Source organism: Mergibacter septicus (genome assembly GCF_003265225.1).
Taxonomy (GTDB): Bacteria; Pseudomonadota; Gammaproteobacteria; order Enterobacterales; family Pasteurellaceae; genus Mergibacter; species Mergibacter septicus.
In genome coordinates, this window is the sequence record NZ_CP022013.1 from 1,731,447 (window position 1) to 1,788,500 (window position 57,054).

Here is a 57,054-nt window from a genome sequence, read left to right on the forward strand (position 1 = left end):
TGCAAATACGCATTTCAATCAAGTACAACAGAAACTCACTGCATTAGAACAGAGTAATACTGATCTTGTAGCAAAGGCAAGTCGTCCAACAGCATTAGTAGAACTACAACAAAAAATTGTTAATTTAGAAGCACAAAACCAAGAACTAACGCAAAAATTAGAATTTCTGGCTAAACAAGACCACCAACAAATAGAAAATATGGCTAAACAGTTGGTAGCGATACAAAGTCAATTAGAGAAGGTATCTCATTTAGATAATACGAGTGTTGCAAATCAATGGCTATTTTCTGAGGCAGATTTTTTACTCAGTAATGCGTTACGTAAATTGATATTAGATGATGATGTAGAGATTGCAATTTCACTTTTAAAACAAGCGGATAATATTCTAGCCAATGTCTCGGATAATAAGGCAGTTCAAATTCGTTTGGCTATTCAAAGAGATTTAAATTACCTTGCTAACCTTAATGTTGTCGATCAAAACACAATTATGCAACAACTCTCTCAGTTGGCAAATGATATAGATGGTTTACCATTATCTGAAGAATATTTGAATCAAAATACCGATAGAACTAATGATAAAGAATTGAGTAATTCTATTGATGATTGGAAACAGAATGTGCAAAAAATAGCAGAATCTTTCTTAGATCGTTTTATTCGCATTCAACCTCGTACCCAAAATGAAAAGGTATTATTACCACCTGATCAAGAAATTTACTTGCGTGAAAATATTCGTTTACGTTTACAAATAGCTATTCTTGCAGTACCTAGACAACAGAACGAATTATATAAAGATTCATTAGAAACAGTAGCATCGTGGGTAAGAAGTTATTTTGATACTAATGCAACAGATACCCAAGATTTCTTGAAAAAAATCGATCAATTAGAAACACAGTCAATTTATATTGATGCACCAGATAGTTTAGAGAGTTTAAATTTACTCGATCAAATGCTGCATTTACCACCCCATCAACTTAATAAAGTACAATTAAAAGTGGACAAAACTTTTTCCTCTGACGTGGTGCCAACCACAACTAATAGCAGTGATAATGGGCAATAGGAGGGAATATGTTTAGATTACTATTTTTAATGCTAATTTTATTAGCGGGTTTTATTGTAGGACCTTATATTTCTGATCAGCAAGGTTATGTATTGATTTTGACTCAAAACACTCGGATTGAAATGAGTTTTGTGACATTAATCATCATCTTTGTGATCGTTTTAGCATTGATTTATGGTATTGAATTAATTTTAACTCGTATCCGTTATTGGAGTAGTAATACCTATAATTGGTTTTCAAATCGTAAACGGCGTAAAGCACAACAGCAGACAGTCGAAGGGTTATTGCATATGCACGAAGGTAATTATGCTAAAGCTGAGAAATTGATTAGTAAAAGTGCTAAACACGCTGAAGCACCAGTGCTTAACTTCATTAAAGCGGCAGAAGCAGCTCAACAACGTAATGATGAATTTAGTGCCAATCAATATTTGATGGAAGCGACAGAAATAGCTGGAACAGATAATCTAACTTTAGAATTAGCTCGTACTCGTATTTTCTTAATGCAGAAAAAACTCCCTTCCGCCCGTACTAGTATCGATAGTTTATTAGTATTAGCACCAAAAAATGCGGAAGTTTTAAAACTTGCTATCACTATTTATCAGCAATCAAGTGCATTTGCTGCTTTAGATAAAATTCTGCCAAATATTGAACGTGGTGGGATTTTCACTGCCGTAGAAATGACAAGATTGGAACACCAAGTAATTGACGGATTACTTAATGAAATTATGAATGAAGAAAGTAGCGATGGTTTACTCAAATGGTGGGAAGCACAATCAAAAGCTCGCCGTAATGATCTTTATACTCGGATTAGAGTAATCCACTACCTTCTTGATACGCAAGATGATGAATCTGCTTATACGTTAATTCTAGAAACGATTAAAAAAGTACAGCTTGAAATAAATATAGATGACTTATTAGTTGAAATTGCACGTTTACAGGTTGAAGATAGTAGTAAATTAATCAAGCAGCTTGAGAAATATACGGCAAAATTTAAAGGTTCAGTGGTAACAGAGAGTTTATTTAATCGTGCTTTGGGATACCTATATGCTCGTAATAATCAGTTTGAACACGCCAGAACAGCATTTAAAACGGTATTGAGTTTAGGTCAGACAGAACCTTATGATTACACTATGGCTGCTTATATTGCAGAACAGCTAAAAAATGACGATGAAGCACATCAAATTCGTCAAATTAGTTTACAACAAGCAATGAAGATTAATAATCAAGATCTAAAGTCAGCACAAAAGCTTGATCAACAAGAGGCAAAGTAATGAAAACCACGATTTATCATAATCCACGTTGTTCCAAAAGCCGAGAAACATTAGCTTTATTACAAGAAAAAGGGATTGAACCTGAAGTAATTTTATATCAGCAACACCCCCCAACTTTAGCTGAGTTACAACAGCTAGTTGCTTTATTACAGCTTGATGATGTTCGTTTAATGATGAGAACTAAAGATGATTTGTTTGCTGAGTTAGGCTTAGATAAATTAGCTGGGGAACAAGATACAATCAATCATCAGTTGTTACAAGCAATAGTAGAAAATCCAAGTTTGCTTGAACGGCCTATTGTTGTCAGAGGACAGAAAGCTAAAATTGGCAGACCACCAGAGTTAGTGTTGGATATTCTTTAGGATTAGGAAGATAAAAAAACCGCATAATTTATAAAATTATGCGGTTTTTTAGGGATTAAAGCTTATTCTTCAGTACCATAATAGGCTTTAGTGAGGATTTCAACCATATCTTCAACCATTGGTAAACGAGGGTTAGCTGGTGAACATTGATCTTCATAGGCTAATAGTGCTAGTTCATTCCGAGCAGCCATAAATTCTTTTTCATTTAAACCTTGTTGTTGGAATGACATTTCAATGCCAATTTTCTCTCCTAACTCTTTGCACGCTTTTGCATAGCTAGCAACACCTTCAGCAGGGGTTGAACAAGGTAGCCCTAGCATTCTGGCGATTTCTTGATATTTTACATCTGCTTTGTAGTAGTTGTATTTCGGCCAAGTTGCGGTTTTAGTTGGGCGAGTGCCATTATAACGAATGACATAAGGCATCAAAATTGTATTTGTTCTGCCGTGTGGTAAATGAAAACGTCCACCTACTTTATGTGCGAGAGAATGATTCATACCAAGAAAAGCATTAGCAAAAGCCATACCAGCAATGGTTGAAGCGTTGTGCATACGTTCACGTGCTTCAGGATCATTTGCACCGTTATTTACTGAACGTACCAAAAACTCAAACACAAGTTTAATCGCTTGTAAGGCTAATCCATCGGTGAAGTCATTTGCTAAAGTTGAAACATAAGCTTCTGTTGCATGGACTAATACATCATAGCCACTATCTGCAGCAACGTGTTTAGGTACTGTCATTGTCAAAGCGGGATCAACAATAGCAATAGTTGGTGTGAGTGAATAATCAGCAATCGGATATTTTTTATCACCTTCAGTAATAACGGCGAATGGTGTTACTTCAGATCCTGTACCAGATGTAGTTGGAATACCAATAAATTTTGCTTTATGCCCTAATTGTGGGAACTTGAATGCACGTTTACGAATATCCATAAACTTCTGTACAAGATCACGGAAATCAACTTCAGGTTGTTCGTAAAATAGCCACATAACTTTTGCCGCATCCATAGCTGAACCACCACCCAAAGCAATAATAGTGTCTGGTTGGAAGCTACGCAGTAATTCCACACCACGTCGAACCGTTTCAATACTTGGATCTGGTTCAACATCTGCAAATAATTGATAGGTTACCTTATCTCCACGGGCGGTAAGTTGATGGGCAATTTTTTCTACAAAGCCAAGATCAACCATTGCTCGGTCGGTAATAATAACGACACGTTCAACGCCCTTCATAGATTGTAAATATTGAATTGAATCTCGTTCAAAATAGATTTTTGACGGTACTTTAAACCACTGCATATTGTTTCTCCGTCTGCCTACTCGTTTAATGTTTAATAGATTTACGGCACTGACATTATTTCCAACAGCATTTTTGCCATAAGAACCACAGCCTAAAGTGAGTGAAGGTAAGAAAGAGTTATAAACATCTCCAATCCCACCAAAAGTAGAAGGTGAATTCCAAATAATGCGAATTGCTTTAACTTTTTCGCCAAAGGTTTTTGCTAATTCTGCATTGGAGGTATGAATTGCAGCAGAATGTCCTAAACCATGAAACTCTACCATTTGTCGGGCTTTATCAACCCCATCTTCAGTATCATTTGCTTTTAATAATGCCAAAACAGGCGATAGTTTTTCTCGAGTCAGGGGTTCTTTAGGACCCACTTCTTTACATTCAACTAATAGAATATTGGTATTTTTAGGTACATTAAAACCAGCTTGTTCAGCAATCCAACTTGCCGATTTACCAACCACTGCTGCATTTAGTTTTGCTAATGCACAATTTTGGCTATTTGCTTTGGCTCCAAAAATAAATTCTTCTAACAGTGCTTTTTCTTTTTTATTGACTAAATAAACGCCATATGATTGCATTTCTTGAATAAATTCATCATAAATTTCGTGATCCACAATAGCCGCTTGTTCACTTGCACAAACCATGCCATTATCAAAAGACTTAGACATTACAATATCGTGTACCGCTTGTTTTAAATTAGCTGATTTTTCGACATAAGCAGGGACATTTCCAGCTCCCACACCTAAAGCTGGTTTACCGCAAGAATAAGCAGCCTCAACCATTGCATTACCTCCAGTTGCTAAAATCGTGGCAATGCCCGGATGTTTCATTAGAGCTTGAGTACCTTCCATTGAAGGGGTTTCTATCCACTGAATACAGTTTTTCGGTGCTCCAGCTTTAACCGCAGCTTCATAGACAATCCGAGCTGCGTGAGCTGAACTTTGCTGTGCTGAAGGATGGAAAGCGAAGATGATAGGATTACGTGTTTTGAGGGCAATAAGTGATTTAAAGATAGTTGTTGAGGTTGGATTTGTAGTTGGTGTGATACCACAGATTACCCCAACTGGATCAGCTATTTCGGTGATACCAGTAACATCGTCTTCACTAATAACACCGACCGTTTTTAAATGCCGCATATTATGTACAACATATTCACAAGCAAAAAGATTCTTGGTCGCTTTATCTTCAAAAACCCCTCGTCCTGTTTCTTGATAAGCATGCATTGCCAATGCACCATGCTGATCAAGTGCCGCAACAGAAGCTTTAGCAACAATATAATCAACCTGTTTTTGATTAAGTTGGCGAAACGCTTCTAATGCGACCAACCCTTGTTCAACCAGTTTGTTTACTTCTACTTGAGCTGAACTGACGGCTTGATTTTTTGTACTACTCATAACAAGTTTCTCCTAAAAGTTAATTATTTTTCTAATTAAAATTATATCTATATAGAGTTACCTCTTCTAAGGTATTTTGTGTCGATTAACCTATTTTATGATCTTGCTCAAGTTGGTGTTATCTTATTGTAAAATAAGTTAATTTTAAGTGAAAAGTGGTGGGGTTATGTGAATAAAGTAAAGGTGTTTGAGGGCTTATTTGGTTTAATATAAACTTTAAAAAGTTAATATAAATTTATTTTGTTTCAATTAATAAGGAAAGCTTATGTTCTTAAAAATCATTCATATTCTATTGATGGGCATTTTGTTTGTTTTTTCACCTGTTTTATTTGCGAAAGGACCAAAGGTACCTTATTCCCATCCGGGGATAACAGCTAATGATCGTAGTCAAGAAAATAAAGTTCGTATGGTATCAGTTGAAGATATTGAGAAAAGTTTGGAAGGTTATCCACCAATGACTGTTGGTTTTGATATTGATGATACAGTGTTAGTGTCTAGCCAATGTTTTTATTATGGAAAAAATAAATGGTCACCAGATAGTTATGCTTATTTACGTAATCAAGCATTTTGGGACTATGTCGCTGATGGGTGTGATTTGAGTTCTATTCCTAAAGAATCCGCTGAAAAATTAATTGCAATGCACCTTAAAAGAGGAGATCAGATTATTTTTCTAACAGGGCGGACTCCGCATAGTGGGTATGATGGTAAGGATTTAGATAAGTTAGCTTTAATATTACAAAGTACTTTTCATATTCCTAATATGAAACCTATTCTTTATTCTCGTGCTACTGTCATTGAACCTTATAAATACGATAAAACACCTTATATTAAAGATGTGGATATTAAGCTTTATTACGGTGATAGCGATAGCGATATTCTTGCTGCTAAAGAGGCTGGTATTCGAGGAATTCGAGTTATCCGCTCGTCAGTTAGCACTAACCGTCCGTTACCTTTAAATGGTGGATATGGTGAAGAAGTAGTAAAAGATTCTTGGTATTAATACTATTTTCTTGTAGATAGATAATGACGAAACACCTAATTCTATTAGGTGTTTTATTTTTTTATTAATCCTTTTATAGAAACATAAAATGGCTTTATTTGATATTTGATGAATAATATAAATGATTAATTGATCAAAATGCTGAGAAATATGAAGATGAGGATCTTTTATATTTTTTAAAGGATTATTAATAAATTTTTCTTATAATAAAAACGTTCTCCAAGAATAAAAATATATTTGGTGGAGAACGTTTTATTTTTTAAATTTATAGTTAAATCGCCCAGTTTCCAGCGTAGAAAATAACAAGAACGATGGCGATAATTACGGTTCCTGCATTAAGTTTTTTCGATTCACCACCGATAATTCTACCAACAACAAGAGAAGCAAAGCCAAGCATAATACCTGTAACAATATTGGCAGTTAGTACAATGAATACAGCACAAATTAAACCACTCATTGCACCGATTGGATCGGCAAAGTCTAATTTTTTAACATTACTTAACATTAATAATCCAACATACATTAAGGCAGGTGCAGTTGCATAGTTTGGTACTAAGGTTGCAAGAGGTTCAAAAAATAGGGTTAAAAGAAATAATAAACCAACGATGACAGCAGTAAGCCCTGTTTTACCACCAACAGCAGTACCCGCAGCTGATTCAATATAAACAGCAGCAGGGGCTGTTCCGAATAAGCCTGAGAAAATACTACTGACAGAATCTGAAGCAAGGGCTTGACGAGCGTTAACAATGCGTCCTTCTTTGTCGAGTAAGTTGCCTTGGCTTGCAACTGCTTGGATAGTACCAGTGGCATCAAAGACAGAAGTCATTACTAAGGCAAAGATAACGGGAAGTAATGCCGCATTTAATGCACCCGTTAAGTCCATTTCCAAGAAGAGCGATTGTTCTCCAAAACTTGGCATTTTAAATATTTCACCGCTGAATTTTACGTTAGGATCGAAAAATAAACCGATGATGGTGATCGCAATAATTACAAGTAGCATACCACCTTTTATTTGTCGGCGTTCAAGACCAATAGTTGCAGCTAGGCCTAGTAGCGACATAATGACTGGGAAAGAGGTAAATTCACCGAGTTGGACAGGTAATCCAGCTTGGCTACCAATGATTAGTTTTACGCTGTGTGCAGCAATGAGAAGGAGAAAAAGACCTATCCCAATTCCTGTACCGTGAGCAATACTTTCTGGTAGGTTATTCAAAATCCAAGAACGAATGCCTGTGACAGAAATAAGGGTAAATATTACTCCCATTATAAAGATAGTTCCGAGAGCGACAGGAATACTAACTTGTTGAGATAATACTAAACTGAAAGCGGTAAAAGCGGTTAATGAAATAGAAACACCAATTGCCATTGGTGTGTTAGCCCATAATCCAATGATTAATGAACCTAAACCACTGACAAGGCAGGTGGCAATAAAAACAGAGGCAGGTGGAAAACCTGCCTGACTGAGAATATTAGGTACAACTATCACCGAATAAACCATAGCTAAAAACGTTGTAAGCCCAGCAATGATTTCTTGACGTAAGTTACTACCAAGTGCTGTGAATTGAAAATGTTTTTCGAGCGTATTTGACATTGAATGTTACCTTTATGTTAAGGGAAGGAATTGGCGAGGGGCTATTTTAGCCATCTAAATTAATTTATGCAAACGTTTGCGTAGTATTTTTTTTATATAAAAAAATAAATAAAAGTTATGTAAAAAAAGCCCTAATAATCAAATTATTAGGGCATAATATCCAGTTAATATCTAATCAAAAATAGGTGTTATTGTTGAGCTATGATTTTATCTTCTTCCAATACCATTGTGATCGGTTTTGCTGGTAATAAACGCCCCGATAAAATATCCTGAGCTAATGGATTTTCAATTTCTTGCTGAATTGCACGTTTTAATGGTCTTGCACCGAAGATTGGGTCATATCCTACTTTGGCAATGAACTCTAAAGCACTTTGTGCAAATTGGATATGGTAGCCGTGAGCTTCCATACGTTTACTTAAACGATCTAACTGAATGGATGCAATTTCAGTAATATTCGCTTGATCAAGTGGGTGGAATACCACGGTTTCATCAATACGGTTGATAAATTCTGGACGGAAATGTTGTCCAACCACATTCATTACCAATCCTTTTATGCTAGCATAATCAAGTTGTTGCGTATTTTCTTGAATAAGATCTGAGCCTAAGTTTGAGGTCATAATCACCACTGTATTACGGAAGTCAACAGTTCTGCCTTGACCATCGGTCAAACGTCCATCGTCTAATACCTGTAATAAGATATTGAAGACATCGTGATGTGCTTTTTCTACTTCATCGAGCAAAATGACAGAATATGGACGGCGACGTACAGCCTCAGTTAAATAACCCCCTTCTTCATAGCCAACATAGCCCGGAGGAGCACCGACTAAACGAGAAACAGAATGTTTTTCCATAAATTCGGACATATCAATCCGAATCATTGCTTCTTCACTATCAAACATAAATTTAGCAAGTGTTTTACAAAGTTCTGTTTTTCCAACCCCTGTTGGCCCTAAGAATAAGAATGAACCAATCGGACGATTTGGATCGGATAACCCCGCTCGGCTGCGGCGAATTGCATTTGCAACAGCATCAACCGCTTCGCATTGACCAATAACACGTTTATGTAGTTCTTGTTCCATACGTAATAATTTTTCTTTTTCACCTTCCATCATTCGAGAAACAGGAATACCTGTTGCTTTTGATAGCACTTCGGCAATTTCTTCGTCTGTAACACGATAGCGTAATAAAGTCATCTCTTTATTTTCCGCATTTTCAGCTTGTTGTAGTTGTTTTTCTAATGCTGGAATTACACCATATTGTAGTTCTGACATTTTGGCATAATCACTAACTCGTCTCGCTTGCTCCATTTGTGTTTTTGCATTTTCCAGTTCAGTTTTGATATGTTGTGTACCAGAAAGTGTTGCTTTTTCACTTTTCCAAATTTCTTCTAATTCTGAATACTCACGTTCTTTTGTACTGAGTTCTTGTTCTAACATTTCTAAGCGTTTACGGCTTGCATCATCATCTTCTTTTTGTAACGCTTGTTGTTCTAGTTTTAACTGGATAATTCTGCGTTCTAATTTTTCTAATGGTTGAGGTTTCGAATCTATCTCCATACGGATACTTGATGCTGCCTCATCAATCAGATCGATCGCTTTATCAGGTAATTGGCGATCTGAAATATAACGATGTGATAACGTCGCTGCAGCTACGATAGCTGGATCAGTGATTTGAACGTGATGATGAATTTCATACCGTTCTTTTAGACCACGCAAGATTGCAATCGTATCCTCAACAGTTGGTTCATCAACTAATACTTTTTGGAAACGGCGTTCAAGTGCAGGATCTTTTTCAATATATTGACGATATTCATCTAATGTTGTCGCACCAACACAGTGTAATTCTCCACGTGCCAGTGCAGGTTTTAGCATATTGCCAGCATCCATTGCACCATCAGTTTTACCAGCACCAACCATAGTGTGGATTTCATCAATAAAGAGAATTACACGCCCTTGTTCTTTGGCTAATTCGTTGAGTACAGCTTTAAGGCGTTCTTCAAATTCACCACGATATTTTGCCCCAGCGATTAATGCTCCCATATCAAGTGATAAAACACGCTTATGGCGTAAACCTTCGGGTACTTCAGCATTGACAATACGTTGTGCTAACCCTTCAACAATAGCGGTTTTACCAACCCCGGGTTCTCCAATAAGTACAGGATTATTTTTGGTGCGGCGTTGTAATACTTGAATCGCACGGCGAATTTCATCATCACGCCCAATGACAGGATCAAGTTTTCCTTGTTCTGCACGTTCGGTTAAATCAACGGTGTATTTTTTCAAAGCTTGGCGAGTATCTTCGGCATTTTGGTCGTTAACATTTTCACCACCACGCATTTTATCAATATTGGTCAATAATGCTTGTTTACTTAAACCTACTTTTTGCAAAATATCGGTGATTTTGTCGTGGCTTTCTAAACAGGCTAAGACAAATAATTCTGATGAAATAAATTTATCACCTCGTTGTTGGGCTAATTTATCGCAGAGGTTAAGAATTTGAATTAAACCTCGAGAAAGTTGAACATCACCTGCTATGCCAGAGACTTTGGCTAAGCGATCGATTTCTTGGTTCAACTGTTGTTTTAGTTCAGCAACATTGATACCACAACTGACTAATAATGGTTGGATAGAACCGCCTTCTTGATGTAGTAATGCAGACATTAAATGAAGTGGTTCAATAAATTGATTATCTTTTCCTACTGCTAATGATTGTGCTTCAGCTAATGCTTGTTGAAACTTTGTTGTAAATTTTTCGATATTCATAAAATCCTCCATAACCTATTCGTTATACCTTCAATTAGGTGGGTGTGTTTTAGCCGCTTTCAAGAGGAAAAAATAAAAATATATACAAAAAGTTTTATATGGTAGATTCCTAGCGGAAGATTATTCCGCTAGAAAAAGGTATGAATTCACAGCATAATTAGGCTAATGCCATTGCTAATAATGTGATAGGGTGTAAACAAGTGCAGTTGGTTGACATATCAATTTGCCATTTACAGGTTTCACAATCAGAGATGATGTAATCAAAACCACCTTGGTTGATTTGTTCAAATAACCCGCTACCTATTGCTTGTGAAACGTCATAGTTTTCCGCTTTAAAGCCATAGGTTCCAGCAATACCACAGCATTGAGAATTTAACATTGTAAGTTCTAGATTTGGAATTTTACGAAGTAACTCAATGGTATATGCTACCCAACCTGCTTTTTCCATATGGCAAGCAGTATGGTATGCCACTTTTAAAGGAAGAGATTTTAGGGGTAATTTTTTTCCTTGTTCTTCAAGTAAACGGTAGATATAACGTGTTACGAGATGAATATCTCCTTTTACTTTACTGTTATTGATACCAAGAATATGCTCATATTCTTCTTTTAATGTAAGGGTACAGGTTGATGATGTACCAACCACTGGGAGTGATTTTTCAACAATGACTTTTTCTAATTGTTGAATATTAAAATTTGCCTGCCGAGTGGCTTGTTGTGGAAAGCCGTTCACCATTAATGGCACACCACAACATTTTTCTTTTTCAAGTAGAACAACGCCAATATTCATTGCATTAAATACTTTAATGAGGTCTTTGCCTAGCTCTGGATTATTATAGTTGACATAACAACCGTGATAGTAGGCAACTTTTTCAACAAAACGTGTTTGTTCTTCAGCTTGTTTTTTATACCAGTGGCGGAATGTACCAAAGGAATATTTAGGAAGAGAGCGGCGGCGATCTACTTTGAGAGTTTTATCAAGTATAAAGCGTGTTGCTTTTAATCCTGTAATGGTATTGATGATCGGAGCAAAAGGAGTGGATAATGTTCCCATAAGGTCGGTATTGCTTAATACCGCATCTCGCAATTTTTGCGTTTTTGTTTTGCCTTTTCCTTTGCCGTAGTGATCTCTTGCTCGTACGATAATATCTCCGATTTTTACACCTGATGGGCAGGCGACTTCACAACGTTTACAGTTAGTACAATATTTAAGTGCTTCATCATACATTGATGGATTTTTTAAACGTAAACGTTCACCATCAGGACCAGATTGTTTTGGCCCGGGATAAAGTGGGTTATTCCGAGAAACAGGGCAAACGGCTGTACAAGCGGTGCATTTAATACAGCTTTCAAAACTTTGATCAGAATAAGTCTGTGGTTGCGTTTTGTTTGCTTGAGCGAGTAGTTCTTCTAAGTTCATTTAATTAGCTCCATTTAAAATCTGATTGGCAGTATGGAGAGCGGTAACGATCGCAACACCAGATCCACATCCCTCAGCCAGTGGATCACAACCACCAAGCACGGCACCAATTGCAAATAGATTGGCTAAGACTTCATCATTTTTCATTGTTTGGCAATGTGAGTTAATTTTTAGACCATAGCGGTGATAAGGCTGTGGGCGTGAAAAACGAGGATTAGTCCAAGCTAAGCGATTTGTATCAGCGATTACATCAAGGTTAAAAATTGGTTCAATAATCTGATTAAAATCAGCTTTTAATCCATTACTAAAAAAGCTACCTGATGCCAGAACATAATTTTTCGCACTTAAAGCCATATCTTCGTGTCGGGCGGTATAGATTTTTTGAATTTGATATTGTTCAATCTCAGCAGAAATAACCTTATCGCCTTGCATTAACATACCACCTAAACGTTCAAATTCACGCTTTAAAGTATAATGTTGACGTAAGCCAAGCAAGGAAGGTGGTAAGGTTGGAATTTCAAATAAGGCTAAACCAGTTGCTTGTTGGAGTTGGGAGAAAAACTGTTGATTATTTAAACCAAAACAAGCAGGTAAAAAGACGGCTTCAGCATTATTTGCATTTTCTATAATTTCTGTTACAAGTTGAGCAAAATTAAGTTTATGTTCTAGTGCCTGAGAAATATTGACACTGCGAAATTCTCTTGAGTTGGCTCTTAGATGATCTAATTCAGGAATATTCAAATAAGCGTAACGAATATCACAATCGGCAAATTGAGGATATGTTTTGAGGTTATCCGCCATTAATTGAGGTTGAAAGTCGTGATAGCCTTCAATTCCTAATAGCATAATTGAAGAATACGGATATTTTTCTTGGTCTAGTGCTAAAGTTGGGACGCTAGTAGGCGAAAGCCAAGTAGCTTGCAAGCTACCAATCGGGGTAATACGGTAGTGGTTCGTTCCTAATTCACCTTTTAGACCTAAATTAAGTTGGTTGGCAAGTTGGAAAAATTGTTGGCTATATTTCTCTACATTTTCAGCACCAATTAAATGGTAGGGGTGAAGAGAGTCTAATGTTGATATGCCTTGGTTGTGGTGTTTAATTACTTGGCGATCTAAAGTGGAGTAACTTAACAAGTCAATCGAACCAGAAGAAAAATCAATAGCACTTTGTCCAGCAGTAATAATCGCACAACGTTGCCCTTGTTGTTGCAGAGTAATACCACAGAGTAAACCTGATAAGCCGCCACCAATAATAATAGTATCAAAATTCATTATGATCTGTTCCTTGCATTTCTTGTGTATTTTGAAGGTGATGTAAACCGAGTAAACTGTAATAGATCCAACTGCTAAATTCGGCTTCTCTCAGTGCATCTCCCCACGCAATAGGTTCAATACCACGCCAACGTTCCTCAAGGAAAGAAGAGAGTTGTGTAGTTGCTTGTAGTGGTGTAACGACATTAAAACGACTGATTAAACCAGCAGCACGGCAGGCACAAAGTTCACCTTGGCAGGTTCCCATACCTACTCGAGTACGGCGGCGTAAGTCCACTAGGTTATTGACATTTAATTCATCAACTGCATAGCGAACTTCCCCAGCAGTAACGGCTTCACATTCGCAAATTAAACTGCGATCCAAGCGTTCTTTGTTGAGTAGGCGATCTGCACGAGAACCGTGGCGATAAATCGCTGAAATACGGATAGGGTTTGGAATAGAAATCGTCCGTTGGTGAGTTTCCATTGCGGTTTCACTGGAGCCGGGTAAGACTTGGCTAGCGGTTTTACAACTTGCTTGATGATTCAGTTTTTTACATACCAAATCTGTTGTCCATTCAGCCATTAAACGATACGTCATTAATTTACCACCTGTTATAGTGATAAAACCTTCTAATCCGTCTCGTTCGGCATGATCAAGCAATACAATTCCTCGGCTAACATTCCGTCCAGAAGGATCATCATCTGTTGCCACTAAAGGACGAACCCCCGCATAAGCACGTAAAACCCGAGTATGGCGTAACGCTGGTGCCAGTTTTTCACCTTCACAAAAGAGCGTATCGACTTCTTCTGGGGTAACAATCATATTATCAATTTGATCATAAGGAATACGATCTGAGGTCGTACCGATAACACAAATCGTATCACCCGGTACCAAAATATCAGCGTTTGCAGGTTTACGGCAGCGGTTGATAACCAAATTATTGATCCGATGTCCCATAATTAATAATGATCCTTTTGCTGGGAACATTTTAATTTTTAAATCAGCATATTCAGCGATACCTTGTCCCCAAATCCCACCAGCATTTACCACCACTGGTGCGAAAAACTGCTGTTTTATCTGATGTTTATGATCATAGGCTTCCACACCAATAACACGACCACCTTCTCGAATTAAACCGATTACCTCGTGATAGGTAAAAACCTTGGTGCCATTTTCTTTCGCATCAAGCATATTTGCTGCGGTTAAACGAAACGGATCGACTGTGCCATCAGGAACAACTACCGCACCGATTAAAGTAGGATTCACAGAAGGTTCCAAACGTTTTGCAAGTTCAGGCTCAATTTGCAATGTTTCAATGCCAGATTGCGTACAAGCTTCAATAAAGGTTTTTTGATAAGCCAGATCGTCTTCAGGCAAAGTAATAAATAAGCCCTTACTGTCTTCAATACAGTGGCGAGCAATACGCTTTAAAATTTTGTTTTCTTCAATACATTCAACCGCTGATTCTCTATCATTAACGGCATATCTTGCCCCACTATGTAATAAACCGTGGTTACGCCCTGTTGCACCAGTTGCAATATCTCGCCGTTCAAGCAAGATACAACGTAAGCCACGCAATGCACAATCTCGAGCAACACCTGCCCCCGTAGCACCACCACCGATAACGATGACATCGGTTTCCATAAAAGGTGCTGTTTGCTCTTTTTGTTTAAGTAACATACTTTCCCCACCCAAAATTACCTAAATCGTTAATACTTGTGTTATTTTACCTCAAAAAGAAAATAAAAAACCAAAAATTGAGCGAAAAAGAACAAAAATGCTAGAGAGATCACGTTTTGACAGCAATAAAATTTGCTAATCTCGTCTGATAAGGTTAGTTGAATGATTTTTATGAAGTAAAAAATAAAAGAAATTCCTTGAGTTATGTAATAGGTTTCTGTATAATCCGCCCACTTTCTAGACGAAAGTCGTTTGATGTAATCATTTATCAAATGGTATCAAGTTGTTAGTTGATACAAAAAAATGTTTCCGATTGGGAAACTATATATAGGTCAAATCGCACTTCATCTTCAAAAATGATAAAAGAAGATTGAGGTGTTGGTTTTTTATTAGTTAATTTTTTAAAATGGAGCTCTGGTCTCATGCAGAACCAAAGAATCCGTATCCGCTTAAAAGCTTTCGATCATCGTTTGATCGATCAATCTACTGCGGAAATCGTAGAAACAGCAAAACGCACTGGTGCACAGGTTCGTGGTCCAATTCCACTTCCAACTCGTAAAGAGCGTTTTACTGTATTGATCTCACCACATGTTAATAAAGATGCTCGTGATCAATACGAAATCCGTACTCACAAACGTTTAGTGGATATCGTTGAACCAACAGAAAAAACTGTTGATGCGTTAATGCGTTTAGATCTGGCTGCCGGCGTTGACGTGCAGATCAGCCTAGGTTAATCCAGGGAATTATTTAAGAGGTTATTACAATGATTGGTTTAATCGGTCGTAAAGTTGGTATGACCCGTGTCTTCAATGAAGATGGTGTGTCTATCCCAGTTACCGTAATCGAAATCGAAGCCAACCGTGTTACTCAAGTTAAAACCCTTGAAACAGATGGCTATTCTGCTGTTCAAGTTACAACTGGCTCAAAAAAAGCAAGTCGTGTAACTAAACCTGAAGCAGGTCATTTCGTTAAAGCAGGTGTTGAAGCTGGACGCGGTTTATGGGAATTCCGTACTGAAGGTGAAGAATTCACTTTAGGTCAAGAAATTACGGTTGACATCTTTGCAGATGTTAAAAAAGTTGATGTTACTGGTACTTCAAAAGGTAAAGGTTTTGCTGGTACAGTAAAACGTTGGAACTTCCGTACCCAAGACGCTACACACGGTAACTCTTTGTCTCACCGTGTACCGGGATCTATTGGTCAAAACCAAACTCCGGGTCGTGTATTCAAAGGTAAAAAAATGGCAGGTCACTTAGGGAATGAACGTGTAACTGTTCAATCTTTAGAAGTGGTTCGTGTTGATGCTGAACGTAAATTACTATTAGTTAAAGGTGCTGTTCCGGGTGCAACTGGTAGTGATTTAATCGTTAAACCAGCAGTTAAAGCATAAGTCTAGGAGATAGGAATGGAATTAGTAACTAAAGATGCACAAAGTGCATTGACTGTTTCTGAAACTACCTTCGGACGTGAGTTTAACGAAGCGTTGGTTCACCAAGTTGTTGTTGCTTATGCAGCTGGTGCTCGCCAAGGTTCTCGTGCACAAAAAACTCGTGCTGAAGTGTCTGGTTCAGGTAAAAAACCGTGGCGTCAAAAAGGTACTGGTCGTGCCCGTTCAGGTGATATTAAAAGCCCAATTTGGCGTTCTGGTGGTGTAACTTTTGCAGCTAAACCACAAGATCACAGCCAAAAAGTAAACAAAAAAATGTACCGTGGTGCAATTAAAAGCATTCTTTCTGAATTAGTTCGCCAAGATCGTTTAGTTGTGGTTGAAAAATTCGAAGTTTCTGCACCAAAAACAAAAGTTTTAGTTCAAAAATTAAAAGAGATGGCACTTGAAGATGTGCTTATCATTACAGCAAACTTAGACGAAAATCTTTTCTTAGCAGCACGCAACTTATATAAAGTTGATGTTCGTGATGTTCAAGGTATTGATCCAGTTAGCTTAATTGCTTTTGATAAAGTAGTTATGACAGTTGATGCTGTGAAGCAAGTTGAGGAGATGTTAGCATGAGTCAAGAACGTTTGCTAAAAGTGCTTAAAGCACCTCATATCTCTGAGAAAGCAACAAATAACGCTGAAAAGTCAAACACTATCGTTTTCAAAGTTGCATTAGATGCAAATAAAGCTGAAATTGCAGCAGCAGTTGCTCAGTTATTTGAAGTGAAAGTGGACTCTGTTCGTACTGTGGTTGTAAAAGGTAAAACTAAACGTCGTGGTACTAAAGTGGGTCGTCAAAATGACTGGAAAAAAGCTTATGTAACTTTAGCCGAAGGCCAACAATTGGACTTCGTGGATAGTGCAGAGTAATCGGAGGAGAATAGAGAATGGCTATCGTAAAATGTAAGCCGACCTCCGCTGGTCGTCGTCACGTTGTTAAAATTGTTAACCCTGATTTATATAAGGGTAAACCATACGCACCTTTATTAGAGAAAAATACTAAAACTGGTGGTCGTAACAATTTGGGTCGTATCACTACTCGTCACATCGGTGGTGGTCATAAACAACATTACCGTTTAGTTGATTTCAAACGTAATAAAGTTGAAATTCCAGCGGTAGTTGAACGTTTAGAATATGATCCAAACCGTTCTGCTAACATCGCTTTAGTGCTTTATAAAGATGGTGAACGCCGTTATATCTTAGCACCTAAAGGTTTAGCAGTTGGTGATCAAATCCAAGCTGGTGTTAATGCACCAATTAAAGTTGGTAATACGTTACCAATGCGTAGCATTCCAGTTGGTACAACAGTACATAACGTAGAATTAAAACCAGGCAAAGGTGGTCAATTAGCACGTTCTGCTGGTGCTTATGTACAAATCATCGCTCGTGAAGGTAATTATGTTACTTTACGTCTTCGTTCAGGCGAAATGCGTAAAGTCTTAGCTGAATGTAGTGCAACTATCGGTGAAGTTGGTAACTCAGAACACATGTTACGTGTGTTAGGTAAAGCTGGTGCTAACCGCTGGAGAGGCGTTCGCCCAACAGTTCGTGGTACAGCAATGAACCCGGTAGATCACCCACACGGTGGTGGTGAAGGTCGTAACTTTGGTAAACACCCTGTTACTCCATGGGGCGTTCAAACTAAAGGTAAGAAAACTCGCCATAACAAACGTACTGATAAATATATCGTACGTCGTCGTGGTAAATAATTTAAATTAAATAAAGAGGATAAGCCATGCCACGTTCTCTCAAGAAGGGTCCTTTCCTTGACCTACACTTGTTGAAGAAGGTAGAGAAAGCGGTGGAAAGCGGGGATAAAAAACCAATTAAAACTTGGTCCCGTCGTTCAATGATCATTCCATCAATGATTGGATTGACCATCGCAGTCCATAATGGTCGTCAGCACGTTCCTGTTTATGTTTCTGATGAAATGATCGGTCATAAATTAGGTGAATTTGCACCGACTCGTACTTACCGCGGTCATGCCGCAGATAAGAAAGCTAAGAAGTAAGGGGTAAAAGATGGAAACTATTGCAAAACATCGTTTCGCTCGCACCTCAGCACAGAAAGCTCGCTTAGTTGCGGATTTAATTCGTGGTAAAAAAGTTGCACAAGCTCTAGAAATTTTAACTTACACTAACAAAAAAGCAGCAGCTTTAGTGAAAAAAGTTTTAGAGTCTGCAATTGCTAATGCAGAGCACAATGATGGTGCAGATATTGATGATCTGAAAGTTGCGAAAATTTTCGTAGATGAAGGCCCAAGTATGAAGCGTGTAATGCCTCGTGCTAAAGGTCGTGCAGATCGTATTTTAAAACGTACTAGCCACATCACTGTGGTTGTGTCAGATCGTTAATCAGTAGGAGAATAGCAATGGGTCAAAAAGTACATCCACATGGTATTCGCCTAGGTATTGTTAAACCTTGGTCATCTACTTGGTATGCGAATACACAGGATTTCGCCGATAACTTAGAAGGCGACTTCAAAGTACGTAAATTCTTAATGAAAGAACTAGCGAATGCTTCTGTTTCACGTATCACTATTGAACGTCCAGCAAAAAGTATTCGTGTTACTATTCACACAGCTCGCCCGGGTATCGTTATCGGTAAAAAAGGTGAAGATGTTGAAAAATTGCGTAATGCGGTAGCTGCAATTGCAGGTGTTCCAGCGCAAATCAACATTGCTGAAGTGAAAAAACCGGAATTAGATGCAAAATTAGTTGCAGACAGCATCGCAGCTCAATTAGAACGTCGTGTTATGTTCCGCCGTGCAATGAAACGTGCAGTACAAAATGCAATGCGTTTAGGTGCTAAAGGTATCAAAGTTGAAGTTAGCGGTCGTTTAGGTGGTGCAGAGATTGCACGTTCTGAATGGTATCGTGAAGGTCGTGTACCATTACATACATTACGTGCGGACATCGATTATAACACTGCTGAAGCTCATACTACTTACGGCGTTATCGGCGTTAAAGTATGGATCTTCAAAGGTGAAATTCTTGGTGGAATGGCTGCAGTTATGCAATCAGAACAACAACAACCTGCGGAAAAGCCAAAAAAGGCTCCACGCAAAGGTCGTAAGTAAGGAGATTGACTAAATGTTGCAACCAAAACGTACAAAATTCCGTAAAGTCCATAAAGGTCGTAACCGTGGTCTTGCGGCAGGTACTGAAGTAAGTTTCGGTACTTTTGGTTTAAAAGCGGTTGGTCGTGGTCGTTTAACTGCACGTCAAATTGAAGCAGCACGTCGTGCGATGACTCGTGCGATTAAACGTCAAGGTAAAATCTGGATCCGTGTGTTCCCAGACAAACCAATTACTGAAAAACCATTAGAAGTCCGTATGGGTAAAGGTAAAGGTAACGTTGAGTACTGGGTAGCCTTAATCCAACCGGGTAAAGTTCTGTATGAAATGGACGGTGTGTCTGAAGAAATCGCAAGAGAAGCATTTGCATTAGCAGCTGCTAAATTGCCTATTAAGACAACGTTCGTAACTAAGACGGTGATGTAATGAAAGCTCAAGAACTACGTACAAAAAGTGTTGAAGAGCTGAATGCTGAATTGGTTAACTTGTTAGGTGAGCAATTCAAGTTGCGTATGCAAGCAGCCACCGGTCAGCTTCAACAAACTCATCAGTTAAAACAAGTGCGTCGTCAAATCGCAGTTGTTAAAACTGTATTAACCGAGAAGGCGGGTGTGTAATGAGTGAAAAAATTCGTTCAGTACAAGGTCGAGTAGTTAGTGATAAGATGGAAAAATCTTTCACAGTTGCTATCGAGCGTATGGTTAAACACCCAATTTATGGTAAGTTTATCCGTCGTACAACCAAATTACATGTACACGATGAAAACAATGAAGCAAAAGTAGGTGATTTAGTAGAAATTCGTGAATGTCGTCCAATTTCTAAAACTAAATCATGGACTTTAGTTCGTGTTGTAGAAAAAGCAGTTATTTAATTAATTGTTAATCTACTAAGCAAAATTAAAACCGCACTTTTTTAAAGTGCGGTTTTTTTTATTATTTATATTTACTTTCAATTTATTATTCCTTTCTTTTTTCTCTCTATTTCCCACATTATTTTAAGCAAGTCCAATAAGTATACTTATTGTTGTTTACTCTTTACAGAGTAAACAAAACAATCTGCCAATAAACTAGATATATTTAAAGTTGTTATTTAGTTTTTTTTAATGGTAAAGAATTTCCTCTAGAGCCTAAAACACTTTTTTATGATTAGTTATATTTACAAGTATTATTTTCAGAGAAGAATCTAGAGCTAAGAGAGCGGTTTTTTGAAGAAAATATTGAGGCATTTAGTGATATTGAATATAACCCTAAGAAATCGTTTAGTTGTCAGGCAAGAACTTTAGCGATTTGTTATACTGATAAGTATACTTATTGTTGTTTACTCTTTATAGAATAAATAGAAATGTTACATTAATTTATAATTAAATTAATACACTGTAAAGAAAAATGATATGTCGTTATTAATTGATTTTTATTTAGGAAAATTACCTAATCGCCATAATAAAAGTCTTTATGATATTTGGGCATTGGATAAATTTTGGTTGGAAAACGACCATCATTATATCCAATGGCTATTTCCATTAGATATTAAAAGTAGTTGTAATCTTTATGCACCTATTATAACCAAAGCCGAACGAGAAATTTTTTCAAACTCTGATCAATTAAAGAAAAATCAAATTCGATCCCTTGATCTTATGCTAGATTTTTTTGGATTAAGCAGAGAGGGGATTAATATTTCGGCACAAGAGAATTTAAATATAAAAGATCATATTTGGCTTAAAAGGGGAGGACATAATCACTTACGCATCACTCGAATAATTCGAAGCCTAGGGCTTTGTTCGCAAATTAGTTTTGCGAAGGCTTTTCAAGCAACAGTCATTAAACTTGGACAAGAAAAAGGAAAGGTAGAACCGAAGACAATTTCTTATTGGGAAAATGCACTGTTAAATCTCGATTAAATATGGAGGAAATAATGAATAAACAACTTGAGGAATTCTTAATTAATAGTGGACATAATGGTGGCGATATTGGGTCAGCCGAAAAACCTTCTATTTGGTGTTGTGGAATAGAATGGGGTGGGGAAAATATTAACAGTGAAAGTTTACAGCAATTTTTAGCAACAGACGAATGGAAAAACATTGATGGCTTAGACGAAATGGAAAATTGCGGTAATCCTACAGATCAGGGAATATGTAAAGTGCTAGCTGCAGTTGCTGGACGAAAGGTGGAAGATTATAAAGCCTTTGCTGAAGAACAACAAATTTGGATAAAAGGTGCGAAAACAGGCTATTTTAAAATGAATTTATTTCCCTTATGGTTTGAAAATACCAATGTACCTTGGAGTAAGGAACTAAAAGATATATTTGGTTTTGCCGATAAGAAGGAATACCAAAATTGGTGTCGTCAATATCGCTTTCCTAAAATGAAAGAATTAATGCAAGAACACCAACCAAAATTAATTATTGGTTTTGGTAAAAGCCATTTAAACGATTTTAATTTGGCTTTTTCTGATGGAAATAAGCAATTTTATACTAATACTATTGATGATCAAGAAATCTATTGGAAACGTGAGAATAATACATTATTGGTGGTAGTACCTGCCGTAACAGGTGGAGCTTATTCTTTAATTAGTGATCAAAGTAAACAAGAGGTTGGTGAATTTATTCGAGATCTACTTTAATAAAAATAACTTATTATGTTTAAAAAACCGCATTTTAAAAAGTGCGGTTTTTTATTTTCTCATTATTTCAATAATAGTTAAGTTGAATATCTCGTTTAAGATTATATTTGAATAAAAAATAACCCGTATAAACAGAGTATACTCTGTTTACTTCCTATTGACATAGGAAGTAAACCATCATATTGAAATTTATTATTAAATTTAAGGATTAAAATATGTCTCAAGAATGCCCAAAATGTGGTTATGAAGGTTCTGCATCTGCAGTTGATGATTTGAAAAATGCGACTGCAGGTGCAGCGACAGGTGCAGCTGCTGGTTCGCTTATTCCAATAGTTGGTACTGCTATTGGAGCTAGTATTGGTGGTTTTTTAGGGTTATTTGCAGGATCAAGACTTTATGAATGCAAAAGATGTCATCATCAATGGAAGGGTTGATTTTATCTAACTTAAAAAATTACTATATAAAATAACCGCATATTTTAATGCGGTTATTATTTTGTTTAACTTATGAAAGCTATAACAACATAGGATTACTATTTGAATAAGTATAAATAAAAATTTTGGTTATTAAATTTTATATTAGTTTACTGAATTTAGTGCTTATATATAGTTTTTAGGCTATGGTTAAATAGTATAAAATTCCTCTAAAAAATGAATACAAATCTTAATGTGTCAATTATTAATTGATTGATTTTGCTTAATAAAAGTAATAATTAAATATTATAAATTTGTTCTTTCTCTTGTCTTTTTTCAAATGCAAATTGTCGTTATTTTATCTTGTCTTATCTTTTTGAACGTGATAAACTCCGCCACCTGTTCTGTCTATATTCATAGCAGTTCAGATAGGTTCGTCCCGAAAGGGTTTTTTTATAAATTTTAGCGGAGCACTAACATGATCCAAGAACAGACTATGCTGGATGTTGCTGATAACTCAGGGGCTCGTAGCGTAATGTGTATCAAGGTTCTAGGTGGATCGCACCGTCGTTACGCTGCTATTGGTGATATCATCAAAATTACTGTGAAAGAAGCAATTCCACGCGGTAAAGTAAAAAAAGGTGATGTATTAAAAGCAGTTGTGGTGCGCACCAAGAAGGGTGTTCGTCGCCCAGACGGATCAGTCATTCGCTTCGATGGTAATGCGTGTGTTATTTTAAACAACAACACTGAGCAACCAATCGGTACACGTATTTTTGGACCAGTGACTCGTGAACTTCGTTCTGAGAAGTTTATGAAGATCATTTCTTTAGCTCCAGAAGTACTGTAAGGAGAAGTGTCATGGCTGCAAAAATCCGTCAAAATGATGAAGTAGTAATGCTTACTGGAAGTACTGCAAAAGGTAAAGGTAAGCGTGGTAAAGTAACAAAAGTGTTGCCTAACGGTAAAGTTATCGTTGAAGGTTTAAATTTAGTTGTTAAACACGAGAAACCAGTTCCTGCATTAGGAAAACAAGGTGGTATCGTGCGTAAAGAAGCACCAATTGATGTTTCTAACGTTGCAATTTTTAATCCGTCAACTAATAAAGCTGACCGAGTAGGCTTCCGGTTTGAAGATGGCAAAAAAGTGCGTTTCTTCAAATCAACTGGTGAAACAATTAAATAATACTGGAGTAATGCGATGGCGAAACTGCATGATTACTACAGAGAGCAAGTAGTTAATGAATTGAAAGCAAAATTCAACTACTCGTCTGTCATGCAAGTCCCACGAATCGAAAAGATTACCCTGAATATGGGTGTGGGTGAAGCATTGACCGATAAAAAATTGTTAGATAATGCAGTAGCAGATCTAGCAGCAATTAGCGGTCAAAAACCTTTAGTTACCAAAGCCCGTAAAGCAGTTGCTGGCTTTAAGATTCGTCAGGGATATCCAATCGGTTGTAAGGTTACCTTACGCGGTGAGCGTATGTGGGAATTCTTAGAACGTTTGATTTCAATTGCTGTTCCTCGTGTCCGTGATTTTCGTGGTTTAAACCCAAAATCATTTGATGGTCGTGGAAATTACAGCATGGGTGTACGTGAACAAATCATCTTCCCTGAGATCGACTATGATAAAGTAGATCGGATACGTGGTTTAGATATTACAATCACGACTACTGCGAAGAGTGATGAAGAAGGTCGTGCTCTTTTAGCAGCCTTTAATTTCCCATTCCGTAAGTAAGGCAGGTTACAATGGCTAAACAATCAATGAAAGCACGTGATGCAAAGCGTGTTGCGTTATGCGAAAAATTTTATGCAAAACGTATGGAGTTGAAAAAAATCATCTCTGATGTAAAGGCCTCTGATGAAGATCGTTGGAATGCTGTGTTAAAGTTACAAACTTTACCACGTGATTCTAGCCCTAGTCGTCAGCGTAACCGTTGTCGTCAGACAGGTCGTCCTCACGGCGTGTTACGTAAATTTGGTTTAAGCCGTATTAAGGTCCGTGAAGCCGCTATGCGTGGTGAAATTCCGGGTCTTAAGAAAGCAAGTTGGTAATTTACCGCTTTATTTTGGAATCATGGGAGTAAAGACACATGAGCATGCAAGATCCAATCGCAGATATGTTGACTCGTATTCGTAACGGTCAAGCTGCAAACAAAATTGTGATCAACATGCCTTCATCCAAGCTAAAAGTGGCAATTGCCAAAGTGCTGGAAGAAGAAGGCTATATTGAGAACGTAAAAGTTTCAGACGGGGTTAAACCTGAATTGGAACTAACTTTAAAATATTTCCAAGGGAAGCCTGTTGTAGAAAGTATTCAACGTGTTAGCCGTCCTGGTCTTCGTATTTATAAACGTAAAGACGAATTACCAAAAGTTATGGGCGGATTAGGTATCGCTGTTGTTTCTACATCTAAAGGTGTTATGACAGACCGCGCTGCTCGTAAAGCAGGTTTAGGCGGTGAAATTATCTGTTATGTAGCTTAAGAGAGGTAGGAAGATGTCTCGTGTTGCAAAAGCACCCGTTAATATTCCTGCCGGCGTAGAGGTAAAACTCGACGGTCAGCTATTAACGGTTAAAGGTAAGAACGGTGAATTAGTTCGCACCATTCATAATTCAGTTGAAGTTAAACAAGAAAACAATGCTTTAACTTTTGTACCTCGTGAAGGTATTGTTGGTGCAAATGCACAAGCTGGTACAGCTCGTTCACTTGTTAATGCAATGGTTATCGGTGTTACTGAAGGTTTCACTAAGAAACTTCAATTAGTGGGTGTTGGTTATAGAGCACAACTTAAAGGTAATGTACTTTCTTTAAGTTTGGGATATTCTCACCCGATTGAACACGCATTACCTGCTGGGGTAACTGCTGAATGTCCTTCTCAAACAGAGATTGTTCTGAAAAGTTCTGACAAACAGTTAATCGGTCAAACAGCAGCTAATATTCGTGCTTATCGCCGTCCTGAACCTTATAAAGGTAAAGGTGTACGTTATGCTGATGAAGCAGTACGTATAAAAGAGGCTAAGAAAAAATAAGTAAGGTAACACTATGGATAAGAAATTAGCTCGTATCCGTCGTGCAACCCGTGCACGTCATATGATGAGAGAGCAAGGTGCAACTCGTTTAGTTGTTCATCGTACTCCACGTCATATTTATGCACAGGTCATTGCACCTAACGGTTCAGAAGTACTTGCCGCTGCTTCTACAGTAGAAAAAGCAATTAAAGAGCAAGTAAAATATACCGGAAATAAAGAAGCCGCAGTTGTAGTAGGAAAAGTAATTGCTGAGCGTGCTTTAGCCAAAGGTATTAAAGAAGTTGCCTTTGATCGTTCCGGATTTAAATATCATGGTCGTGTTCAATCATTAGCAGATGCTGCTCGTGAAGCTGGTCTGCAGTTCTAATTGAGGTAATTTTAGATGGCAAACATCGAAAAACAAGCTGGTGAACTGCAAGAGAAGCTAATCGCAGTAAACCGTGTTTCAAAAACTGTAAAAGGCGGTCGTATTTTTAGTTTTGCTGCACTTACCGTAGTAGGTGATGGCAATGGTCGTGTAGGTTTTGGTTACGGTAAAGCGCGTGAAGTTCCAGCAGCGATCCAAAAAGCAATGGAAAAAGCTCGTCGCAATATGGTGAATGTGGCTTTAAATGAAGGTACATTACAACATCCAGTTAAAGGATCTCACACAGGTTCTCGTGTATTTATGCAACCTGCTAGTGAAGGTACTGGTATCATCGCAGGTGGTGCAATGCGTGCGGTGTTAGAAGTTGCTGGTGTTCATAACGTATTATCAAAAGCATACGGTTCAACTAACCCTATCAACGTTGTTCGTGCAACAATTGATGCGTTGGCTAACATGAAGTCTCCTGAAATGGTTGCCGCTAAACGTGGTAAAACAGTTGATGAAATTTTGGGGTAATTGATCATGGCTAAAACTATTAAAGTAACACAAACTCGTAGTTCAATTGGTCGTTTACCAAAACATAAAGCTACGTTGCGTGGTTTAGGTCTTCGCCGTATCCGTCATACTGTGGAGTTAATTGATACTCCAGCAGTACGTGGTATGATCAACCAAGTTTCATACATGGTTAAAGTGGAGGAGTAATAGATGCGTTTAAATACTCTATCTCCAGCTGAGGGAGCTAAACACAGTGCAAAACGTCTAGGTCGTGGTATTGGATCTGGATTAGGTAAAACTGGTGGTCGTGGTCATAAAGGTCAAAAATCTCGTACTGGTGGCGGTGTTCGTCGTGGTTTCGAGGGTGGTCAAATGCCTTTATACCGTCGTTTACCAAAATTTGGCTTTACTTCAATGAAAGCAGCAGTTACTGCTGAAGTTCGTTTAAGTGATTTAAGTAAAGTTGAAGGTAATGAAATTACTTTAGCGACACTTAAAGCAGCTAACGTTATTACGAAAGATATTCAGTTTGCTAAAATTATCTTAGCTGGTGAAGTTAAATCTGCCGTAGTTGTACGTGGTTTGCGTGTAACTAAAGGTGCTAAAGCAGCAATCGAAGCTGCTGGCGGCTCAATTGAGGAATAATTAACAGATGGCTAAGCAACCGGGATATCAAAATAGAAGTACTCAAAGCGGTACAGGTGAATTAAAACGCCGTTTATGGTTTGTTTTAGGTGCACTAATTGTTTTCCGTATAGGATCTTTTATCCCGGTTCCTGGTATTGATGCGGCTGTTTTAGCTCAATTGATAGAACAACAAAGAGGCACCATCATTGATATGTTTAATATGTTCTCTGGTGGTGCTTTAAGTCGTGCTTCAATATTTGCATTGGGTATTATGCCTTATATTTCGGCGTCAATTATTATCCAATTGCTAACATCAGTTTACCCACCTTTAGCAGAATTAAAAAAAGAAGGTGAGGCTGGACGTCGTAAGATTAGTAAATATACTCGTTATTCGACACTAGCACTTGCCACTATTCAGGCAATCGGTATTTCTACTGGTTTGCCTAATATGTTACCCGGATTAGTGCCAAATTTAGGCTTTAGTTTTTACTTCACTGCAGTTATTAGTTTAGTAACAGGAAGTATGTTCTTAATGTGGTTAGGTGAACAAATCACAGAAAGAGGTGTTGGTAACGGAATTTCTTTAATAATTTTTGCGGGGATTGTTGCTGGTCTTCCAGCTGCTATTGGGCATACTATTGAGCAAACCCGCCAAGGACAAATGCATTTGTTGGTATTATTGTTGATTGCCGCAGTTGTATTTGCTGTAACTTACTTTGTTGTATTTGTTGAACGAGGACAAAGACGTTTAGTAATTAATTATGCCAAACGTCAGCAAGGTCGCTATATGTTAGCGGCACAAAGCCAATATTTACCGCTAAAAGTAAATATGGCAGGTGTAATACCTGCAATTTTTGCATCGAGTATTATTCTATTTCCTGCAACAATTACTCAATGGTTTGGTGAAGGACAGAATTTAGATTGGTTATCGGATTTATCAATGTTGTTACGTCCGGGAGCACCTCTTTATTTAGTTCTTTATGCAATAGCTATTATTTTCTTTAGCTTTTTCTATGCAGCAATGCAGTACAATCCACGAGAAACTGCTGATAATCTGAAAAAATCAGGTGCATTTTTACCGGGAATTAGACCGGGTGAACAAACATCACGTTATATAGACAAAATTATGGCACGTTTAGCTTTAATTGGTGGTCTATATGTTACTTTTGTGTGTTTGGTTCCTTACATTATGACGTCAGCTTGGAATGTACAGTTTTATTTTGGTGGTACATCTCTCTTGATTGTTGTAGTGGTAATTATGGATTTCATCGCTCAGGTTCAAAGTCACTTAATGTCGACTCAATATGAATCTGCGTTGAAAAAAGCAAACCTGAAAGGGTTTGGGCAATAATAAATTGTCTTTATATAAAAGGATAAGCAATGAAAGTTCGTGCTTCTGTAAAGAAATTATGCCGCAACTGTAAAATTGTTAAACGTAACGGTGTTGTTCGTGTTTTATGTACTGAACCTAAACACAAACAACGTCAAGGCTAATTGACATTTTTCTTGCAAATAAACCGCTGGGTAGGTATACTGCTCAGCTCATTTATGTCCTGATATGCTGTTTGAGTATCCTGAAACGGGCTTTTCAAGATCAGCATATCATCTAGTTAAATAATAGGAGTGCATAGTGGCCCGTATTGCAGGCATTAACATTCCTGATCATAAACATGCTGTAATCGCATTAACTGCAATTTACGGTATCGGTAAAACCAGAGCAAAAAGCATTTGTGCTGATGCTGGTATTGCTGAAGACGTTAAGATCAGAGAATTGTCTGAAGAGCAGATTGATAAACTGCGTGACGAAGTTGGTAAATTTACTGTCGAAGGTGATTTGCGTCGTGAAGTAACCCTAAACATCAAACGTCTTTTAGACTTAGGTTGTTATCGTGGTTTACGTCATCGTCGCGGTTTGCCGGTACGTGGTCAACGTACTAAGACAAATGCGCGTACCCGTAAGGGTCCACGTAAGCCGATCAAAAAATAATCGGAGTAAATAATAATGGCAAAAACACCAGTTCGTACACGTAAACGTGTAAAAAAACAAGTTGTAGACGGCGTGGCACATATTCATGCCTCTTTCAACAACACAATCGTTACCATTACAGATCGTCAAGGTAATGCTTTAGCTTGGGCAACAGCAGGTGGTTCAGGTTTCCGTGGTTCACGTAAATCTACTCCGTTTGCAGCTCAGGTAGCAGCAGAGCGTTGTGCTGAACTTGTAAAAGAGTTTGGTTTAAAAAATTTAGAAGTTATGGTTAAAGGACCAGGTCCTGGTCGTGAGTCTACAATTCGTGCGTTGAATGCTGCGGGTTTCCGTATCACCAACATCACTGATGTAACTCCGATTCCTCATAACGGTTGTCGTCCACCGAAAAAACGTCGTGTGTAAGGCGTACTAGGATAGTTGGAGAAAGAAAATGGCAAGATATTTGGGTCCTAAGCTCAAGCTGAGCCGTCGTGAAGGCACTGACTTATTCCTTAAGTCCGGTGTTCGAGCGATTGAATCAAAATGTAAAATTGATACAGCACCAGGTCAACACGGTGCACGTAAAGCACGTCTTTCTGACTACGGTAGTCAGTTACGTGAAAAACAAAAAGTTCGTCGTATGTACGGCATTTTAGAGCGTCAATTCCGTAATTACTATAAAGAAGCAAACCGCTTAAAAGGTAATACGGGGGAAAATCTATTAGTGTTGTTGGAAGGTCGTTTAGATAACGTTGTTTATCGTATGGGCTTTGCGGCAACTCGTGCTGAAGCTCGCCAATTAGTGAGCCATAAAGCAATTGTAGTAAACGGTCGGGTTGTTAATATCCCTTCTTTCCAAGTTTCAGTTGATGATGTTGTTGCTATTCGTGAAAAATCGAAAAAACAAGCACGTATTAAAGCATCATTGGAATTAGCAGAACAAAGAGAAAAACCAACTTGGTTAGAAGTCGATGCTGCTAAAATGGAAGGTGTGTTTAAACGCATTCCTGAACGTTCTGATTTGTCAGCAGACATTAACGAACATCTTATCGTTGAGCTTTACTCTAAATAATAGAGCTTAACAGCAAAGAGAGGATAAAATGCAGGGTTCTGTTACAGAATTTTTAAAGCCACACTTAGTTGATATTGAGCAAATTAGCTCAACTCATGCTAAAGTGACCTTAGAACCGCTAGAGCGTGGTTTCGGCCATACATTAGGTAATGCACTTCGTCGCATTCTTTTGTCGTCTATGCCTGGTTGTGCGGTGACAGAGGTTGAGATTGAAGGTGTATTACACGAGTATAGTAGTAAAGAGGGTGTTCAAGAGGACATTCTTGAAGTATTGCTTAACTTAAAAGGTCTAGCAGTCAAGGTGCAGAATAAAGATGAAGTTTTCCTGACTCTAAATAAATCTGGAATTGGCCCTGTTGTTGCTGCCGACATTACCCATGATGGGAGTGTTGAAATTGTCAATCCTGAACATGTAATCTGCCATTTAACGGATGAAAACGCATCAATTAATATGCGAATCCGTGTACAACGGGGAAGAGGTTATGTACCTGCTTCTGCAAGAAAACATGTTCAAGATGAAGAACGTCCAATTGGTCGCTTATTAGTTGATGCTTGTTATAGCCCGGTTGATCGTATTGCTTACAATGTTGAGGCAGCACGGGTAGAACAGCGTACTGACTTAGATAAGTTAGTTATTGAAATGGAAACTAATGGTACGTTAGACCCAGAGGAAGCGATTCGTCGTGCAGCAACAATTTTAGCAGAACAACTTGATGCATTCGTTGATTTGCGTGATGTTCGTCAGCCGGAAGTTAAAGAAGAAAAACCAGAGTTTGATCCAGTTCTTCTTCGTCCGGTAGATGATTTGGAGTTGACAGTTCGTTCTGCTAACTGTTTGAAAGCAGAAACAATTCATTATATCGGTGATCTAGTCCAACGCACTGAAGTTGAGTTATTAAAAACGCCTAATCTTGGTAAGAAATCACTTACTGAAATTAAGGACGTATTAGCTCAGCGTGGATTATCACTAGGTATGCGCCTTGAAAATTGGCCACCGGCAAGTATTGCCGAAGACTAGTTTGGTCATAGGTTTAAGATTTTTCTGAGAAGGATAAGGTCATGCGCCATCGTAAGAGTGGTCGTCAACTAAATCGTAATAGCAGTCATCGTCAAGCGATGTTTCGTAATATGGCAAGTTCTTTAGTGAGTCATGAAATCATTAAAACAACTTTACCTAAAGCGAAAGAATTACGTCGTGTAGTTGAACCATTAATCACATTAGCGAAAGTAGACAGCGTTGCTAATCGTCGTTTAGCTTTTGCCCGTACACGCGACAACGCAGTTGTTGCTAAGTTATTTAATGAATTAGGTCCACGTTTTGCTCAACGTGCTGGTGGTTACACTCGCATTTTAAAATGTGGTTTCCGTACTGGCGATAACGCTCCAATGGCTTACATTGAGTTAGTTGATCGTAAAGTTGCTGAAGAAGCAGCGGCGGAATAATCTAGTTTATAGATATACAAATGCAACCACATCCTAATTAGTAGGGTGTGGTTTTCTTTTTATAAGAAGAAAAGCATTTTTAGTGGTTATGATATAAAAAAGCGATAGTGATAAACTATCGCTTGTGTGAGTTGGAAAATTAGTCAATTTTGACAGCAATTCTTCCGCTAATTTGTCCTTTTAATAATTTCTCAGCCTGATCTTGCACTTGGTGTAGAGAAATTTCTTGCCCGATAAGATCAAAATATTGTTGATCTAATGCCGAAGCTAATTGTTCCCAAACTAATCCTCGTTGACTTGCAGGATAATAGACAGAATCAATGCCTTGTAAACGAACGTTACGCAAAATAAATGGCATAACAGTGGTGTTTAATTGATAGTGATTAGCTAAACCGCAAGCGGCTATACAGCCTCCATACGCAATTTTGCTGAGTAAGTTAGCCAGAATATCACCACCAACAGTATCAATCGCACCAGCGAATTGCTGGCTTTGCAGTGGTGCAGAGGTTTCACACATTGTATCTCGAGGATAGATTTTATTGACCCCTAATTGGGTTAAAAGTTTTGAATCTGTTTTGCCTGAGATGGCACTAACTTGATAACCGAGTTTGTGTAATAGATAGATAGCGGTAGAGCCAACACCACCAGTAGCACCTGTTACAACCACTTCTCCTTTATCTGGTGTTACGCCAGCATTAATTAAAGCATTGACACAAAGCATAGCAGTAAATCCAGCAGTACCCACTATCATTGCCTGTTTTGGTGTTAGATTATTAGGTAGTAGGGTAAGCTGTTCGGCTTTAACGAAAGCAAATTCGGCTAAACCACCGCAATATTTTTCGCCATAACCAAAGCCAGTTAATAAGACGAATTGCCCCTTATCAAAGCGTCCACTAGGATCTTCAACTACTTCGCCTGCAAAATCAATGCCGGGAATTAAAGGGTAGTGCTTAATAATTTTGCCTTTATGACAGATAGCAAGTGCATCTTTATAGTTAAGGCTGGAATAATGTACTTTTACTTTAACTAATTGCCCAGTTTCAAAATGAGCGTCTGAAAAAGTAGAAAGATCAATCTCTTCAATCGAGGTTGAAGTGCCTTGTTCGTTACGTTTTAAAATTAATCCTTGCATAAATCCTCCAATTGTCGTTGATAGAGTTGATATATAACTTGCTGAGTTGTTTTTTTCTTTAACAATGTCCAATGATCTGGACAATGAAAGTTAGCATTATGTTCAGTTTCTAAATAAATCAGTGCGTTTGCTGTTAGCCAGTTATTTTTTTCTAACCATTCCAAACAATGAGGAATTAAATTGTGATGAAAAGGCGGATCAAGAAAGACAATATCAAAAGGCTTATCCTGATTATGTTGTGCAAGGAATTGCAAACTATCGGTTTGGATCACTTTTCCTTTTTCTGTACGGAGACGAGCAAGATTTGCATTTAGACAGCTTACCACCTTGTGATCTCGTTCTAACATTAAAACAAAATCTGCCTGACGAGATAAGGCTTCAAAAGCCAGTGAACCACTACCAGTAAAGCAGTCTAAACAGCGACTTGCAGGAATATCCGCCATAAGCCAGTTGAATAAAGTTTCTTTCACACGATCTGAAGTAGGACGTAGCCCATCAATATTTAAGACTGGTAATTTTTGACCACGCCAAAGACCGCTGATAATTCTAACCTCACCTTGTGTACTTTTTGTTTGTTTTTTTAAAGCTTTTTTTCGCATAATAATTGAGAAATTTACACAATTTCAACGTGTTAAATGTTAAACTATCCAACATTTTAGTGCATTTTGGATTGAAATAGAATGATTTTCCACGATCTGATTAGATTGCATAGAGAATAGTTAAGGAAAAAATATGTCAGAAAATAAACAAAAAAAAGGTGGTTTTTGGGCATCATTATTTGGACGGAAGGCAAAAAAAGAGCCAGAACAACAAAAACAAAACTCTTCTATTAATGAAGAACAGAATATTACACAAGTTGAAGAAAATCGACTAACTCCCCCAAATGAAATAATCGAGCTTGAAAAGGAAGAAAAGGAAATAGAAGAATCTCAATCGCTTGAAAAGGGAGTGGTAGTAACAGAAACTGAATTACCAGAGCCAGAGCCAGAGCCAGAGCCAGAGCCAGAGCCAGAGCCAGAGCCAGAGCCAGAGCCAGAGCCAGAGCCAGAGCCAGAGCCAGAGCCAGAGCCAGAGCCAGAGCCAGAGCCAGAGCCAGAGCCAGAGCCAGAGCCAGAGCCAGAGCCAGAGCCAGAGCCAGAGCCAGAGCCAGAGCCAGAGCCAGAGCCAGAGCCAGAGCCAGAGCCAGAGCCAGAGCCAGAGCCAGAGCCAGAGCCAGAGCCAGAGCCAGAAAAATTACAAGAAAAAGCTAGCAAAGGTGGTTTTTTCAGTCGTTTAGTTAAAGGATTATTAAAAACCAAACAAAATTTAGGTGAAGGATTTCGCCACTTTTTCCGTGGTAAAAAAATTGATGATGAACTCTTTGAAGAATTAGAGGAACGGTTATTAATTGCTGATATTGGTGTGCCAACAACAACCAAAATTATTCAACGTTTAACCGATCATGCGAATAAGCGACAATTAGCTGATGCGGAGTTGTTATACCAACAATTAAAAGTTGAGATGAGTGAAATACTCGCACCAGTTGAACAACCTTTAGTCCTAACCGATAAAAAACCGTATGTTATTTTAATGGTAGGTGTTAATGGCGTTGGTAAAACAACAACCATTGGTAAGTTAGCGAGCCGTTTTCAAGCAGAAGGAAAATCGGTAATGTTGGCTGCTGGCGATACGTTCCGTGCAGCAGCGGTGGAACAGCTACAAGTGTGGGGGCAACGCAATAATATTCCTGTGATTGCACAAGGTACAGGTTCAGATGCCGCTTCAGTGTTATTTGATGCGATGCAATCGGCAACAGCGAAAGGGATTGATGTGCTGATTGCCGATACTGCTGGTCGGTTACAGAATAAGAATAATTTAATGGACGAATTGAAAAAAATTGTGCGAGTAATGAAAAAGCACGATGAAACTGCACCGCATGAAATTATGCTTACCTTAGATGCAGGAACAGGGCAGAATGCGATTAGCCAAGCTAAATTATTTAATGATGCGGTTGGATTGACAGGCATCACCTTAACCAAGTTAGATGGAACAGCAAAAGGTGGTGTTATTTTTGCGATTGCTGATCAATTCCAGTTACCTATTCGTTATATCGGTGTTGGGGAAAAAATAGAGGATTTACGCCCATTCCACGCAGAAGAATTTATTCAGGCGTTATTTACGCAGGAAAATCAAGCAGAATAACTGTTTGGGGGAAAGATATGATCCGTTTTGTGAATGTAAGTAAGGCTTATTCTGGCGGAAAACAAGCATTACAAGGCATAGATTTTCGATTACCAGCAGGGGGAATCAGTTATTTAACTGGGCATTCGGGGGCAGGTAAAAGTACCCTGTTAAAGTTAATTCTTGGTATTGAAAAAGCAAATGCTGGGCAAATTTACTTCAACGGACAGGATATTAGCCGTCCGAACAAAGCGGAACTACCTTTTTTACGGCGTCAAATTGGTATGGTGCATCAAGATTATCGCTTATTGAATGATCGGACAGTTTTAGAGAATGTCGCCTTGCCTTTGATTATCAGTGGTATTCACCCTCATCACGCATTAAGACGAGCCGCTGCTGCTTTAGATCGAGTTGGTTTGCACCAACGGCGAGAACATTCCCCCCAATACCTTTCAGGCGGAGAACAACAACGGATTGAAATTGCCAGAGCAATTGTCGCAAAACCACAATTATTATTAGCTGATGAACCAACAGGGAATCTCGATCACGATCTTTCAATGGATATTTTTCAGTTATTTGAAGAACTGAATTACAGTGGTATGACAATTTTAATTGCGACACATAACCAGCAGATTATTCAACAAAAACCGCATCTCACTTTGGTCTTAAAACAAGGGCGATTGCAGTATATTGGTTCTTCAAAGGGAATAGGCGAGGTGAATGAGGTATGAAACAGAAAAATCTCCACGCATCTTATTTCTTAAAAATTTACTTGGTTTTACAGCAAGTATGGCGACAGTTATTACAACATAAACTCGGCACTTGCTTGACCTTTCTTGTAATAGGTTGTTCTCTTACTTTACCTACTTTTAGCTATTTAGTATGGAAAAACCTTGCAATCAGTACCCAACACTTTTCACCACGTTTTTCTTTAACATTGTATTTAGATAAAAAATTGACCTCAAACCAAACTGAACAGTTACTGGAAAAAGTGAAACAGCAGGAAGGGGTTGCCGCAGTAAAATTTATCTCTCGTCAAGAAGGATTAATGCAGTTACAACAGTGGTCTGATTTTGCAGAAGCATTAAAAGTGTTAGATGAAAATCCATTACCCGATGCGATTACCGTTGAAGCAAAACCAACCGCTTCTTTTGTACAGCTTAAAACTGATTTTCAGCACTTAGCAGGTGTGAGTTTAGTGAAAGCAAATGATGATTGGCAAGATAAATTATTCTCTCTCACTCAATTTGCTGCCAAAGTAGCTATTGGTTGTGTGGTGTTAATGTTATTAACCGTATTTTTGGTGGTTGGAAACAGTATCCGAGCAGAAGTAGATAGCCGTAAACCTGAAATTGAAGTCTTGAAATTACTAGGTGCGACTGACCACTATATATTAAGACCCTTTTTATATACAGGGATCTTTTATGGATTAGTAGGTGGGAGCATTGCTTGTCTTTTTAGTTTGATAATTGAATGGAGTTTACGCTCCGATATTAATGTTATCGCAACACAATTCTCAATGGTATTAAGATTAGTTTGGCTCTCACCAGCTGAAGTCATTTTTCTATTAATGAGTAGTGTGTTATTAGGTTATTTAGCCTCTTGGATCACTGCACGGAAACATTTACGCAAAGTGTAATTTTTCAGACAAACCATTGTTATCTAACAAACTTAATGGGTATTTTGCAGGGTGAAAACTTGACTATTCAAGCCTAGCGGAGTAACATTCGCCCCGATTTAGTAATATGAGGACACACACTTTGGACAGTCATAGTCGATACTGTTTTTTATCTTTCTAGCCTACCTTTCGCTTTAGCTTTAGCTTATCGGCGAAAGAGTCGGTAAGTATCTACTTTCTTAACTTTAAATATTCTTATTTTGTTCATAGCGTTGTTCATAAACCCATTAGGGAGTATGACAGATGATTAGTGCATTTGCTTTAGATGACGCTCGTTTAGTTCGGATTGATGAAAAAAGTAATGAACTGAAACAGGCAATATGGATCGACTTACTAGAACCATCAGCCGAAGAGCGAGAAATGTTACAACAAGGGTTAGATCAAAGTTTAGCCTCTTATTTGGAATTAGAAGATATTGAGGCATCGGCACGTTTCTTTGAAGATGAAGATGGTTTACACCTCCATTCCTTTTTTTATTGTGAAGATGAAGAAGATTATGCCGATATTGCCACAGTCGCATTCACGCTAAGAGATGGACGGCTATTTACCTTAAGAGATCGAGAATTGCCTGCATTCCGTCTATATCGAATGCGTTCTCGCAATCAAAAATTGCTAGAATGTAATGCGTATGAATTACTACTAGATCTTTTTGAAACTAAAATCGAACAATTGGCAGATGTCATCGAAACTGTTTATTCTGATTTAGAGAAATTAAGTCGCATAATTTTAGATGGCAAGCAAGGGGAAGCCTTTGACAAAGCGTTATCAACCCTGACAGAACAAGAAGACGTTAGCTCAAAAGTACGATTATGCTTAATGGATACACAACGTGCATTAAGTTTTCTAGTGCGTAAAACTCGTTTACCTGCCAGCCAGTTAGAGCAAGCAAGAGAAGTGTTGCGAGATATTGAATCCTTACAACCGCACAATGAATCCCTATTCCAAAAAGTGAATTTTTTGATGCAGGCTGCAATGGGTTTTATCAATATGGAACAGAACCGTATTATGAAAATCTTCTCGGTTGCATCATTGATTTTTTTACCACCAACAATGGTTTCCTCAATTTATGGGATGAACTTCTCGATTATGCCAGAATTACACTGGAAATTTGGTTACCCCTTTGCGTTATCTCTAATGCTATGTGCAGGATTGATCCCCTTCCTTTATTTCAAACGAAAAGGTTGGTTGTAGCGATATAACAGACATTTATCTAGTGAAATAAATGTACTTCTATTAGTAAAATTATTCTTGAATCATAAAAATAAGGCAATAAAATATTTTATTGCCTTATTAGTTGTATATTTGTATCAAGTGAAACATTATTAATCTACTATATATTTTATTCTGGATAATATTCCCTAAAACTTACCTGAAATATCTTTCAGGTAAGTTTGAGATAAATTAGGTGGTTGGTAATTTTTTTAAATTACTATTATTTATCTGTGTTTGTTGGTGAGATGGAATAATAAAAAGTGCCACTAGGGCTAGGAATGCCATAGTTAAAAAAGTAAAGAGTGGTGAGTGCGGGTAAATAATGCCTGAAAGTGCCGTCAGAAGTGCAATGGCGGCACAACCACTGGTTGCACTGTATAATGCTTGGAGTTTGGCGACCTTTTCTTCACTTTGTGCTGCAATGTATTTCACGGTTGCATAATGGCTAGTTGCATAGGTTAGGCAGTGTGAACATTGTAGTAGAAAGATTAGGGCTAGGTTGTCTGCAAAGTAGAATAGCGACCAACGAAGGCAAGCCGCAATACCACTGAGATAGAATAAGTGATTTACAGACCAATTTTTAAACAACCGTGCTGCAAAGAAAAAGAGGATAATTTCTGCAATAACACCCACTCCCCAAAGAATACTGGTAGTTTGTAGGCTGATACCTTTTTCTGTCCAGAAAATTGTGCTGTAAGTATAGAATGCGGAATGTGAACCTTGAATTAAGGCAACGGCGAGTAATAGCCTTGTGGTGGTAGGATTGCGTAATAAAGCGAGATAGCTTGTGTTGTTATGTTGGCGGCTCAGTTTTTTATCCCTAGGCATTTTTTTTAGAGGTAGTAATTGCAAGAGGGTGTAACCTAGTAACAGACTGAAAATGACCCAGATAATTGAATTGTCGCCGAGATGGCTAATTAAACCACCAAAAACTATCACCCCTACTACAAAAGCCCCTGAACCAATCAAACGGATTTTGCCGTAATCTAAGCGGATTTGATGTTGCCAAGCACTGGCTAAGGTATCAAGCAGTGGTATTCCTGCGGCATTAAACATACTAAATAATGCAATACCTAACAGTAAAACCCAGAAAGATTGTGCCATCACTGCAATTAAAAGTGTGGTGAGAACACTTGCTCCAGCGAGGTATATTAAGGTTTTAGGAATTTGTGAGACTTTGGTAATCAGACTGGAAAAATAAATTCCACCGATAAAACGAAAAACGTATGCACCTGCGATAATTAAGGCGATAGTTTCAGTTGAATATTGTTGGGATTTTAGCCAAACAGGAAAAAGTGGCATAAAGACGCCATAAACACAGTAATAGCCGAAAAAGCAGAGAATAATCCACCAAACAGCACGAATTTTCATTAGAATAATTTCTCCATTTCAGTTGCACGATCGATAGCTGCTTGCATTGCGTTTGCTGTGATTGTTGACAGTTGGGCTTGTTCAAACACATTAATTGCTGCCGCAGTTGTTCCTCCTTTTGAGGTAACTTGTTGGCGTAATTCTGCCAGTGTGAGAGTTGGGTTGTCTTTCACCATTTTTGCTGCACCGAATGCGGATTGTTCTATTAATAAGCGAGCGGTTGTGGCTTCTACCCCTTTTTCAAGTAGGAAATGATACATCGCTTCCATAAATAGAAAAAAGTAGGCTGGACTACTGCCTGATCCTGCAATCACTAGGTTGATATCCTCTTCCTGTTCAAGCCAGCAGATCTTACCGATACTTGCAAACATATCAGCACAAAATTGCTTGAAAGCTGAGGTTGTATTGGCATTAGGGTAAAGCCCTGACATACCAGTTAAAAGTAGTGCTGGTGTGTTAGGCATTACACGGATAATTTGTTTTGCGGTTGGGAGATATGTTTGTAACCGATCTATTTTAATACCAGCAGCAACTGAGATGATCTGTTTTTGGCTGAGATCTTGCTTGGATAATACAGCACAGGTTTCTGCCATTGCTTGTGGTTTAACTGCTAAAACAATAACTTCTGCATTGCGTGCGGTGTTGAAACTATCTTGGCTGGTGTGAACGCCGAGCATTTCGAATGCGTGTCGTTTAGGTTGGTTGCGATCACAAACTGTAATATACTGTACTGGATAGCCTTGTTTTACTAAACCAGAAACTATCGCTTTAGTCATATTACCACCACCGATAAAGCCGATTTTCTTTTGTTGCATAGCATACCTTTCTGTTTTTTCATAAGATAAGGCATTATTTTACCTGAGCCATTTATTAATCACTACTGATAGATAAAAAAGGAGATATGATGTGGTTTAAAAATTTAATGGTATATCGTTTAACTAAACCGCTAGATTGGCAACAAGAAACATTGGAAACTGCATTAGCTGAAAATCGTTTTATCCCTTGTTCACCACAAGATCAAAGTAAATTTGGTTGGATTTCACCCTTAAAAGGAAGTGAAATACTATCTTTTTATCTCAACGGTCAGTTTTTATTGTTAGCTCGCAAAGAAGAAAAGATTTTACCTGCCACAGTGGTGAAGAAAGCGGTAGATGAACGAATTACGGAATTAGAACAAGCACAACAGCGTAAATTAAAGAAAATTGAGAAACAGGCAATTAAAGATGATGTGTTAGCAATGTTATTACCACGAGCTTTTAGCCGCCAACAACATACTGCTATGTGGATTGATAGCCAATCAGGTTTAATTTATGTTGAGAGTGCTTCTAGCAAACGGGCTGAGGAGGCTTTGGCTTTGTTGCGTAAATCGTTAGGTTCTTTGCCAGTGGTGCCTTTGATGTTTAATCAAGATATTGCAAGCACAATGACCCAGTGGTTGAAAAGTGATGAGATGCCAAATTGGTTGAATTGGTTTGAAGAGGTTGAATTAACCGCTGAAAATGGTGGGGTGGTACGGTGTAAACAACTGGCTTTAGATAGTGAAGAAGTCCTTGGGCATTTACATAGTGGAAAATTGGTCACTAAATTAGGGTTGGATCTTGAAGATCGTTTTAGTTTAGTTTTTCAAGATGATGGAAGCTATAAGCGTTTGAAATTCTCAGATATTATGCGTGAAAAAAATGATGATATTTTGAAAGAGGATTATGCTCAGCGTTTTGAAGCAGATTTTTTACTGCAAACAGAAGATATTAAACGCTTTACCGAAAAATTAATTGCCGAATTTGGTGGGATTAAAGAATCGGCATAAAGTGTATTTTTCACCAAATAAAAAAGGAACGGGATAGTGATCTGCACCCCAAAAGTTGGACTAAACAACCAACTGATGAAGGTGCAGAATTTTTACTTAACGGCTAATGGTTGCTTGAGTGATCTGTTCAAGCAAATTTTTGTAATGATCACTGCCTGCTGTTGGCGGTGATGTAATTTCAATGATCGTTGCTTGTTTGCGAGTTAATGCCTGTGCAACCTCCGTTTTTAATGTTTGCCAATCTTTTGGTGCAGAATAGGTTAAGTTAAACATTGCTGCACTTTGTTCAAAACGGTAGTGATGAGCTAAGCGGTAATACTCTGTTTTAGCTTGTTGATCTACTGGTAATAGATCAAAAATTGCCCCACCACTGTTGTTGATAACAAAAAGTAAAAGCGGTTGTTGTACTTTTGTTAGAAGAGCGAGTGAATTGAGATCGTATAATGCAGATAGATCGCCAACCATTGCAACTAGTGGCATATTTTTGCCGATTGCAATGCCTACTGCGGTTGCAATCAGTCCGTCTATACCACTAGCCCCACGATTGGTGTAAACAGGGTAGTTATCAGGGAGTTTACCTAGTGCGTCAACTAAGCGAATAAACAAGCTGTTGCCTAAGAATAATGTACCATCAGGTGGTAAAATTTCAGCAAGATGATGTGCTAAACTAGCTTCATTTAATTCTGAACCGAGTTGTTGAGAGATAAAGCCTTGGCAGAACTGGGATAAGGCTAAAGGCTCTAAGACCCAAGGTTTTATTTTTTCTGCGACTGGGTGTGCATTTAACCATTGTTCGATACTTACATTGAAGTATGTTTGGCGGTGGTGGTGTGGATCTAAACGTTTTCCACTGCAGTCAACAAGCCAATATTCACCATTAAATTCACTCAAAAATTGAGTAACTCTTTTACTAATTATCTTGCCACCAAATTGTACGATAAGATCGGCTTGGTGGAGCTTTTGTTGCACTGTTGGATTAGCGAGCCAAATATCAGCATAAGGCAAAGAGGCGGTGGTATTACTTTGAATGTCGGTGATTAGCACCCAGCCCAGTTTATTTGCCCATTGAGTAATGGTATTGGTTTGTGATGGTGGTAAATGCCCGACAACCACAATACCTTTTTTCTGTTGCCAATCTTGCCATTTTGGATCGGTTGTGTATTCAACGTTACCGTTAATTTTATTTGTCCACGCCTGATTTGTGGTTAATTGTTGTAACGGTTGCAGCCAAGGATCGTTATCAACATTGGTGTCTTCAGTAAGGTATAAGGGTTCGGCAAAAGGAACATTAATATGAATAACCCCTGTTTGTTGTTGTTGTAATAAGCAGGCGTGATCGAGAGTTGACATTAACCATTTTGCACTTAATTCCCGATTTGGTCGAGGTAGGTTAATATTCGCAATCGGATAGTGTGCAAAAATGTTTTCTTGTTCTATCGCTTGATTGGCACCACAGTTAATTAGTTCTTCAGGACGATCTGCACTGAGAACAATAAGATTCGTGCCTGTTTGTTTCGCTTCAATAATTGCTGGATATAGGTTAGCGGCGGCAGTACCAGAAGTAACAATAATGGCAACTGGGGTGTGAGTTGCTTTCGCTAAACCGAGTGCAAAAAAGCCTAATCCTCTTTCATCAAAGTGAGTATGGCATTGTAAACGTTGTTCAGATTGTAATTGTAATGCAGCTAATGTAAGCGGTGTTGAACGAGAACCCGGAGCAAGGCATAGATGTTGTACTTTATGCCGAGTTAACGTTTCTAAAATCACTTTTGCCCAACAATGGTTAAAAGTACTGACAGACATATTTATTTCCCTTTATTTATTTGGTGGTGAGGGCATCAGGAGAGAGGTTAATCCTGAGGCTTTTCGTTCAATTTCTTGCCATTCTAGCAAGGGAACCGAACCAGCGACAATCCCAGCCCCAGCAAAAATATGGATTTTATGTTGTTCAATTTTGGCTGAACGTATTGCAACTGTAAATTCTGCCTTTGCTTGGGAGAGAAACCCTACCGTCCCTGCATATAATCCACGTTGCCAAGGTTCATATTGCTGAATAAAGCGGATGGCCGCTGCTTTTGGCAAGCCCGCAACTGCAGCCGTCGGATGAATGGCTTGTAAACAGGCTAAGTCTGCACCTGTTTTTAAGCAGTTTGAGGTTAACTGTGCGGAAATTTTACGATAAAGATGCTGTACTTTGCGTAATTGCCGAATTTGACGTTGTCCTAGCATAATATTTTCATAATATGGTGCTAGGCTTTGTTTTATATCTTCCGCAACGAGCTGATTTTCATAACAGTTTTTCTGATCATTTAACAGCCAATTGGCGAAGGCTTGGTTTTGCGTTGGATCGGCGACACTTGGTGCAGTTCCTGCAAGGGCTTCTGTTTCAAGATATTGTTGTTGTCTAGCGTATAAACATTCTGGGCTAGAACCAACAAAGGCTTGAGATGGGCTAGTAGCTTGGAGAAAATGGTAACAATCTTGATTGACTTCTCGGCTAGCCGCAAGGAAATCACAGAAATTAACTTGGTTACTGGTGCTATAACAAGCAGATTTTGCTAAAACAACTTTTTCGAGTTGTTGTTGTTTGATGGTAGTGAGTGCTTGTTCGATTAATTGACACCATTCGTTTTGTGTACTGCTTTCAGAGGTCAGTTGCGTATCTGTTTTAATCGGTTGTAATGCCACACTGTCAGTGAAGGTTTGTAAACAGGCATTAATCTCTCTCTGTTCCGTTAGCCAGTCATTTTGTTGGTTAAAGAAAAGGGTAGCGGTGAGCGTGTGGTTTTCAAGGTGTAATAATAAACGAGGTAAGCTAAAGTTAGCTTGCTGTTCAAAATTCAATCCGCCACATAGCAGTAATTTAGGATTAGTGAGGACTAAGTTTTGGGCTTGGTTTAAATCGGAAAATTGTGCAACTTGCCCAATAGTAACTAATGTATAATTTTGTTGGCGTTGTTCAAAATAGAATTGGGGAAAGAGAGGTTGCCCTTTTAACCAAGCTAAAAGGTCGCAATTATCCATGTTACAAGGGATTGTAACTATAAATTGTGAATAGATGTTTGATAACGTTTTAGTCGAATAATTTAATCGTTTTGCCGAGTAGTCTGTTACATTATCCTTTAATACAGAGTAAAGTCGGGTCAGTAATGATTTCATAATGGGTTAATGAAAAATAAAATGTTTATATAAATTACCTTATTTTTATTGGCTTAAATTTGTTAATAATCAAGGAATATCGTAATCTAGGGTATATTATTAGAGATTTTTATGAGAACGGTTGTTTCTTACTCTAAACCGTTTCTTAGTAAATATATATTAATGTAAATGTTTGTCAAAGATAACCGTTTTAAGTGTTAATAAAGAATTAATGGTAAATCAATTTAAACTGTAATTAAATGTCAAAATTTTACCTTAATTTTTGAGATGGTATCACTTGTTTTGACAAATTAAAGAAAAATAAATTGAGTAAATGCGAAAATATGATTAGAAAAAACAGTAACTTAACTTACTGTTTTATATGAAAAATTATGGAGTAAAATGCAATGACAATGCGATTCCCTAAATCAGATAAGCTGCAACAGGTTTGTTATGATATTCGAGGTCCTGTACATAGTGCTGCTTGTCGTTTAGAAGAAGAAGGACACAATATCTTAAAACTAAATATTGGTAACCCTGCCCCTTTTGGATTTGATGTACCAGATGAAATGGTCGTTGATATTATTCGGAATTTTCCGACATCTCAAGGCTATTGTGATTCAAAGGGGCTTTATTCTGCACGAAAAGCCATAGTGCAATATTACCAAGCAAAAGGTTTACGAGAATTAGATGTGGGCGATGTTTATATTGGTAATGGGGTCTCTGAACTGATCACAATGGCAATGCAGGCATTGTTAAATAATGGCGATGAAATGTTAATCCCTATGCCAGATTATCCGCTATGGACGGCAGCAACGACTTTATCGGGTGGAAAAGCGGTACATTATTTGTGTGATGAGCAGGCTGACTGGTACCCTGATTTGGCGGATATTAAGAGTAAAATTACAGAGCGAACAAAAGGCATTGTAATCATCAACCCAAATAATCCAACGGGATCGGTATATAGCAAAGCATTGTTATTAGAAATTGCTGAGCTTGCTCGACAACATAATCTAATTATTTTTGCTGACGAAATTTACGATAAAATTTTATATGATGGGGCACAGCATCATCATATTGCAACTTTAGCACCTGATCTTTTTACCGTAACATTTAATGGTTTATCTAAAGCTTATCGTGCAGCAGGTTTTCGGCAAGGTTGGTTAGTTTTAAATGGACCAAAGAAAATGGCAGAAGGCTATATTGAAGGATTAAATGTTCTAGCCTCAATGCGATTGTGTGCAAATGTTCCAATGCAAAATGCGATCCAAACCGCTTTAGGTGGTTACCAAAGCATTAATCAGTATCTTTTACCCGGTGGGCGTTTATTAGAGCAACGCAATAAAGCATATGAATTAGTTACTCAAATCCCGGGTATTAGTTGTGTTAAACCACAAGGGGCGATGTATCTTTTCCCTAAAATTGATACTAAGTTATATAACATTCACGATGATGAAAAAATGGTGTTGGATTTATTAATGAAAGAGAAGGTGCTTTTGGTGCACGGTCGAGGTTTTAACTGGCATCAGCCCGATCATTTTCGTATTGTTACCTTACCTTATGTCAATCAACTAGAAGAAGCTATGGAGCGTTTTGCACGTTTTTTAAGTACTTATCGTCAATAGGAAAATAGGCTGCATTTGGTTATTTGCAGGAAGACCAAATGCAGTTTGCTTAAATTTCATTTTTCTTGTGTTGGTTTATATATTTTGCTGGATCGCCTGTTTAATGAGATCAAACATTTCATATCGTTTGCGATACATAGATCGTTTTTTACTCTGAATTTCTTCCAAAGGTCGCCTTTCAATAGTCAGTGGTAATTGCCAGTAATCGGTTGCTCGTGTGGCTTGATTATCTCGCCAAAAATCATCGTAATTAAATAAAACTCTTTTACTACCGTGTAGTTGGATTTTGGCTTGATATTTGAGTGGGATTCCAACTAATTGTTGTTGCCATTGTTCGGCAATCATTTTTAAGCAATCAACGAGCAGATACATTGGTCGAACGCCGTGGCACTCTTTGGTGAGCAACCGCACGAGCTGTTGTGCATCTTCTCCTTTTGGCCCTTGTATGCTAGCGATAAGTAAACGTTGTTGTTCGAGTAGGGCAAAAGAGCAATCGTAATATCTTTTATTGCTCCCATCTTGAAAATTAAGTGAGAAAAAGCCTTCCCATTCATCAATCATATTTAAGTTGAGGTTTAGGGTGAGGGTATTAGTGAGTTGGCAAAGAGGCAAACTACCTTGTTCTACTAATAAACGGCATTTATCTTCCCCTAATTTTTGTTCTAGTATCGTGAAAGTATGAATAATTTGATCTGTACGCTGTTTGAGAGAAAAGCGTTTATCACAATAACGATAGATAAAAGCGTGAAAACGATGTGGATTTTGTCGAAAAAGTGGTAACCAAAGTGAATGCTGATTTAAAAACATCAGTAAACGTTTTGCCTGCCTGCTGATAAAAGGACGTCTTAATAGAAAACGTAATATATTGCGAATTTGCTTTAAGACTCTTTTTTCCCGTCCTTGATACATTTCTTTTAGACTAGGAAAATGTGAATAAGGCTGATAATGATTTCGTTGCATAATTGGGGTACTGCTTACTATTAAGATAATTCACAACGGTGATGTATTGTAACAAGATTTTCTTTCGAGTAAATTTTTAAGCGAAAATATTCTTGCAGAAAGTAATATGCTGAATATAAAATCGAAAAAATTAAATATTTATTCATTTAAGTGGTGGTTTTATGCGTAGTACTGAATTGGTTCAATGGTTTCGACAATCAAGCCCCTATGTTAATGCCCATCGAGGAAAGACCTTTGTATTAATGTTAGATGGGGCGACTTTAGCAAGTCATTATTTTGTGAATATTATTGATGATATTAGTCTATTGCATAGTTTGGGCATTCGCTTAGTTGTTGTTTTTGGGGCAAGAGATCAGATTAATCTTGCTTTGGCAGAGAAAGGGATTGCTGAGCATTACCACAAACATATTCGGATCAGCGATCCCGCAACATTAGACACAGTTAAACAGGTTGTAGGGGCTTTACAGTATGATATTACGGCACGTTTATCGTTGCGAATGAATAAATTACAAGGCAATGCGGTGCCGAATGTGATTAGTGGGAATTTTGTCATCGCCCAGCCAATGGGGGTTGATGATGGTGTTGATTACCAGTTGAGTGGTAAAGTGAGACGGATTGATATTCACGGCATAAAAAATCAGTTAGCCCAAAATGCAATAGTGGTTATTAGCCCAGTTGCTGTGTCGGTAACAGGGGAAACTTTTAATTTAGCCTTTGAAGAGTTAGCAAGTAAAATTGCGGTGAAATTAGAGGCAGAGAAATTAATCGGTTTTTGCGATCAACAAGGTATTTTAGATGCTCAACAGCAAGTCATTTCCGATCTTAATCCTGATCAAGCTCAAAAAGTATTAGATACATTGATCAATCTGGATCGATACCATTGCTCGCAAGCTCGTTTTTTGCAAGCGGCAATAGAAGCTTGTTGCAATGGCGTTAAACGAGCTCACTTGTTAAGTAATATTGAAGATGGGGCATTATTGCAAGAACTTTTCTCCCGTGATGGTATTGGAACACAAATTTCATTACAAAATTCAGAAATTGTTCGTACGGCAACAATTCAAGATATTCCAAATTTATTAGGCTTAATTCAGCCGTTGGAACAACAAGGTATTCTGGTTAAACGTTCGAGAGAACAATTAGAAATGGAGATCGAACGTTATACTATTATTGATCGTGATGGAGTGATTATTGCTTGTGCTGCCCTTAATTTATATCCAACAGAAAAAATGGCAGAAATGGCGTGTGTTGCAGTTCACCCTGATTATCGCAACTCTTCTCGTGGTGATGTTTTACTCAATACCATTCAAAAAAGAGCGAAGCAATTACAGGTAGAACGTCTTTTTGTTTTAACCACTCGCACAGTCCATTGGTTTCAAGAAAGAGGTTTTCAGCTTGCAAGTGTTGAGGATTTACCTGCAGAAAAACGCCAACATTATAATCATCAACGGCGCTCAAAAATTTTAATTCAAGATTTAACTACAAATTCTTATTAAAACTAGGTTGTTATGGCAAGATTTTATCATCGACACCCTTATCCACCTTTTATTCCTGAAGGGGCGACTAAATTAATTGTGGGGACGTTGCCACCTCCTCGTTTTTCTATTCCCGCTTTGAAGGAAGGAGATGTTGATTTTTGTTATGGAACTCGAGATGGTTTATTGTGGCGAATTTTAGGTAACATTTTTTCTATTGATTTTCCATTTGAGACTTCTCAGCGAGCAATAGATAGTCGAGTAGCATTTTTAACTCAATACAAGATAGGCATTTGTGATATGGTTGAAGCCTGTTACCGACAAAAAATAGATGCCAGTGATCTTGGTATGGAGCAGATACAGTTGCGTAATTTATTGGCACAACTGGAGAATCATCCAACGATAAGTACTATTTTATTTACAGGGGGAAATAGTAAAAATGGACCTGAATATCTGTTTCGCCGTCATTTAAAACAACAGCAACTGCATTTAACCTTAATTACCGCAGATTCCCCCAAAATTCATCGTTTTTCTTATGCTGGGCGAGAGATTACAACCGTTTCTTTAATTGCACCATCAGGTTCTGCTAATCGAGCGATTGGTAGTATTCCTTTGTATAAACAACGTAAACAAGAAAATCCAGCTTATTCCCCTTTTGATTTTCGAGTAGAGCAATACCGACCGTTTTTTAAAGGTAATTAGGTTTTGAATTAGAGTTTAAAACGATGAATTAATTGGTTGGCTGAACCTCGCCAAATAAGGCTAGGATCAGCTTGTTCTTGGATAAATTTACCGTCAATTAATACATCAAGGTAGGGTAAAATTTGTTGTTGGTAATCGCTAAGCTCAGCAAGTCGATACCCCGTCCAACACCAAATATCTTTTTCGGGACATTCTCTTTTAACACGTTGAACAAAGGGTAATAACACCTCTAAATTAAGTGGATGCAAAGGATCACCACCACTTAAACTTAAACCTTGTCGTTTAATCCGAGTATCTTGTAGGTCTCGAATAATTTGATCTTCCATCGCTTGATCAAACAAAACACCAGCATCAAAAGACCAGCTTTTTTGGTTATAACAGCCTTTGCAATAATGGCTACAACCTGCAACAAATAAAGTACAGCGTGTGCCTTCACCGTTGACAACATCAATCGGATAATATTGTAAGTAATTCATTTTAAAGGTGTTTAATGCGTCTTTTCACTTCTTCTTGCTTTCCAGCATTGAAAGGTCTGGCATCAGGACTACCTAAGTAGCCACAAACTCTGCGTGTTACAGATACTTTACTACTGTCGTGATTGCCACACTTAGGGCAAACAAAGCCTTTGCTGGTGCAGTCAAATTCACCTGTAAAGCCACACTCATAACATTCATCAATTGGGGTATTTGTGCCGTAGTAAGGCACCAGTTGATAGCTATAATCCCAGACATCTTCCAACGCTTTAAGGTTGTGTTGTAAATTAGGGTATTCGCCGTAGCAAATAAAGCCACCACTTGCAATTGGTGGATAGACTTTTTCAAAATCTAACTTATCGTATGGATTTACTTTTTTCTCAACATCTAAATGAAAGCTATTGGTGTAGTAGCCTTTGTCGGTTACCCCTGCAATTTTACCAAATTGTTGTTGATCTAAACGGCAAAAACGATCACATAAATTTTCACTTGGAGTTGAATATAAACCAAAAGCATAACCGCTTTCTTGGCGCCATTGCTCAACGGCTTTTTTCAGGTAGGCTACAATTTCTACCCCTTTTTCTCTTAGGGTATCATCATCAAAAATATGCCCTTGACCGTATAACGCATTGATTGTTTCGTGAATCCCAATATAGCCAAGAGAGATTGAAGCACGTCCATTTTTAAAAATTTCTGCAACGCAATCTTCCGCTTTTAAGCGGACTCCACAAGCTCCTTCCATATATAAGATAGGAGCAACTTTAGCTTGAGTTTGTTCTAAGCGAGCAATTCTGGTAAATAGTGCTTGTTTCGCTATTGCAAGTCGTTGATCGAGAAGTTGATAAAAGGAGTGTTCATTTCCTTTCGCTTCTAAAGCAATACGTGGTAAATTGAGGCTTACCACCCCTAGATTATTCCGTCCAGCGTGGATTTCTTGTCCATTTTCACGATAAGCACCGAGAAAACTACGGCAACCCATTGGGGCTTTAAATGAACCAGTCACTTTTACCACTTGATCATAATTTAAAATATCGGGATACATTCTTTTTGATGCACAAGTTAAGGCAAGCTGTTTTATGTGATAATTAGGATCTGTTGGGCGTAAATTCACGCCCTCTTTTAAGCTAAAGACTAATTTAGGGAAGACCGCGGTTTTGTGATTTTTACCTAAACCTACAATTCGATTTTCTAGAATAGCTTGTTGAATTAATTTAGCTTCCCAACTTGTTCCTAATCCAAAACCAAAGGTAACAAAAGGCGTTTGCCCATTGGCGGTGTGTAAGGTGTTGACTTCATATTCTAATGATTGGAAGGCATCGAAACACTCTTTTTCTGTACGTTCAAGTGCATATTTCTCTGCTGCTGGGATTTGATAGCGGTGTGCAATCTCAAGATGTTTTTCATAACTTTTTGTAACATAAGGCGCAAGAACTTCATCAATCCGATCAATAGTTGTGCCACCATAAATATGGCTAGCAACTTGAGCAATAATTTGTGCTGTTACTGCAGTTGCGGTGGTAATGGATTTTGGCGTTTCAATTTCAGCATTTCCCATTTTAAATCCATTTAAAAGCATTCCCTCTAAATCAACTAGCATACAGTTAAACATTGGGAAAAAAGGAGCATAATCTAGATCGTGGTAATGAATTTCTCCTTTTTCGTGAGCAGCAACGATTTCGCTTGGCAACATATAGTGTTTGGCATAATGTTTCGCCATAATTCCCGCTAATAAATCCCGTTGAGTAGGGATCACTTTTGCATCTTTATTTGCATTTTCATTGAGAAGGGCGGCGTTGTTTTGATGTAATAGACTTTCTACTTCACGGATTAAATCTGTATAAGCCATCGCATTATCTTGAGTCTTGCTGATCATTATCGGAGAATCCTTCTGTAAGCTGAGGGTTATTGGGTTGAATACTATATATTGTTTTTTTTTAAATTCAACTCACAATATATTGTTATTTTGGTTATATTTTATCCTTTTAAATATGAGAATATAGGATGATTATTTTGTTAAAAAAATGTAAAAAAATGTATTTAAGATAGTTGAATACGAGCGATGGTTGTTAAAAAAGTGTAACAATAAAAGAAATGATATTGTCTTTTTTCAGCATAAAAAGGTTATTTTTTTAGGGTTTAAATGGCATAAAAATAGACAAATTTTAAATTCTTTATACATATTAATTTTATTGTAAGTTGATATTAAAACAAGGTAAGTATATTTGTGTGATATATCTCACAGTTTTTTGGCGTATGAATGGTAGGAAATAAGAAAACTTTTTAAAATAGCCCACTAGTTATTGTGTAATAAAATAGGAAACATTATGGACAGAAGACGTTTTATTCAAATAGGGGCTTGTAGTATTTTAACTTTGGGGGCAACAAATTTTGCTCAAGCAGCAGGAGAGAATAACTCAAATGTTGCATTACGCATTATTGCGACGACCGATGTACACGGGTTTCTAACCGATTTTGATTATTATAAGGATGCACCAACCGATAAATTTGGTTATACAAGAACAGCGACCTTAATCGAACAAGCTCGCCAACAAGTTAAAAACAGCGTTTTAGTCGATAATGGAGATTTAATTCAAGGGAATCCTATTGCAGATTATCAAGCCGCAAAAGGTGCTAAAGAAGGGCGACCAGATCCTTCAATTTCAACCTTCAATCTGATGAAATATGATGTTGGTACCTTAGGAAATCACGAATTTAATTATGGTTTGGCTTATTTAGATCAAGCGATTGCACAAGCGAATTATCCGATCATTAATGCTAATGTTGTTAAAGCAGAGGATAAAACCCCACGTTTTCAACCCTATTTTATTCAAGAAAAAACCGTTGTTGATCAACAAGGTAAGTCTAAAATCTTAAAAATAGGTTACATTGGATTTGTTCCACCACAAATTCTGGTATGGGATAAAGCGAATTTAGATGGCAAGGTTGATGTTTATGATATTAAACAAACTGCCGAAAAATATGTACCTATTTTAAAACAACAAGGTGCAGATATTGTGATTGCATTAGCGCATACTGGTCCATCAGATCAACCTTATCAAGTTGGTGAAGAAAATGCCGCTTTTCATTTAGCTGATGTGAAAGGGATTGATGCGATAATTTTTGGGCATGCACATCGTTTATTCCCGCACAAAGAGTTTGCAACCGCTACTGGTGTAGATCTTGAGAAAGGTACCATCAAAGGAGTGCCAGAAAGTATGGCAGGTTACTGGGGAAATAATATTAGTGTGATCGATTTAACCTTAGCACAGCATAATGGCAAATGGTTTGTTGTTGAGGGCAAAGCTGCATTACGTCCGATTTATGATGTTAATCAGAAAAAAGCAACGGTTAAAAATCATCCTGAAGTTGAAAAGTTTTTAGCACCAGTTCATCAAGCGACCCGAGAATTTGTTTCCCAACCTATTGGTCAATCTAGTGCGGATATGTATAGTTATTTAGCATTAATTCAAGATGATCCAACAGTAAAAATAGTCAATCAAGCTCAACAAGCCTATGCAGAACAGGTGGTAAAAAATATCCCTACCCTTGCAGGGATACCGGTACTCAGTGCTGCAGCACCATTTAAAGCAGGTGGACGGAAAAATGATCCAGCAGGTTATACTGAGGTGGATAAAGGCAAGTTGACCTTCCGCAATGCAGCAGATCTTTATCTCTATCCAAATACCTTAGTGATTGTGAAGGTAACAGGACAAGAATTGAAAGAATGGTTAGAGTGCAGTGCTGGTATGTTTAATCAGATTGATCCAAAGCGTACTAGCACACAATCACTATTAAATTGGTATGATTTCCGCACTTATAATTTTGACACCATCAGTGGGGTAGAATATCAAATTGATGTAACAAAACCTGCTCGCTATGACGGCGATTGCCGTCTGATTAATCCGCAAGGGGGACGCATTGTCAATTTAACCTATCAAGGAAAAGCTGTTGATCCGCAAGCAGAATTTTTGATTGCAACGAATAATTATCGTGCTTATGGAAATAAATTCCCGGGAACTGGTGAGAAAAATGTCGTCTATGTCGCACCAGATGAAAATCGCCAAATTTTAGCCAACTACATTACCCAACAAAGCCAGTTACAAGGCGAGGTAAACCCAGTAGGAAAATTAAACTGGCGGATTGCACCAATTAATACTAATACCAAGTTAGATATTCAAGTGGAAACTTCACCGTCTGCAAAAGCGAAACATTTTATTATGACCAACGCAATATACCCAATGGTATATGTCGGGCAAGATGATGTTGGCTTTGCACTATATAAAGTAGATTTAACCCAGTAACAGAATATAAAAATAGCCTAATTATTTTATTAATTAGGCTATTTTAATATTGATAATTAAAAGTTATTAGAATCATCATAAACCAATTTCCTACTTGATCGTTTATCACAAAAATAAACTCATTTCTTCATCTCTCGATCCGTTCTGCTTGTTTTTGTATTACAATAATGGCGATTTTTTTATGTTAAGAGGATAAAAAGATGATTATTGTAACTGGTGGTGCAGGGTTTATAGGCAGCAATATTGTTAAAGCACTGAATCAAATTGGAAGAAAAGATATTTTAGTGGTAGATGATTTAACAGACGGGACTAAATTTGCAAATTTAGTTGATTTAGATATTGCTGATTATTGTGATAAAGATGATTTTATTGCTTCAATCATTGCTGGCGATGATTTTGGACATATTGATGCGGTATTTCATCAAGGTGCCTGTTCAGCCACTACTGAATGGGACGGCAAATATATGATGCAAAACAATTATGAATATTCAAAAGAGTTGTTGTATTATTGTTTAGATCGTCAAATTCCTTTCCTATATGCTTCCTCAGCAGCCACCTATGGCGATAAAACGGTGTTCAAAGAAGAACGTGAATTTGAACGTCCATTGAATGTATATGGCTATTCAAAATTCTTATTTGATCAATATGTCAGAGAGATTTTACCTGAAGCACAATCTCCAGTTTGTGGTTTCCGTTATTTTAATGTGTATGGTCCAAGAGAAAACCATAAAGGTAGTATGGCAAGCGTGGCTTATCATTTAAATAGCCAAATTTTAAAAGGTGAAAATCCAAAATTATTTGCTGGCAGTGAGGGCTTTTTGCGTGATTTTATTTATGTTGGCGATGCAGCAATGGTTAATATTTGGTGTTGGCAGAATAAAATTTCAGGCATTTATAACTGTGGTACAGGGAAAGCTGAAAGTTTTGAGGAAGTGGCAAAAGCGGTTATTAAGTTCCATCAAAAAGGAAAAATTGAAACTATTCCGTTTCCTGAGCATCTAAAAAATCGTTATCAAGAATATACTCAAGCGGATCTCACTAAATTACGAGCGATTGGCTATGATAAGCCATTTAAAACAGTGGCTGAAGGGGTTGCAGAATATTTGCAATGGTTAAATAAGTAGGCTTGTGTGGCGAAAAAGATTTAAAAAAGCTATAATTTTACAGTTTTCAACTAATTGAAAAGGATTAAAAAATGAGTTTAAAAAATGTACCAGCCGGCAAAGAATTGCCAGATGATATTTATGTGATCATTGAAATTCCAGCAAATGCAGATCCAATTAAATACGAAGTTGATAAAGCATCAGGCGCATTATTTGTCGATCGTTTTATGGCAACGGCAATGTTTTATCCTGCTAATTATGGTTATATCAACAATACACTTTCTTTAGATGGTGATCCTGTTGATGTATTAGTGCCAACACCATATCCATTACAACCGGGTTCTGTAATTCGTTGCCGTCCAGTGGGAATGTTAAAAATGACCGATGAATCTGGTGAAGATGCAAAATTAATTGCTGTTCCACATAGCAAATTAAGCAAAGAATATGATCATATTCAAGATATTGATGATGTTCCTGCATTATTAAAAGCACAAATTCAGCATTTCTTTGAAAGCTATAAAGCGTTAGAAGCTGGCAAATGGGTGAAAGTTGATGGCTGGGAAGGCGTTGAAGCCGCACGTGAAGAAATCAAATCCTCTTTTGAACGTGCTAAAAAATAGTCGTTATTAACCTCAAAAGCACCGCTTTACTCTCTAAGTAAAGCGGTATTTTTTTATATGAACATCAATAAATTATGTTTCAATTTAAGCAATTTACAGTACAAGACGATCGCTGTGCAATGAAAGTTGGCACTGATGGGGTGCTATTAGGGGCGTGGGCAAGGGTTGAGCAAGCAAAGACAGCCTTAGATTTAGGAACAGGTTCTGGGTTGATCAGTTTAATGTTGGCACAGCGTAATCCTAATTGTCGTTTAGTTGGGGTTGAACGAGAAGTTAACGCCTGTATGCAAGCAAGAGAGAATGTTGGATTAACACCTTGGGCGGAACGCATAGAGATAATTCAAGCGGATGTTTTGTTGCCAAACTTGAAGATGATGTTACCAGTGGCTGGGTTTGATTTGGTTGTGTCGAATCCCCCTTATTTTACCCAAGGGATTGCGTGTCGAGATTTGGCTCGGGATCAAGCACGTTATTTAGCCGAAGGGGAACATTCACATTTAACTTGGTTAAAAGTAGCCGAAGGTTGTCTTAATCAGCACGGTTGTATCTGCTTTATTTTACCTTTTGTTGAAGGAAAACGCTTGTTAGCACAGTTATCACAAACTTCCCTTTATTGTGCAAAAGAGTGTCAAGTTGTCACTAAAGTTGGCAAAGCACCACAAAGGGTGTTGCTTGAATTTCGCCATAAAAGAGCAACTTTAGATTTAACAACACAAAGGCAACAAATCGTGCTATATGATCAAGCCAATCATTATCACCCTGATGTTTTGCCAATGTTACAGCCTTTTTATTTAAAACTTTGATTTATTGTGTGAAAAAGTGTTGAATTGATTGTAATGCTTTCTCTCGGATAGGATCTTTCTCAAATAAAATTTCGTGTTGTGCCTTTGGTAGTTTGTATAATTTTGCTTGTCGGAAAAGTGAGGAAAATTGTTCTATCTTTGTATTCGACACAACTTTATCTTGCCCTGCCTCTAGAATCAGTAATGGTATTTCTACCTGTTTAATTTTTTGTGGTAATCGATTAAAGGCATTAAAAATTTGGTGGAGCCAAGCAAAAGTAGGCCCTCCAATGCGTAATTGTGGGAAAGCTTGATAGATACGATTATGCCATTTTATTCTTGTTTTACAGTAACTAAGATGGTTTTTGTGTAAGTTTGCTGGTCGGTAAGCACCATAGCCAAAAACATAACTTTGACTTTGTCCGAGTAATATTAACAGAGCAACAAGTAATTTATCTCGCCACAGGTGTTTTCGAGGTAAACCAAAAAGTGGGGCTGACAAAACGGCTTTATCAATATGATGAGGATAGTTAGCTAGGTAAAATGTAGCAATTAATCCTCCCATTGAATGGGCAATGAGGTATTGGTGTTTATAACTATTTTGATTCACGATATGCTGAATAAGGCAATCTAAATCATCGACATAGAACCTGAATTGGTCGATATATCCTTTTTCTTTATCGGTTAATAGGCGATCTGAATAGCCCTGTCCTCGATGATCAAACACAAGAATATCGTAGCCAAGCTGGTAAAAATCAAAAGCAATTTCAGTCCATTTTAAGAGATTTTCAGCCCTGCCATTAATAAGAATCAAAAGATTATCAGCTGGTTTTGGATGTTGAAAATGACGATATGCTAAGCGGATACCTTTATTACCAGTTAAAT

The 57,054-nt window shown here is 37.8% G+C and carries 62 protein-coding genes and 2 pseudogenes (2 of these 64 running past the window's edge); 48 read left to right on the top strand and 16 right to left on the bottom strand.

The window, feature by feature from the left end:
• The 3 genes in view from CEP47_RS08075 to arsC are tightly spaced (at most 8 nt apart) and all read left to right on the top strand, a layout consistent with a single transcriptional unit that may run on beyond the window.
• Positions 1–1,057, top strand: the 3' portion of a protein-coding gene (locus CEP47_RS08075) for a uroporphyrinogen-III C-methyltransferase (protein WP_265482648.1). The gene continues 314 nt to the left of window position 1, outside the view; 1,057 of the gene's 1,371 nt are visible here — the last part of the coding sequence; its start codon lies off the left edge, out of view; it ends in the stop codon at positions 1,055–1,057.
• Positions 1,058–1,065: 8 nt separating this feature from the next.
• The gene (locus CEP47_RS08080) at positions 1,066–2,328 is read left to right on the top strand and encodes a heme biosynthesis protein HemY (RefSeq protein ID WP_261920125.1); all 1,263 of its coding nucleotides are present in this window, start codon (positions 1,066–1,068) and stop codon (positions 2,326–2,328) included.
• A complete protein-coding gene (gene arsC, locus CEP47_RS08085) occupies positions 2,328–2,690 on the top strand; it encodes an arsenate reductase (glutaredoxin) (protein ID WP_261920124.1) in 363 nt (120 codons plus the stop codon). The genes CEP47_RS08080 and arsC overlap by 1 nt, the downstream gene beginning before the upstream one ends.
• 62 nt (positions 2,691–2,752) lie before the next feature.
• Here arsC and adhE read toward each other — a convergent pair whose 3' ends face one another.
• Complete coding sequence (adhE, locus tag CEP47_RS08090) at positions 2,753–5,374, bottom strand: bifunctional acetaldehyde-CoA/alcohol dehydrogenase (RefSeq protein ID WP_261920123.1); 2,622 nt, start codon at positions 5,372–5,374, stop codon at positions 2,753–2,755.
• Between the two features lie 265 nt (positions 5,375–5,639).
• Between adhE and aphA the strand changes: the two genes are divergently transcribed.
• Positions 5,640–6,374 carry an acid phosphatase AphA gene (aphA, locus tag CEP47_RS08095; protein ID WP_261920122.1) on the top strand — a complete coding sequence of 245 codons (735 nt, stop codon included), beginning with the start codon at positions 5,640–5,642 and terminating at the stop codon, positions 6,372–6,374.
• 271 nt (positions 6,375–6,645) lie between these two features.
• On the opposite strand, the gene CEP47_RS08100 is transcribed toward aphA, so the two are convergent.
• The 5 genes from CEP47_RS08100 to glpA form a co-directional block, all read right to left on the bottom strand.
• The gene (locus CEP47_RS08100; RefSeq protein WP_261920121.1) at positions 6,646–7,965 is read right to left on the bottom strand and encodes an NCS2 family permease; all 1,320 of its coding nucleotides are present in this window, start codon (positions 7,963–7,965) and stop codon (positions 6,646–6,648) included.
• A 188-nt stretch (positions 7,966–8,153) separates the two neighbouring features.
• On the bottom strand, positions 8,154–10,727 hold the full coding sequence (clpB, locus tag CEP47_RS08105; protein ID WP_261920120.1) for an ATP-dependent chaperone ClpB: 2,574 nt from the start codon (positions 10,725–10,727) through the stop codon (positions 8,154–8,156).
• A gap of 157 nt (positions 10,728–10,884) precedes the next feature.
• Complete coding sequence (gene glpC, locus CEP47_RS08110; RefSeq protein WP_261920119.1) at positions 10,885–12,144, bottom strand: anaerobic glycerol-3-phosphate dehydrogenase subunit GlpC; 1,260 nt, start codon at positions 12,142–12,144, stop codon at positions 10,885–10,887.
• Positions 12,145–13,416, bottom strand: coding sequence for a glycerol-3-phosphate dehydrogenase subunit GlpB (gene glpB / locus CEP47_RS08115; RefSeq protein WP_261920118.1), 1,272 nt, complete (start codon positions 13,414–13,416; stop codon positions 12,145–12,147).
• Complete coding sequence (gene glpA, locus CEP47_RS08120) at positions 13,406–15,079, bottom strand: anaerobic glycerol-3-phosphate dehydrogenase subunit A (RefSeq protein WP_261920117.1); 1,674 nt, start codon at positions 15,077–15,079, stop codon at positions 13,406–13,408. The genes glpB and glpA overlap by 11 nt, the downstream gene beginning before the upstream one ends.
• Positions 15,080–15,501: 422 nt before the next feature.
• Between glpA and rpsJ the strand changes: the two genes are divergently transcribed.
• The 32 genes and pseudogenes from rpsJ (at position 15,502) to rplQ (ending at position 31,633) form a co-directional block, all read left to right on the top strand.
• Positions 15,502–15,813: a 30S ribosomal protein S10 gene (gene rpsJ, locus CEP47_RS08125; protein ID WP_001181005.1), complete on the top strand. Its 312-nt coding sequence runs from the start codon at positions 15,502–15,504 to the stop codon at positions 15,811–15,813.
• A 29-nt stretch (positions 15,814–15,842) separates the two neighbouring features.
• Entirely contained in the window at positions 15,843–16,469 is a 627-nt protein-coding gene (rplC, locus tag CEP47_RS08130) for a 50S ribosomal protein L3 (protein ID WP_261920116.1), read from the top strand.
• A gap of 15 nt (positions 16,470–16,484) precedes the next feature.
• Positions 16,485–17,090, top strand: coding sequence for a 50S ribosomal protein L4 (gene rplD, locus CEP47_RS08135; RefSeq protein WP_261920115.1), 606 nt, complete (start codon positions 16,485–16,487; stop codon positions 17,088–17,090).
• A complete protein-coding gene (rplW, locus tag CEP47_RS08140) occupies positions 17,087–17,386 on the top strand; it encodes a 50S ribosomal protein L23 (protein WP_261920114.1) in 300 nt (99 codons plus the stop codon). Before rplD ends, rplW begins: the two co-directional genes overlap by 4 nt.
• Before the next feature lie 17 nt (positions 17,387–17,403).
• Positions 17,404–18,225: a 50S ribosomal protein L2 gene (rplB, locus tag CEP47_RS08145; protein WP_261920113.1), complete on the top strand. Its 822-nt coding sequence runs from the start codon at positions 17,404–17,406 to the stop codon at positions 18,223–18,225.
• Positions 18,226–18,251: 26 nt separating this feature from the next.
• Positions 18,252–18,527: a 30S ribosomal protein S19 gene (gene rpsS, locus CEP47_RS08150; RefSeq protein WP_005539416.1), complete on the top strand. Its 276-nt coding sequence runs from the start codon at positions 18,252–18,254 to the stop codon at positions 18,525–18,527.
• A gap of 10 nt (positions 18,528–18,537) precedes the next feature.
• The gene (rplV, locus tag CEP47_RS08155; protein ID WP_013745958.1) at positions 18,538–18,870 is read left to right on the top strand and encodes a 50S ribosomal protein L22; all 333 of its coding nucleotides are present in this window, start codon (positions 18,538–18,540) and stop codon (positions 18,868–18,870) included.
• Positions 18,871–18,887: 17 nt separating this feature from the next.
• Positions 18,888–19,595 (top strand): 30S ribosomal protein S3, encoded by a 708-nt coding sequence (rpsC, locus tag CEP47_RS08160; protein WP_261920112.1) that lies wholly within the window; start codon positions 18,888–18,890, stop codon positions 19,593–19,595.
• Positions 19,596–19,608: 13 nt separating this feature from the next.
• Entirely contained in the window at positions 19,609–20,019 is a 411-nt protein-coding gene (rplP, locus tag CEP47_RS08165; protein WP_261920111.1) for a 50S ribosomal protein L16, read from the top strand.
• The gene (gene rpmC / locus CEP47_RS08170; RefSeq protein WP_261920110.1) at positions 20,019–20,210 is read left to right on the top strand and encodes a 50S ribosomal protein L29; all 192 of its coding nucleotides are present in this window, start codon (positions 20,019–20,021) and stop codon (positions 20,208–20,210) included. Before rplP ends, rpmC begins: the two co-directional genes overlap by 1 nt.
• The gene (gene rpsQ, locus CEP47_RS08175) at positions 20,210–20,464 is read left to right on the top strand and encodes a 30S ribosomal protein S17 (RefSeq protein WP_261920109.1); all 255 of its coding nucleotides are present in this window, start codon (positions 20,210–20,212) and stop codon (positions 20,462–20,464) included. The genes rpmC and rpsQ overlap by 1 nt, the downstream gene beginning before the upstream one ends.
• Before the next feature lie 290 nt (positions 20,465–20,754).
• Positions 20,755–20,928: pseudogene (locus CEP47_RS08900) on the top strand (DarT1-associated NADAR antitoxin family protein); the annotation flags it as partial.
• A gap of 55 nt (positions 20,929–20,983) precedes the next feature.
• Positions 20,984–21,490 (top strand): opioid growth factor receptor-related protein, encoded by a 507-nt coding sequence (locus CEP47_RS08180; protein ID WP_261920108.1) that lies wholly within the window; start codon positions 20,984–20,986, stop codon positions 21,488–21,490.
• A gap of 14 nt (positions 21,491–21,504) precedes the next feature.
• Complete coding sequence (locus tag CEP47_RS08185; protein ID WP_261920107.1) at positions 21,505–22,212, top strand: hypothetical protein; 708 nt, start codon at positions 21,505–21,507, stop codon at positions 22,210–22,212.
• Between the two features lie 215 nt (positions 22,213–22,427).
• Positions 22,428–22,646, top strand: coding sequence for a hypothetical protein (locus CEP47_RS08190; RefSeq protein ID WP_261920106.1), 219 nt, complete (start codon positions 22,428–22,430; stop codon positions 22,644–22,646).
• A 457-nt stretch (positions 22,647–23,103) separates the two neighbouring features.
• Complete coding sequence (gene rplN / locus CEP47_RS08195; RefSeq protein ID WP_005548786.1) at positions 23,104–23,475, top strand: 50S ribosomal protein L14; 372 nt, start codon at positions 23,104–23,106, stop codon at positions 23,473–23,475.
• A gap of 11 nt (positions 23,476–23,486) precedes the next feature.
• Complete coding sequence (gene rplX / locus CEP47_RS08200; protein WP_261920105.1) at positions 23,487–23,810, top strand: 50S ribosomal protein L24; 324 nt, start codon at positions 23,487–23,489, stop codon at positions 23,808–23,810.
• 15 nt (positions 23,811–23,825) lie between these two features.
• Positions 23,826–24,365 (top strand): 50S ribosomal protein L5, encoded by a 540-nt coding sequence (rplE, locus tag CEP47_RS08205; protein ID WP_261920104.1) that lies wholly within the window; start codon positions 23,826–23,828, stop codon positions 24,363–24,365.
• An 11-nt stretch (positions 24,366–24,376) separates the two neighbouring features.
• Entirely contained in the window at positions 24,377–24,682 is a 306-nt protein-coding gene (rpsN, locus tag CEP47_RS08210) for a 30S ribosomal protein S14 (protein ID WP_265482649.1), read from the top strand.
• 38 nt (positions 24,683–24,720) lie between these two features.
• Positions 24,721–25,113, top strand: coding sequence for a 30S ribosomal protein S8 (rpsH, locus tag CEP47_RS08215; protein WP_261920103.1), 393 nt, complete (start codon positions 24,721–24,723; stop codon positions 25,111–25,113).
• A 13-nt stretch (positions 25,114–25,126) separates the two neighbouring features.
• Entirely contained in the window at positions 25,127–25,660 is a 534-nt protein-coding gene (gene rplF, locus CEP47_RS08220; RefSeq protein ID WP_261920102.1) for a 50S ribosomal protein L6, read from the top strand.
• 13 nt (positions 25,661–25,673) lie between these two features.
• A complete protein-coding gene (gene rplR, locus CEP47_RS08225) occupies positions 25,674–26,027 on the top strand; it encodes a 50S ribosomal protein L18 (RefSeq protein WP_261920101.1) in 354 nt (117 codons plus the stop codon).
• A 15-nt stretch (positions 26,028–26,042) separates the two neighbouring features.
• Complete coding sequence (gene rpsE, locus CEP47_RS08230; protein ID WP_261920100.1) at positions 26,043–26,543, top strand: 30S ribosomal protein S5; 501 nt, start codon at positions 26,043–26,045, stop codon at positions 26,541–26,543.
• 6 nt (positions 26,544–26,549) lie between these two features.
• On the top strand, positions 26,550–26,729 hold the full coding sequence (rpmD, locus tag CEP47_RS08235; RefSeq protein ID WP_261920099.1) for a 50S ribosomal protein L30: 180 nt from the start codon (positions 26,550–26,552) through the stop codon (positions 26,727–26,729).
• A 3-nt stretch (positions 26,730–26,732) separates the two neighbouring features.
• On the top strand, positions 26,733–27,167 hold the full coding sequence (gene rplO / locus CEP47_RS08240; RefSeq protein WP_261920098.1) for a 50S ribosomal protein L15: 435 nt from the start codon (positions 26,733–26,735) through the stop codon (positions 27,165–27,167).
• A gap of 7 nt (positions 27,168–27,174) precedes the next feature.
• Positions 27,175–28,500, top strand: coding sequence for a preprotein translocase subunit SecY (gene secY / locus CEP47_RS08245; RefSeq protein ID WP_261920097.1), 1,326 nt, complete (start codon positions 27,175–27,177; stop codon positions 28,498–28,500).
• 29 nt (positions 28,501–28,529) lie between these two features.
• Positions 28,530–28,643, top strand: coding sequence for a 50S ribosomal protein L36 (gene rpmJ / locus CEP47_RS08250; RefSeq protein WP_261920096.1), 114 nt, complete (start codon positions 28,530–28,532; stop codon positions 28,641–28,643).
• A gap of 136 nt (positions 28,644–28,779) precedes the next feature.
• Positions 28,780–29,136 carry a 30S ribosomal protein S13 gene (rpsM, locus tag CEP47_RS08255; RefSeq protein ID WP_261920095.1) on the top strand — a complete coding sequence of 119 codons (357 nt, stop codon included), beginning with the start codon at positions 28,780–28,782 and terminating at the stop codon, positions 29,134–29,136.
• Positions 29,137–29,151: 15 nt separating this feature from the next.
• Positions 29,152–29,541 carry a 30S ribosomal protein S11 gene (rpsK, locus tag CEP47_RS08260; protein WP_261920094.1) on the top strand — a complete coding sequence of 130 codons (390 nt, stop codon included), beginning with the start codon at positions 29,152–29,154 and terminating at the stop codon, positions 29,539–29,541.
• A gap of 28 nt (positions 29,542–29,569) precedes the next feature.
• Positions 29,570–30,190: a 30S ribosomal protein S4 gene (rpsD, locus tag CEP47_RS08265; protein ID WP_261920093.1), complete on the top strand. Its 621-nt coding sequence runs from the start codon at positions 29,570–29,572 to the stop codon at positions 30,188–30,190.
• A gap of 28 nt (positions 30,191–30,218) precedes the next feature.
• Complete coding sequence (locus CEP47_RS08270; protein ID WP_261920092.1) at positions 30,219–31,208, top strand: DNA-directed RNA polymerase subunit alpha; 990 nt, start codon at positions 30,219–30,221, stop codon at positions 31,206–31,208.
• Between the two features lie 41 nt (positions 31,209–31,249).
• On the top strand, positions 31,250–31,633 hold the full coding sequence (gene rplQ, locus CEP47_RS08275) for a 50S ribosomal protein L17 (RefSeq protein ID WP_261920091.1): 384 nt from the start codon (positions 31,250–31,252) through the stop codon (positions 31,631–31,633).
• A 139-nt stretch (positions 31,634–31,772) separates the two neighbouring features.
• On the opposite strand, the gene CEP47_RS08280 is transcribed toward rplQ, so the two are convergent.
• Together CEP47_RS08280 and rsmD are read right to left on the bottom strand one after the other, a co-directional pair.
• Positions 31,773–32,765 carry an acrylyl-CoA reductase family protein gene (locus CEP47_RS08280; RefSeq protein ID WP_261920090.1) on the bottom strand — a complete coding sequence of 331 codons (993 nt, stop codon included), beginning with the start codon at positions 32,763–32,765 and terminating at the stop codon, positions 31,773–31,775.
• Entirely contained in the window at positions 32,753–33,364 is a 612-nt protein-coding gene (gene rsmD / locus CEP47_RS08285; RefSeq protein WP_261920089.1) for a 16S rRNA (guanine(966)-N(2))-methyltransferase RsmD, read from the bottom strand. The genes CEP47_RS08280 and rsmD overlap by 13 nt, the downstream gene beginning before the upstream one ends.
• 133 nt (positions 33,365–33,497) lie before the next feature.
• Between rsmD and ftsY the strand changes: the two genes are divergently transcribed.
• From ftsY to corA, 4 genes are all read left to right on the top strand, one after another.
• Positions 33,498–34,946, top strand: coding sequence for a signal recognition particle-docking protein FtsY (gene ftsY / locus CEP47_RS08290; protein ID WP_265482650.1), 1,449 nt, complete (start codon positions 33,498–33,500; stop codon positions 34,944–34,946).
• Between the two features lie 17 nt (positions 34,947–34,963).
• The gene (gene ftsE, locus CEP47_RS08295; RefSeq protein ID WP_261920087.1) at positions 34,964–35,656 is read left to right on the top strand and encodes a cell division ATP-binding protein FtsE; all 693 of its coding nucleotides are present in this window, start codon (positions 34,964–34,966) and stop codon (positions 35,654–35,656) included.
• Positions 35,653–36,564, top strand: coding sequence for a permease-like cell division protein FtsX (gene ftsX / locus CEP47_RS08300; protein WP_261920086.1), 912 nt, complete (start codon positions 35,653–35,655; stop codon positions 36,562–36,564). Before ftsE ends, ftsX begins: the two co-directional genes overlap by 4 nt.
• A gap of 282 nt (positions 36,565–36,846) precedes the next feature.
• Positions 36,847–37,794: a magnesium/cobalt transporter CorA gene (gene corA, locus CEP47_RS08305; protein ID WP_261920085.1), complete on the top strand. Its 948-nt coding sequence runs from the start codon at positions 36,847–36,849 to the stop codon at positions 37,792–37,794.
• Between the two features lie 210 nt (positions 37,795–38,004).
• Here corA and CEP47_RS08310 read toward each other — a convergent pair whose 3' ends face one another.
• Positions 38,005–39,186: a 3-phenylpropionate MFS transporter gene (locus tag CEP47_RS08310; protein ID WP_261920084.1), complete on the bottom strand. Its 1,182-nt coding sequence runs from the start codon at positions 39,184–39,186 to the stop codon at positions 38,005–38,007.
• Positions 39,186–40,001: a pyrroline-5-carboxylate reductase gene (gene proC / locus CEP47_RS08315; RefSeq protein WP_261920083.1), complete on the bottom strand. Its 816-nt coding sequence runs from the start codon at positions 39,999–40,001 to the stop codon at positions 39,186–39,188. The genes CEP47_RS08310 and proC overlap by 1 nt, the downstream gene beginning before the upstream one ends.
• An 86-nt stretch (positions 40,002–40,087) precedes the next feature.
• Here proC and rdgC point away from each other — a divergent pair, with 86 nt between their 5' ends.
• Positions 40,088–40,993 (top strand): recombination-associated protein RdgC, encoded by a 906-nt coding sequence (gene rdgC, locus CEP47_RS08320; protein ID WP_261920082.1) that lies wholly within the window; start codon positions 40,088–40,090, stop codon positions 40,991–40,993.
• A gap of 96 nt (positions 40,994–41,089) precedes the next feature.
• Here rdgC and menD read toward each other — a convergent pair whose 3' ends face one another.
• Positions 41,090–42,796 (bottom strand): 2-succinyl-5-enolpyruvyl-6-hydroxy-3-cyclohexene-1-carboxylic-acid synthase, encoded by a 1,707-nt coding sequence (gene menD / locus CEP47_RS08325; RefSeq protein ID WP_265482651.1) that lies wholly within the window; start codon positions 42,794–42,796, stop codon positions 41,090–41,092.
• A gap of 12 nt (positions 42,797–42,808) precedes the next feature.
• Positions 42,809–44,152, bottom strand: coding sequence for an isochorismate synthase (locus CEP47_RS08330; RefSeq protein WP_261920081.1), 1,344 nt, complete (start codon positions 44,150–44,152; stop codon positions 42,809–42,811).
• Positions 44,153–44,544: 392 nt separating this feature from the next.
• Here CEP47_RS08330 and CEP47_RS08335 point away from each other — a divergent pair, with 392 nt between their 5' ends.
• Positions 44,545–45,756, top strand: a complete 1,212-nt coding sequence (locus tag CEP47_RS08335; RefSeq protein ID WP_261921037.1) for a pyridoxal phosphate-dependent aminotransferase — start codon at positions 44,545–44,547, stop codon at positions 45,754–45,756.
• A gap of 75 nt (positions 45,757–45,831) precedes the next feature.
• Here CEP47_RS08335 and CEP47_RS08340 read toward each other — a convergent pair whose 3' ends face one another.
• Positions 45,832–46,716 carry a VirK/YbjX family protein gene (locus tag CEP47_RS08340; RefSeq protein ID WP_261920080.1) on the bottom strand — a complete coding sequence of 295 codons (885 nt, stop codon included), beginning with the start codon at positions 46,714–46,716 and terminating at the stop codon, positions 45,832–45,834.
• A gap of 161 nt (positions 46,717–46,877) precedes the next feature.
• Here CEP47_RS08340 and argA point away from each other — a divergent pair, with 161 nt between their 5' ends.
• Both argA and CEP47_RS08350 read left to right on the top strand, forming a co-directional pair.
• Positions 46,878–48,209 (top strand): amino-acid N-acetyltransferase, encoded by a 1,332-nt coding sequence (argA, locus tag CEP47_RS08345; RefSeq protein WP_261920079.1) that lies wholly within the window; start codon positions 46,878–46,880, stop codon positions 48,207–48,209.
• A 12-nt stretch (positions 48,210–48,221) separates the two neighbouring features.
• Positions 48,222–48,890: a hypothetical protein gene (locus tag CEP47_RS08350; RefSeq protein ID WP_261920078.1), complete on the top strand. Its 669-nt coding sequence runs from the start codon at positions 48,222–48,224 to the stop codon at positions 48,888–48,890.
• An 8-nt stretch (positions 48,891–48,898) separates the two neighbouring features.
• Here CEP47_RS08350 and nrdG read toward each other — a convergent pair whose 3' ends face one another.
• Both nrdG and nrdD read right to left on the bottom strand, forming a co-directional pair.
• Positions 48,899–49,366 (bottom strand): anaerobic ribonucleoside-triphosphate reductase-activating protein, encoded by a 468-nt coding sequence (nrdG, locus tag CEP47_RS08355; protein ID WP_261920077.1) that lies wholly within the window; start codon positions 49,364–49,366, stop codon positions 48,899–48,901.
• Position 49,367: 1 nt separating this feature from the next.
• Positions 49,368–51,188: pseudogene (nrdD, locus tag CEP47_RS08360) on the bottom strand (anaerobic ribonucleoside-triphosphate reductase); the annotation flags it as partial.
• 499 nt (positions 51,189–51,687) lie between these two features.
• Here nrdD and cpdB point away from each other — a divergent pair.
• From cpdB to CEP47_RS08380, 4 genes are all read left to right on the top strand, one after another.
• Positions 51,688–53,664: a 2',3'-cyclic-nucleotide 2'-phosphodiesterase gene (gene cpdB, locus CEP47_RS08365; protein WP_261920076.1), complete on the top strand. Its 1,977-nt coding sequence runs from the start codon at positions 51,688–51,690 to the stop codon at positions 53,662–53,664.
• A 200-nt stretch (positions 53,665–53,864) separates the two neighbouring features.
• Positions 53,865–54,788, top strand: a complete 924-nt coding sequence (gene rfaD / locus CEP47_RS08370; RefSeq protein WP_261920075.1) for an ADP-glyceromanno-heptose 6-epimerase — start codon at positions 53,865–53,867, stop codon at positions 54,786–54,788.
• Between the two features lie 71 nt (positions 54,789–54,859).
• A complete protein-coding gene (ppa, locus tag CEP47_RS08375; protein WP_261920074.1) occupies positions 54,860–55,387 on the top strand; it encodes an inorganic diphosphatase in 528 nt (175 codons plus the stop codon).
• Positions 55,388–55,461: 74 nt separating this feature from the next.
• Positions 55,462–56,190 carry a tRNA1(Val) (adenine(37)-N6)-methyltransferase gene (locus CEP47_RS08380; RefSeq protein ID WP_261920073.1) on the top strand — a complete coding sequence of 243 codons (729 nt, stop codon included), beginning with the start codon at positions 55,462–55,464 and terminating at the stop codon, positions 56,188–56,190.
• A 1-nt stretch (position 56,191) separates the two neighbouring features.
• On the opposite strand, the gene CEP47_RS08385 is transcribed toward CEP47_RS08380, so the two are convergent.
• Positions 56,192–57,054 carry the 3' portion of an alpha/beta fold hydrolase gene (locus CEP47_RS08385; RefSeq protein ID WP_261920072.1) on the bottom strand. It continues 88 nt past the right edge of the window, so 863 of the gene's 951 nt are visible here — the last part of the coding sequence; its start codon lies off the right edge, out of view; it ends in the stop codon at positions 56,192–56,194.

Coding starts and splice junctions, on each gene's coding strand:
- CEP47_RS08080 (WP_261920125.1), top strand. CDS start 1,066: ATGTTTAGATTACTATTTTTAATGCTAATTTTATTAGCGGGTTTTATT.
- arsC (WP_261920124.1), top strand. CDS start 2,328: ATGAAAACCACGATTTATCATAATCCACGTTGTTCCAAAAGCCGAGAA.
- adhE (WP_261920123.1), bottom strand. CDS start 5,374: ATGAGTAGTACAAAAAATCAAGCCGTCAGTTCAGCTCAAGTAGAAGTA.
- aphA (WP_261920122.1), top strand. CDS start 5,640: ATGTTCTTAAAAATCATTCATATTCTATTGATGGGCATTTTGTTTGTT.
- CEP47_RS08100 (WP_261920121.1), bottom strand. CDS start 7,965: ATGTCAAATACGCTCGAAAAACATTTTCAATTCACAGCACTTGGTAGT.
- clpB (WP_261920120.1), bottom strand. CDS start 10,727: ATGAATATCGAAAAATTTACAACAAAGTTTCAACAAGCATTAGCTGAA.
- glpC (WP_261920119.1), bottom strand. CDS start 12,144: ATGAACTTAGAAGAACTACTCGCTCAAGCAAACAAAACGCAACCACAG.
- glpB (WP_261920118.1), bottom strand. CDS start 13,416: ATGAATTTTGATACTATTATTATTGGTGGCGGCTTATCAGGTTTACTC.
- glpA (WP_261920117.1), bottom strand. CDS start 15,079: ATGTTACTTAAACAAAAAGAGCAAACAGCACCTTTTATGGAAACCGAT.
- rpsJ (WP_001181005.1), top strand. CDS start 15,502: ATGCAGAACCAAAGAATCCGTATCCGCTTAAAAGCTTTCGATCATCGT.
- rplC (WP_261920116.1), top strand. CDS start 15,843: ATGATTGGTTTAATCGGTCGTAAAGTTGGTATGACCCGTGTCTTCAAT.
- rplD (WP_261920115.1), top strand. CDS start 16,485: ATGGAATTAGTAACTAAAGATGCACAAAGTGCATTGACTGTTTCTGAA.
- rplW (WP_261920114.1), top strand. CDS start 17,087: ATGAGTCAAGAACGTTTGCTAAAAGTGCTTAAAGCACCTCATATCTCT.
- rplB (WP_261920113.1), top strand. CDS start 17,404: ATGGCTATCGTAAAATGTAAGCCGACCTCCGCTGGTCGTCGTCACGTT.
- rpsS (WP_005539416.1), top strand. CDS start 18,252: ATGCCACGTTCTCTCAAGAAGGGTCCTTTCCTTGACCTACACTTGTTG.
- rplV (WP_013745958.1), top strand. CDS start 18,538: ATGGAAACTATTGCAAAACATCGTTTCGCTCGCACCTCAGCACAGAAA.
- rpsC (WP_261920112.1), top strand. CDS start 18,888: ATGGGTCAAAAAGTACATCCACATGGTATTCGCCTAGGTATTGTTAAA.
- rplP (WP_261920111.1), top strand. CDS start 19,609: ATGTTGCAACCAAAACGTACAAAATTCCGTAAAGTCCATAAAGGTCGT.
- rpmC (WP_261920110.1), top strand. CDS start 20,019: ATGAAAGCTCAAGAACTACGTACAAAAAGTGTTGAAGAGCTGAATGCT.
- rpsQ (WP_261920109.1), top strand. CDS start 20,210: ATGAGTGAAAAAATTCGTTCAGTACAAGGTCGAGTAGTTAGTGATAAG.
- CEP47_RS08180 (WP_261920108.1), top strand. CDS start 20,984: ATGTCGTTATTAATTGATTTTTATTTAGGAAAATTACCTAATCGCCAT.
- CEP47_RS08185 (WP_261920107.1), top strand. CDS start 21,505: ATGAATAAACAACTTGAGGAATTCTTAATTAATAGTGGACATAATGGT.
- CEP47_RS08190 (WP_261920106.1), top strand. CDS start 22,428: ATGTCTCAAGAATGCCCAAAATGTGGTTATGAAGGTTCTGCATCTGCA.
- rplN (WP_005548786.1), top strand. CDS start 23,104: ATGATCCAAGAACAGACTATGCTGGATGTTGCTGATAACTCAGGGGCT.
- rplX (WP_261920105.1), top strand. CDS start 23,487: ATGGCTGCAAAAATCCGTCAAAATGATGAAGTAGTAATGCTTACTGGA.
- rplE (WP_261920104.1), top strand. CDS start 23,826: ATGGCGAAACTGCATGATTACTACAGAGAGCAAGTAGTTAATGAATTG.
- rpsN (WP_265482649.1), top strand. CDS start 24,377: ATGGCTAAACAATCAATGAAAGCACGTGATGCAAAGCGTGTTGCGTTA.
- rpsH (WP_261920103.1), top strand. CDS start 24,721: ATGAGCATGCAAGATCCAATCGCAGATATGTTGACTCGTATTCGTAAC.
- rplF (WP_261920102.1), top strand. CDS start 25,127: ATGTCTCGTGTTGCAAAAGCACCCGTTAATATTCCTGCCGGCGTAGAG.
- rplR (WP_261920101.1), top strand. CDS start 25,674: ATGGATAAGAAATTAGCTCGTATCCGTCGTGCAACCCGTGCACGTCAT.
- rpsE (WP_261920100.1), top strand. CDS start 26,043: ATGGCAAACATCGAAAAACAAGCTGGTGAACTGCAAGAGAAGCTAATC.
- rpmD (WP_261920099.1), top strand. CDS start 26,550: ATGGCTAAAACTATTAAAGTAACACAAACTCGTAGTTCAATTGGTCGT.
- rplO (WP_261920098.1), top strand. CDS start 26,733: ATGCGTTTAAATACTCTATCTCCAGCTGAGGGAGCTAAACACAGTGCA.
- secY (WP_261920097.1), top strand. CDS start 27,175: ATGGCTAAGCAACCGGGATATCAAAATAGAAGTACTCAAAGCGGTACA.
- rpmJ (WP_261920096.1), top strand. CDS start 28,530: ATGAAAGTTCGTGCTTCTGTAAAGAAATTATGCCGCAACTGTAAAATT.
- rpsK (WP_261920094.1), top strand. CDS start 29,152: ATGGCAAAAACACCAGTTCGTACACGTAAACGTGTAAAAAAACAAGTT.
- rpsD (WP_261920093.1), top strand. CDS start 29,570: ATGGCAAGATATTTGGGTCCTAAGCTCAAGCTGAGCCGTCGTGAAGGC.
- CEP47_RS08270 (WP_261920092.1), top strand. CDS start 30,219: ATGCAGGGTTCTGTTACAGAATTTTTAAAGCCACACTTAGTTGATATT.
- rplQ (WP_261920091.1), top strand. CDS start 31,250: ATGCGCCATCGTAAGAGTGGTCGTCAACTAAATCGTAATAGCAGTCAT.
- CEP47_RS08280 (WP_261920090.1), bottom strand. CDS start 32,765: ATGCAAGGATTAATTTTAAAACGTAACGAACAAGGCACTTCAACCTCG.
- rsmD (WP_261920089.1), bottom strand. CDS start 33,364: ATGCGAAAAAAAGCTTTAAAAAAACAAACAAAAAGTACACAAGGTGAG.
- ftsY (WP_265482650.1), top strand. CDS start 33,498: ATGTCAGAAAATAAACAAAAAAAAGGTGGTTTTTGGGCATCATTATTT.
- ftsE (WP_261920087.1), top strand. CDS start 34,964: ATGATCCGTTTTGTGAATGTAAGTAAGGCTTATTCTGGCGGAAAACAA.
- ftsX (WP_261920086.1), top strand. CDS start 35,653: ATGAAACAGAAAAATCTCCACGCATCTTATTTCTTAAAAATTTACTTG.
- corA (WP_261920085.1), top strand. CDS start 36,847: ATGATTAGTGCATTTGCTTTAGATGACGCTCGTTTAGTTCGGATTGAT.
- CEP47_RS08310 (WP_261920084.1), bottom strand. CDS start 39,186: ATGAAAATTCGTGCTGTTTGGTGGATTATTCTCTGCTTTTTCGGCTAT.
- proC (WP_261920083.1), bottom strand. CDS start 40,001: ATGCAACAAAAGAAAATCGGCTTTATCGGTGGTGGTAATATGACTAAA.
- rdgC (WP_261920082.1), top strand. CDS start 40,088: ATGATGTGGTTTAAAAATTTAATGGTATATCGTTTAACTAAACCGCTA.
- menD (WP_265482651.1), bottom strand. CDS start 42,796: ATGTCTGTCAGTACTTTTAACCATTGTTGGGCAAAAGTGATTTTAGAA.
- CEP47_RS08330 (WP_261920081.1), bottom strand. CDS start 44,152: ATGAAATCATTACTGACCCGACTTTACTCTGTATTAAAGGATAATGTA.
- CEP47_RS08335 (WP_261921037.1), top strand. CDS start 44,545: ATGCGATTCCCTAAATCAGATAAGCTGCAACAGGTTTGTTATGATATT.
- CEP47_RS08340 (WP_261920080.1), bottom strand. CDS start 46,716: ATGCAACGAAATCATTATCAGCCTTATTCACATTTTCCTAGTCTAAAA.
- argA (WP_261920079.1), top strand. CDS start 46,878: ATGCGTAGTACTGAATTGGTTCAATGGTTTCGACAATCAAGCCCCTAT.
- CEP47_RS08350 (WP_261920078.1), top strand. CDS start 48,222: ATGGCAAGATTTTATCATCGACACCCTTATCCACCTTTTATTCCTGAA.
- nrdG (WP_261920077.1), bottom strand. CDS start 49,366: ATGAATTACTTACAATATTATCCGATTGATGTTGTCAACGGTGAAGGC.
- cpdB (WP_261920076.1), top strand. CDS start 51,688: ATGGACAGAAGACGTTTTATTCAAATAGGGGCTTGTAGTATTTTAACT.
- rfaD (WP_261920075.1), top strand. CDS start 53,865: ATGATTATTGTAACTGGTGGTGCAGGGTTTATAGGCAGCAATATTGTT.
- ppa (WP_261920074.1), top strand. CDS start 54,860: ATGAGTTTAAAAAATGTACCAGCCGGCAAAGAATTGCCAGATGATATT.
- CEP47_RS08380 (WP_261920073.1), top strand. CDS start 55,462: ATGTTTCAATTTAAGCAATTTACAGTACAAGACGATCGCTGTGCAATG.